Raw genomic sequence first — 56,599 nt, 5'->3', positions numbered from 1 at the left:
GCGCGGCCCGCTCCCGCTTGCCTGTCGCCGGGCTCAGAACGCGTAGCGCATCCCCGCGAACAGGCTGCGCCCCTCGCCGGGATAGAAGATCGCGGTGCTCGAGGCGGTCCGCGCGTTGGCGACGGTGCTGATGTCCGAGACGTAGCGCTTGTTGGCCAGGTTGCGCGCGTCGAGGTAGATCGACAGCCCGTTGCGGAAGTCCATCCCCGCCTGCAGGCCGAACACCGTGTAGCTTGGCGCGCGCAGCGTGTTCGCGTCGTCGGCCCAGGCGCCCGAGGGCACCCAGTCGACGCTCGCCGAGACATGGAAGCCATTCGGCCGCGTATAGGCGAGCACGCCGCGCAGCACGTTGAGCGGCACGCCGGCGATGCGGTTCGAGCCGTATTGCGGATCGTCCTTGAAACGGAAATCGCTGAGGTTCCAGACGCCCGACACGCTGATGCGATCGCCCGCGCCGCGGCGCGTGACGTCGCGCCAGAGATCGAAGGCGGCGCCGGCCTCGATGCCCTGCAGTACCGTGCGCTTGGCGTTGAAGGTGGCGGCCGGGATGTCGGGATTGGTGGTGTATTGCAGCAACTGGTCGCGCACCAGCGAGCGATAGGCGGTCAGGTCCCAGCTCAGCCGGTCGTGCGTGCCGCGCGTGCCGAGCTCCAGCGTCCAGGCGTGCTGCGCGGCCAGCGGCGTGAACTGGGTGGTGGTGGCGAAGGTCTGCGCGAGATCGGTGAAATCGGGCACGTCCTGGCTGCGCGTGATGTCGACGAAGGCCTGGACCTCGCGCCTGGGCTGCCACAGCAGGCCCAGCTTCGGGTTCACGCCGCTGTAGGAGGCGCGCGTCGACTTGTAGTTCGCATCGTTCGGCAGGCCGCCGTAGTCGATGTACTCGCGCACCGAATGCAGCAGCTTCACGCCCGTCATCAGCGCGACGGTAGGCAGGAAGAACAGCCGGTTCTCGACATAGGCCTCGTAGTTGAAGGCCGTTTGCGTCGAGTCGAGCGTCTGCGCGCCGCGATCGCCGTTGACGTTCAGATACTGGTTCGCCTGCGTGCGTCCGCCGAAGAAGCGCGCGCCGACGATCAGCTCGTCGCGCATGCCGGCCAGCTCCGGATGCAGGCTCAGGCGCGGCGCGAAGCCGTAGGTCCAGCCGTCCTGGTCGATCGCCTGGAAGATCGGGTGGTAGAGGCTCTTGTGGATCGCCCAGGTGTCGAACTGCAGCTCGCCCTGGTCGAGCTTGACCGTGGTGCGGTTGGCGATGCGCTCGGTGCGCGTGTTGCGCGCCTGGTCGCCCGACAAGGCGCTCGGCGCCGCGCGCGTGGGATTGTTCAGCGCATCGGCCAGCGACAGCGAACCCGGCAGTTGCTGGTCCACCACGTAGGCGCCCACGTAGAAGCGCGTCTCCACGCTCGGGCTGAAGCGATAACCGACGTTGGCATTGAACTGCTCGTACTGGCCGCGCTCGTGGTCGCGCCAGCCGTCGGCGTGGTTGACGCTGAAGGTGGCGAGGAAATCGAGCGGGCCGATCACGCGCGAGATCTGCGCGCTGGTGCGCAGCGTGCCGTGGCTGCCGCCCTCGATGCGCAGGATGTTCGGCGCCTCGGCCGTGTAGGCGGTCGGCGTGACGAAGTTGATGGCGCCGCCCAGCGTCGAGGCGCCGTATTGCAGGCCGTTGCCGCCCTTGTAGATCTCGGTGGCCTGCAGGCCGAGCGGATCGATCTGGTAGTAGTCGCCGCTGCCGTCGGCGAGATTGGTCGGGATGCCGTCCTGCAGGATGTCGAGGCCGCGCGCATGGTAGCCGCGCGCGATGCCCGAGCCGCGGATCGACAGGCGCAGCTCCTGGCCGTAGCGATTCTCGACGAACACGCCCGGCGCGTCCTTCAGCACGTCGCGCAAGGTGAAGGCATAGCTGTTGGTGTAGCTGGCGGCATCGACGAAACCGACCGAGCCGACCGTCTGGTCGAGCCGGCGCTTCAGCGCCTCGCTGCCGAGCGAGGTCGGCGAGGCGTTCGCGCTGGCCTTCACGGAGATCGAGGGCAGCGGCGTGGCCGGCGGCTCGCTCGCCGCGTCGGTGGTCTGCGAAACAGCGGCGGAGGCGGACAGCGCTGACAGCGCGCCGGCCATCGCGATGGCGATGCGGGAAGGACGGATCATTTTTCGTTCTACTGATGGCTCGTTATCGAAACGGCTCGACCTCGACTCGGACGATCGAGCGCGGGGCGGCCGGCGTCGAGCGCCGGCCCTTCGATCGGCTCGCGACACGCCCCCCGGCGTGTGCTGCCAGGCCGCCGGCGCGCCGATCACGGCGCCGGCGGCGACACTCAGGCGGCCCCGCGCACGGCGCGCCCGAACACCAGCCGGTCGGCCAGCCAGACCGCCACGATGCTCGCCCCCATCAAGGGGAACACGATGCCGAGCAACACCAGCCCGGCGATCCAGCCGCGCATCGGCGGCGCGGCGCGCTCGCGGGCCGGCGCGCCGAGCGTAAGCGCCGGGCGCCGCTTCCACCACATCACGAAGCCGGTCACGGCCATCGCCGCGAGGCCGAGCGAGATGGCCGCGCAGATCAACTGGTTGGCGAGCCCGAAATAGCGGCCCATGTGCAGCGCGGTGCCGTAGGACACGGCCTGAGCGACGGCGCCGTAATCGCCGTAGCGGATGTCGCGCAGCACCTGCCCGCTGTACTGGTCGAGGTAGATCGTGCGTTCGGCCTTCGGATCGGCCGGGAAGTAGGACACCGTGTAGACGCCGTCGGCATCGACCGGCAGCACCAGCGAATAGCCGCTCGTCACGCCCAGCGTCGCCACCTTCGCGACGGCATCGTCGAGCGTCAGCGGATGCGCGGTGGGCGCCGCGCTCGAATCGGGCACCGGCACGTTGCCGACCGCCCAGGGCGTCTGCGGCAGCGGTAGGTCGTCCATCACCATGCCCGGCATCGAATCGTCGCCATGCGCGTGATGCATCGGCGCGGCGGCGGCCGGGGCCGCCTCGGCCGCCTTCGCGCCGGGTCGCGTCGAATGCAGCGAGGAGCCGCCCCAGGCGCCCGGCGGCGAACCGAGGTTGACGCTGGTGGCCAGCGACTTGAACTGCTTGCCCCAGGAGCCGGTCCACGGCAGCCCGCTCAGCACGAAGGCCAGCGCGCCGAGCGCCAGCCAGATGCCGAGCGAGGCATGCACGCTCTTCCACAACGGCCGGCCGCGCAGGCCCGCATCGGGCAGCAGCGCGCGGCGCAGCCGGCCCGGCTCGCGCGGCCACCACAGCGCCACGCCGGTGCCGATCATCACCAGGGTCCAGCAGGCCACCAGTTCCATCAGCAGCTCGCCCGGCTTGCCGAGCAGCAGCTTGCGATGCAGCATCCGGTCGACCTGCATGAAGCGCGCGTCGACGCTCAGCGTGCCGAGCACGCGGCCGTCATAGGGGTTCACGTAGGCGCTCTCGCGGCTGCCCGAGGGCAGGCGGAACACGAATTCGGCGCTGCGATCCGGCTCGCGCCGGATCTCGGCCGAGACCGGCTTCGCGCCGGCGGGCATGGCCGCGACGGCGCGCTGCAGCAGCGTATCGGCATCGAGCCGCGGCTCGGCGCCGGGCGTGACGATCAGCCGGTGCGGATAGAGCAGCGGCTCGATCTGCGGCTGGAAACAGTAGATCGTGCCGGTGACGGCGAGGATCACGAGAAACGGCATCACGAACAGGCCGGCGTAGAAATGCCAGCGCCAGAGCGTGCGATAGCCGGCTTGCGGGGAACGGGCGGACGTCATCGCGTGCCCGACGGTGGTCGACATGCTGTCAGCTCCCGGTGGTGATCGTGGGTCGGCGGCGGCCGTCGAGACAGCCGCGCGTCGAACGGGTCGTCGCGCTCATCGAGCGCGCGAGGACGAGCGGCAGCCGCGCCTGATGCGCGGCCGGCCGTCATCGCTCGCGCAACGCGGGCGCGCGACGGGATTCATGCTTCGGATTTCGCTACGAGGTCGCGCCGAAGGCGGCGGCGCGAGGCGCGCCGCATCGGCGGAGAAGGATCAGGCGAACAGCGGCGGAGCGCGGGAAGGCGGACGATCGCCGATCGTCAGGCGCAGGGCCTGGCGCGTGGCGGGACGCGGCCAGGCGGCACGCGCGATGGAAAACGGAAACAGCAGGACCAGCAGCAGGCAGGACGCCAGCGCCGTGAACAAGGCGATCGCGAACGGGCAGATGTCGCCCGGGTTGCCCGCGGCGGAGGACGACTCGCCCGCGCCTTCGTGATCGTGATGCGCGAGCCGGCTGGCGAGCGCGGCGGCATCGTTGGCGGGCGTGATCGGCGCATCGGCATCGAAGCGCGCGGCCAGCGCCGCCGCGCCGAGCAGCAGCGGGCCATGGCCCGAGCACAGCACCACCGCGCCCGCGTCCGGGCCGTCCGGATCGAGCATCACGGCCCCGGAGATCAGCGCGCGAGACAGCAGCACGGCCAGCAGCAGGCCCCACAGCAATCGTGTCGCGACGCCGCCCCGCAGCAGGAAGTGGCGAAGTGCGTTCATGGCGCGCGATTGTAACCCTCGTAGGCGGGCGACGTGAAGTCGCACCGACTGATGCCCGGTATCGGTGCCGGAACGGCGGTTTCCAGGCCCACGCCCGGTTCCCCGGAAGTCCTTGGAAATCGGCGGCGAGCACCGCGCCCGGCGGCGGCCGATCTCGATATGCGACATCGCGTCGCGGTTCGGTCGAGGCGGGGAACGCGGCTACAATACCGCCGCCATGAGCCGACTCCGCCATCTGCTGGCACGGCGCGCCGATCATCCGCTGCTCTCGCTGCTGATCCTCTGCCTGCTCGCGTTCCGCCTGATCTTCCCGACCGGTCTGATGCTCGACCCGGACGCGGACGGCGGCTGGGCCGGCCTCGCGATCTGCAGCGGCCATGGCCCGCTCGACCTGACGCCCGCCGCCCTGCAGGCCAACCAGGACCTGTCGCGCGCGCTGGGCTCCGCGCTCTCGCCGACGCCCGACACGCATCACCAGCGCGCCGGCGCCAGCGCCGAGCTGTGCCCGTTCAGCGCCTCGCTGGCCGCCGCGATCGCGCTGGCCGTGGTGGTCCTGGTCGGATGGGCCCGCCTCGACGTGGTGGCCCGGCGCGCGGCGCCGCGCCTGCTGCGATTCCGCCAGCATCACGCCCACGCGCGCCCCGGCGCACGCGCCCCGCCTCGCACCCTTCCAGCCTGAACGCCGGTCCGGCGTGCCGCGCCGCTGATTCCCGTCGTGCCTGACTGCCCCGGTCGTTCTCGATCGTGGCCGGGTCACGCGTTCGGGTTGGCTGCGCCGCGCCTTCCTGGTTCGTCGTTTCGTCATCCTCTGCGTTTTGCATTCGGCCGAATGCGCGTCTCGCTTGCACGCTTCACGACATCGTGACGACCGCGTGCGATGCGCCACGTCCATTCGCGACGCAAGGGGAACGCCGACCGCGACAGCCAGACCGGACCCGCCGCGCTCGCGGTGCCGCGCCGACCAAGTCTCGGACGCGCGCCGTCCCATTCCGCTTTCGATCGACTTCGCCTGATTGCCATGAAGCCTCATCCGCTCACCACGCTCTGCGCCGCGCTTGGCGCCCTGCCCGCCTTCGCCTTCGCCGAATCGCCCCCGGCCACGCCGGGCGGCGCCCTGCCCACTGTCCAGGTCAACGCCACTGGCGACAGCAATCTGCGCCGCCCCCAGGAAACCGGCAGCCGCCTCGGCCTGACGCCGCTCGAAACCCCCGCCAGCGTCGAACAGATCGACCGCGCCACCCTCATCGAACGCGGCGACGCGTTGATCGTCGATGCCGTAAGCCGCGCCACCGGCATCGCCGCCTCGCCGCATCCGGGCAACGGCGACTCCGAGCTGTCGGCGCGCGGCTTCGTCGGCGCCTCCTCGGTCACCCAGTTGTTCGACGGCGTGCGCCCTTACGGCGCGATCGGCGTGACCTATCCCTTCGACACCTGGTCGGTCGACCATATCGACGTGCTGCGCGGCCCGGCCTCGGTGATCTACGGCGAGGGCGCGATCGGCGGCGTGGTCAACATCGTGCCGAAGAAGCCGAGCCGCGGCCCGATCCAGAACGAGCTGCAGATGGGCATCGGCACCGAACGCACGGCGCGCCTGGCCTTCGGCAGCGGCGGCGCGATCAACGACAAGCTGTCCTATCGTTTCGACGTCAGCGGCAACCGCTCGGCGAACTGGGTGGACGCCGGCAATTCGCGCAACCTGTCGATCTCGGGCGCGCTGCGCTACGACCTCACGCCGGACCTGTCGATCACGGCCTCGTACGCTCAGGGCTACCAGCAGCCGATGCGCTATTTCGGCATCCCGCTGGTGAACGGCACGCTCGATTCGGCCCTGCTCAATAAGAACTACAACGTCGGCGACAGCCTGATCTCGTTCCGCGACAGCTGGGCCACGCTGAGCGCGAACTGGCAGCCGAGCGAGCAGTTGAACGTGACCAGCACCTTCTATCGGATGAAGAGCAACCGCCACTGGAAGGATGCCGAGAACTACACGTTCCTGCCCGCGACGGGCCAGGTACAGCGCGGCAGCTACACCGAGATCCTTCACGACCAGCAGCAGTTCGGCAACGTCACCACCGCCACCGTCGAAAGCAGCGTGCTGGGCCGGCGCAATACCTTCTCGGCCGGCTTCGAGTTCAATCACACGAGCTTCCGCCACGACAACAACTCGCCGTACTCAGGCAGCTCGCTGGTCGATCCGTTCGCGCCCGATCCGGGCAGCTTCCTCAACCTGGCCGGCACGCGGCCCAAGTACGACTCGCAGGCCAACCAGTACGCACTGTTCGCCGAGGACCGGCTGGCGCTCGGCTCGCGCTGGTCGGTGGTCGGCGGGCTGCGCTACGACCACGCCAGCGTCAACCGCGACGATCTCGTCAATGGCGGCGGCTTCACCCGCGTCTATGCCAATACCGGCTGGCGGCTCGGCACCGTCTACGACATCGCGCCGAACTTCACCGTCTACGGCCAGTATTCGGTGGCTGCCGACCCGGTCAGCTCGCTGCTGATGCTCAACTCCTCGAACGCGAACTACCGGCTCGCCACGGGCCGGCAGATCGAGGTGGGCTTCAAGCAATCGCTGCTCGACGGCCGCGCCGAGTGGACGTTGGCCGCCTACCGGATCGTCAAGGACAATCTCGTCACCGCCGATCCGCAGAACCCGAACCAGTCGCTGCAGGTCGGCCAGCAATCCTCGCGCGGGGTCGAGGCCAGCTTCGGCCTGCAACTCACGCGCGAGCTGCGCATCGACGCGAACCTGGCCGCGCTGCGCGCGAAATACGACGACTTCGTCCAGCAAAACGGCGGCGTGGCCGTCTCGCGCAACGGCAAGGTGCCGACCTCGGTGCCGCAGCGGCTCGCGAACCTCTGGCTGAGCTGGCGGTTCGCCTCGCAATGGACCGGCATCGGCGGGCTGCGCTATGTGGGCAAGCGTTATGCCGACAGCGCCAACCAGCTGGTGATGCCGTCCTACACGACCGTCGATCTCGCGCTGGCCTGGCAGCCGCGCAAGGACACCACCGTCACCGCGCGCGCCTACAACGTGTTCAATCGCCATTACGTGCAGAGCGCGTATTACAACCAGACGCAGTACCTGATCGGCAGCGACCGCAGCTTCGAGCTGCTGCTCAACTACCGGTTCTGAGCGGCGCCGCTCACGCCGTGGTTCCCGCCCACACCGGCGGGCGGCGGCCCGACCAGGGCAACGCCTGCTCGAGCTGCCCCGCCAGACGCAGCAACGTGGCCTCGCACGCGAAGCCGGCCACGAACTGGATGCCGATCGGCAGCCCGGTGGCGGCGTCATGCTCGAGCGGCACCGACATCGCGGGCACGCCGGCAACATTGAAAGCCGGCGTGAACGGCGAATGCTCGAACACGCGCGCGGTCCATTCCAGCCCGGTCATGGTTTCGGCGCCGCGCGCGTAGGTGCCGATCGCGGGCGGCAGTTGCGGCAGCGTCGGCGTCATCAGCAGGTCGAAGCGTTCAAACCAGCCGCCGACTTCCCGGCTCAGGCGGTTGCGCAAGTCGAGCGCCGCCGCGAAGGACGTCGCGCTGGCTTCGCGGCCATGGCGATAGCAGGCCAGCGTGGCGGGCTCCAGCGTGGTGGCGTCGATCGGCCGGCCGGTAGCCGCCGCGACCGCGTCGATCCAGCCCACCAGGGTGGCGCACCAGATGGTGGCGTTGGCCACCACCAGCGCCTCCCAGGAGACGCCGAGCGGCAAGTGCAATTCCTCGACCCGGTGCCCGAGCGCTTCCAGTTCGCGGGCCGTCGCGCGCGTGGCGGCCGCGATCGCCGGATCGGTGCGCGCGTCGTTCCATGGATCGACCCTCATCGCGATCGTGAGCCGGCCCGGATCGCGGCCCACTTCCGACAGGAAGCTGCGCGCCGGCGCGGCCGTCACATAGGGATCGCCGGGAGCCTGCCCCTGGATCGCGTCGAGCAGGGCCGCGCTGTCGCGCACGGAGCGGCTGACGCCGAGCTGCACGCCGAACCCCGCGAACACTTCGTCGAGCGCCGGGCCGTTCGAGCTGCGGCCGCGCGTCGGCTTGAGCCCGAACAGGCCGTTGCAGGCGGCCGGCACGCGGATCGAGCCGGCCGCGTCGGTGGCATGGGCCAGCGGCACGATGCCGGCCGCCACGGCCGCCGCCGCGCCGCCGCTGGAGCCGCCCGCGCTCAGGTCGAGCGCCCAGGGATTGCGCGTCGGCCCTTGCGCGGCCGATTCGGTGGTGGTGCTGAAGGCCATCTCGGGCGTGGTGGAACGGCCGATCGTCACCAGCCCTGCCGCGCGAAAGCGGCGCATCAGCCAGGAATCCTCGGCCGCCACGCAGCCTTGCGCGAGCCGGCTGCCGAGTTCCAGCCGCTTGCCGGCCATCGAGACCGCCAGGTCCTTGATCAGGAAGGGCACGCCTGCCAGCGGGCCGGCGGGCTCGTCGCTGCCGGCACCGCTCGCCTCGATCGGCCAGTGCTCGACCACGGCGTTGATGCGCGGATTGACCGCCTCGGCGGCCCTGCGCGCCAACTCGCCCAGCTCGGCCGCCGTGACTTCGCCGTCCCGCACCTGTTGCGCCAGGCCCAGGGCATCGTGGCTCGTGTATTCGTCCAGTGTCATCTCGTTCTCCGGTAGGAACCGACAAGATAGAACGGCCGCGTATCGCCGATTAGCCCATTTTCCCGGCATACTTCGGGCCACCGATGGCACAATCGCGAATCGACGGAGTGGACGAGCCATGACACGCGACTTGAACGACACGCTGATCTTTCTTCGCGTGGTGCAGGAAGGCAGCTTCACCGGCGCGGCGTCGGCCCTGCAGATTCCGAAGACGACCGTCAGTCGGCGCGTGCGCGAACTCGAGAGCCATCTGGGCGCGCAATTGCTGCACCGGACCACGCGCCGGCTGCGGCTGACCGAGGCGGGCATGGTCTATTTCGAGCATTGCCGCGCGATCGCCGTGCAGCTCGATGCCGCCGAGAACGCGGTGCAGGCGGTGCACGACGGCCCGCGCGGCTGGCTGCGCGTGACCCTGCCCTATTCGTTCGGGGTGGCCTGGATTTCGCCGCTGATATCGGGATTCCGCGCGCGTCACCCCGATATCCGTCTCGAGATCCTCGCCTCGCATATAACGCTCGACCTGCTGACCGAGGAAGTCGATCTCGCGCTGCGGCTCGGCGCCCTGCCCGATTCGGGCCTGGTGGCGCGGCGCCTGGGCAGCTTCGCCACCTCGATCTACGCGAGCCCGGCCTACCTGGCCGAGCACGGCGCGCCGGCCGGCCCCGAGGAGTTGATCCGGCATCCCGCCCTGACCCTGCACCAGGCGCGCCGCGACAACGGTTATGCCTGGCCCTTGCGCAAGGCCGGCCGCAAGCCGGCGTACTACGCGCTCGATCCGGTGGTGGTGGCCAGCGACCCGGCCCTGATCCTCGATGCCGTGCGCGAGGGCAAGGGGCTCACGCTGGCGATGGACATGAGCATGGCGCCCGAAGTCGAGGCCGGGCGCCTGTGCCGTGTGTTGCCGGGATGGATCGGGCCGCCTCAGGAATTGAATGCGCTGTACCCGAAGGAGCGCGTGCCCGCGCCGAAGGTGCAGGCGTTCGTGAGGTATTTGCGGGAGCAGTTGCGGTTTGGAGAGGAGAAGCGCTAGGCGCTACGGCGGGAAGTCAGGCTTTCTTCCTGAACACGAAGAACACGATAAACGACGATGCCAGCAACGAGATGGCGAACCAGATCACCATCCACATGTTCTCGGCTTCCTCGACGCCGTGGACGTCGAAGCGACTGGCCAGCCATACGTGCAGATTCTGTCCGCTTGAGCTACCCATCAAGGCTTGCGACCACGGGAACAGATAAATAACCCTTGTCAGCACGACCGCCAGCGCGATCGTCATGAGGATTCTCGACGCCAGCTTCATTCGACCTCCGCGATGCCGGCAATCATAGCGTGACGGCAAGCTCGCGTCGCAACCACAAGCAACAGTGGGGCGACACGTCACGCGACCGCTGCGACATCGACGGGTCGGCAGCGGTCGGCCTATGTCCCTCCCTCAGAACGAATGCGTGATCCCCACCCGCGCGACGACCTGGTGCGAGTTCGACGACTGCCCCGCCGAGCCGAGCACGAACGCATCTTCCAGCGGCGTGCCGGTATTCCCGCCGCTGCTCTTCTGGTACGCCACCTGCGAATAGATGCCGGTGCGCTTGGACAGCGAGTATTGCGCCATCAGCCCCACCTGGTTCCAGTGCAGCGAGTTCTCGCCGCTGCCCGTGCCGAGCTGCGCGCGCGAATAGGTATACATCGCGCCGACGAACAGGTCGGGCCGCACATAGACCTTGGCATTCGCCTCGATATTGTCGAAGCGCAGCCGCGACACCGGCGAGGCGAACGCGCCCGCGTACAGCGAGGCGGTGGGCTGCTGCACCACCACATGCGTGTAGACCAGCCCCAGCGTGGCCGGCCCGATCCCGTAGTTGGCGCCGATCCCGTAGATCTTCTGGTTGTTCGCGATGAAGTCCATGTCATCGGGCGCGACGCTGCCGCCCGTGGTGGTGCCGGGCGAGCCGAGATCCTCGTAGACGGCGCCCACCGTCAGCGTGTTCCAGGCATAGGTCAGGCCCGCGCCGATCGCGCGATTCTTCGCGAAGTTGCCGGCCTGGTTGCCGAAGCCGTAGAGCGCGGTGGCCGTCAGCCCGTGATAGCTGGCGCTGGTGAACTTGATCGAGTTGTTGGCATGGAACGAGGCATCGGTATTGTCGTTGTCGAACGGATGCGAGAACAGGTAGCCGGCCCAGTTGCCGTTGGCCGTCAGCGGCGCGATGGTGTCGGCCACCGTATCGAACTGGCGCCCGAAGGTGATCGTGCCGAAACGCTCCGATTGCAGGCCGACGTAGGACTGGTAGCCGAACACGCGATCGCCGTAGTAGATGCGGCCGCTGTCCACCTGGAAGCCGCTCTCGAGATCGAAGATCGCGTGCAATCCGCCGCCCAGGTCCTCGTTGCCCTTGATGCCCCAGCGGCTGGTGACCAGGTCGACGCTGGTCTGCTGCCAGGCCGAATGACCGCCCGCGTTGCTGGTGTAGTTGATGCCTTCGTCGAGCACGCCGAACAAGGTGACGCTGCTTTGCGCATGCGCGCCACAGGACGCGACCAGGCAGGCGAATGCCGCCAGAGCCCTCTTCTGCATTTCGTGTTTCTCCCTGTTTCGATGAATCGTGGGTCATCGTTTTCGTCGCGGGCAACACACTGCCCCGCCATCGACCGACCCGTTGCGGCGCGCAGGGTTGCGCCGCGATGCCTGGAAAGGCTCGCATGCGAAACGCTGCGTTCGACGAGATGGATGTGCGGCGCAAGCCGCCGTGCCTCGGGCACGACGGCGCGGCCGGGAACGATCCGCCCGGGATGGCGCGAATCGATTGTCATGACCGGCGCATGGCCGGTCAACGGCGATGGCGGATTTCCTCCGATCGGCGACGCATACGCGAAACCGCGCGGCAGGCCCGCCGTCGAGGCTTCAGTGCAGGCCCAGCGCGGCGTCGCTGTCGCGGATCGCCTCGGCCTCGGCGCGCGTGTCGATGCGGCGCCACGGCAGCAGGTAGGCCAGCGTCGCCACCGCCAGCCCGATCGCCCAGGCGATGTCGACGCCGCCCAGGCGCGCCGCGAGCGGGCCGGTATAGACGCCCGGCAGCACGAAGAACGGCACCGAGGCGAGCAAGCCGATCGCGTAGGACAGCAGCCCGCGCAGGCCCCAGGCGCCATAGATGCCCTCGGCCGTGAACAGGTGCGTGATGGCGTAGTGGCCGCGCCGCACGAAGAAGTAGTCGACCAGGTTGACCGCCGTCCACGGCGCGAGCAGGTAGAGCATCATGGTCAGCGCGGCGAACAGGATGTCGATCGAGTTGCCGCTCAGCATCATCGAGATCGCCACCCACACCGCGGACAGCAGCAGCAGGGTGACGATGCGGATGCTGCGCGTGGGCTTCACGGCGCGGAACGAATCGGCGCCGGTGATCAGCGTGAGCATCGCGCTGTAGTTGTTGAGGCCCATGGTGGCGACCATCGCCCCGATCGACATGATCGAGATCAGCGCGCCGAAGCCGTGGAAGATCGCGTTGCCGGCCTCGTTCAGCGCGATCAGGCCATCGGAAGCGCCGAGCCGCGACGCCAGCCAGGCACCCAGCGCGATCAGCCAGATCGCCGACGATGCGGCGCCCGCGAACACCGCCGCGATGATCGCGCGGGGCCGCGTATGGCGCGGCAGGTAGCGCGAGTAGTCGGACACGTAGGGCGCGTAGGTGATGTTGTAGCTGGCGCTGGCCGCGAACTGCGAGGCGAAGGCCACCAGGCTGAAGCCGCCCGCGTGCGCGGCGGCCTTGGGCGGCACGCCGCCGAGCAGGATCGCGGCGCTCAGCACCAGGTACAGCGGCAGGCTCGCGTAGAGCATCCACTTGAAGGCGCGGTGCAGCCAGTCGTGGCCGTAGACGGCCAGGAACAGCGCGAACAGCGCGGTAACCAGCGTGATCGCGGTGGGCGACCAGCCGAAGATCGCATGCAGGCCGCTGGCCATCAGCACCACGTCCACCACGTTGAAGGCGATGAAGGTGAAGGCGGTGGCCAGCAGCACCACCACCACGCCGCGATAGCCGAATTGCGCGCGCGACTGGATCATCTGCGGCAGGCCCAGGTGCGCGCCCTGCGAGGCATGGAAGGCCATGAACAGCGTGCCGAACAGGATGCCTAGCGTGCCCGACAGGATCGTGTAGCCCAGCGACAGGCCCATGCCCGGGCCGACGAAACCGATCGCGATGGTGAAGAACTGGAAATTCCCGAGGAACCAGAACGGCCCCTGGTCGATCACCTTGCCGTGCCGCTCGCTGTCGGGCACATAGTCGATCGAGCGCGTCTCGATCGCGGAGAAGCGCGGCTGGGCCTGCGCTGCCGCGCCGCCGAGGTCCGCTGCCGTCGTGCCTGGGTGTTCCATGTGGGGTCCTTGGTCAGTTGTCCTGATGCTGCCCGTCGCCGGCATCGCGCTGGCCACCCGGTTCGGCGGCGGCGCGCCGATGCGTGGCGCGGTGATGCGTGTCGCTGCCGCCGCGCCGCTCAGGCGGCCGGGGCCGGGGCCGGCGAAAGATGCTCGTGGATCGCCAGCCAGTGCCGGCCGGCGCGCGCGAATACGATGGTCTCGCGCTCGTCGAGCTGGTCCTCGCCGGCACGGGTCCGCAGCCGGGTGCGCACCGCGTGCGTGAAGATCGCCGTGCCCTCGCCCACCAGTTGCACCGCGCGCTCGCGCGACTCGCAGCCCAGCACCGTGAAGCCGTCGTCGCGCTCCCACTCGCGCCAGCGGCGCTCATAGGCCTCGCGCGAGCGCAGCGGCGTGTCGACGTGATGGAACACGAAGCTCGCCTCGGGGGCGAAGGCGGCGAAATAGGCCTCGCGATCGTGGCGCGCGAAGGCGTCGATCAGGGCATCGGCGGCGGCCAGCACCTGCTGCTCGGTCGGATTCATCGGGTCGTCCCCTTGCATGTGTATCGATGGATTGGGGCCGATCGTAGTGAGTCAAAAAAGCGGCACCCATATCAACGTGTCGATGTTTACATCGGGAGCGGTCGATGTATGCCGCCGGGCCGCATCGCCGGCCGTCGCCGGCGCTGTCCATCCGGGAATGCCCGCCCGTGCCGGGCCCGCTCGCGGGCCGGCCGGCCCGGCTCGCATGCGCTCCGATCGATGGAAGTGCGCGCGCCGCCGAAACTTGGCATGATGGCGGCTCCATCCCCACCACGAACCTGCCATGCCGCTCCAGCGCCTGCGTGTCGCCGAGCCCGAAACCACCTGCAAATGCTGCGGCGGCCCGAGCCGCCTGTGCGGCGTGGTCGATTTCTCGGTGGGCGGTGCCGACCGGATCGCCGGGCGCAAGCTCGATCCTTACGCGGGTGTGCCGATCTACTACCACGGCTGCGAGCGCTGCCGCTTCACCTTCACGCGCGCCTTCGACGACTGGAGCCCGGCGGATTTCGCCGAGCACGTCTACAACGACGACTACCCGCGCCAGGATCCCGACTATCGCGGCGACCGGGCCCGCGCCAACGCCGAGCTGATCGCCAGCCGCTTTCCGGAGATGGCCGGCCAGGCGAGCCTCGATTTCGGCTCGGGGCTCGGCCAGCTCGAGCGCGAACTGGCCGCGCGCGGCTTCGGGCAGGTGGCGTCCTACGATCCCTATGCGGGCGGAACGCAGGCCGCGCCGGCGCCGGCCAGCTTCCGGAACGTGCTCGCCTTCGAGGTGTTCGAGCATCATCCCGAGCCGCATGCGCTGATCGAGACGCTGCTGTCCTATCTCGACGGCGACGGCGCGATCCTGCTGAGCACCTTGCTGGTTCCGGAAGAGCCGATCGACGGCGGGATCGGCATGTGGTGGTACTGCATGCCGCGCAACGGGCATATCTCGCTGTATTCGGGCACCGCGCTCGGCACGCTGGCCGCGCTGCACGGGCTGAAGGCGGTGTCGTTCGACGAGGGGCTGCATTTGCTCTATCGCGGGGCGCCGCCGATCTGGGCGGCGCGCTTCTTCGGGGCGGAATGAAAGGCTCGGGCAGCGGCTGAAAGTGCCTTGCAGCGCGCGTTCGGGCCCGCCGGTATTGAATTCCGCCGTCGCGGGTAGCGATGCTCCTTTCAGCCGCCGCGATTCATTCCTCGCCGCGCCGTAGCGCGGCGCCATGATCCTTGCTCACGCCGACCCAGCCGCCACCGTCGAAACCGGCCGCGTCGAGCTTGCCGCCAAGCGCCTGGGGCGTCCCCACCGTGCGCGCGTTCAGGTCGATCGACACCCGGGACGTGCGTTCGGTCCCGTCGCAGGCACGACCGATGGCTTCCAGCGTGCTGCCCGTCATCGACACGGCGTCGATCGTGCAAAGCGCCTTCTTGCCGGAAAACGACAGGCCGGGCTTGCCGTTGCGATCGATCGTGGCCACCGCGAGTTCGCCGGGCGTGAGGCCGACCACCGCCACGCCGCCGTCGGACGACAGCCACGAGCGCGCCGAGCGCGTGTTGTCGGGCAAGGGATAGGCGGACCACTGGTACTTGCCGCTGCCGAGATCGATCCGCGAGGCGGCGATCGCATCGCGGCCCGCGCCGGGGTTCGGCATGAACTGTCCGGAAACGAGCAGATGTTGCGCATCGATGCGTGCGCTGCTGCCGGTCCAGAACGCGCCGCTGTCGAGCCTGGTGAGCTTCGGCGCGCCGAGGTTCGCATCGAAGCGCGCCACGAACGTGCCGAACGGCCCGTTGCGCTGGGCCGTGGCGCTGGTGCCGCCGGCCACGGCCACGCCGGCCGCGCTCACGTCGAGGCCGTAGAACCACTCGTCGAAACCGGCTTCGATGGTCTGCTGCTTCTCGATCCTGCCGGCACTGGAGATGCGGCTGACGACGATGCGCGTCTGCTTCTGCGATTCGGAAGCCTGGGTGTCCTCCTGCGTGACGACATAGTAGGCGTCCCCGCTCGCCGCGCAGGCCACGGCCGCGTTGCCGACGTAGTCTCGTGGATGCGGGATCGAGGTCTTCCACGACACGGTACGATGCCGGGCGTCCACCAGCACGACCATCGCCGTGTTGCTCGGCCCCGCGTCGTCGTACACGCGGCCGCTGATGCAATAGCGGTCCTGGCCCACGTTCTTGATCGATGATGCGGAGAATCCGTCGGGTGTGCCGAGCGGTATGTTCAAGGTCTGTGCGTTCGCGTTGGTCACCTGCAGGCAGGTGACGGCCAATGCGGCTGCCGTCCACTGCGCCATCTTGCGATTGAATGTCATCGGCCTGTTGTCCTGTCTCTTGTCTGGTTTGTGGCGCTGCCTGTGCCGCAATCGGGTGCGAACATGCGCAAATCGCGGACGACTCGGTATTCGAGCCAGTCTGCGAGGATGCCTCGTCATATCAACGACTTCGGTGACGACGCCGTTGGCGCTACGATTTTAAAACACGCGCACCGGAGGCAAAACTTGCCCGTCTGCCGGACTTTCATATCGCAGTTTCATAAGCTGCCTGCACGGCAGCGAACGCCGTGGCGCACGGCCGCCGACTGCATCGACTTTTCTAAGCTGCCTACGCGGCAGCGAACTAGCTGGATGCAAAGCACCGGGCGCGGGGTTTTTTCTAAGCTGCCTACGCGGCAGCGAACGCATCGGCTCGGGCCTGGATCACTGCATTGCATTTCTAAGCTGCCTACGCGGCAGCGAACGCCAACACGCAATCGATGGTCGACACGTGGGATTTCTAAGCTGCCTACGCGGCAGCGAACAACAAGATCTGGACCGCCAACGCCGTCTACCGTTTCTAAGCTGCCTACGCGGCAGCGAACAGAACGTCGCCGGCAGGTGGCGGTCGAGGGATTTTCTAAGCTGCCTACGCGGCAGCGAACGCGTCAATGCGCGCCATGGGCCTTCTCCTTTCTTTCTAAGCTGCCTACGCGGCAGCGAACTTTCGTATCCGGCCGGCTCCCGGCCTGGTTGATTTCTAAGCTGCCTACGCGGCAGCGAACAACCATGCGCTAGGCAACGGCGCGAGGATCACTTTCTAAGCTGCCTACGCGGCAGCGAACCGCGAAGAACGACGAGCGGGCCGGCATTTTGCTTTCTAAGCTGCCTACGCGGCAGCGAACGCCCGCGCATCGCAGGCCGCCGCACCGGCCGATTTCTAAGCTGCCTACGCGGCAGCGAACGGGATTTTTCGGATCGGATCGACGCAATCCCCTTTCTAAGCTGCCTACGCGGCAGCGAACGCCTCGGAGACGAACTGTGACCCCCACCGAATTTTCTAAGCTGCCTACGCGGCAGCGAACCCCGTCCCGAGCGCGGTGACGTAGGTACGCGATTTCTAAGCTGCCTACGCGGCAGCGAACTCCGTGCTTCTTGCCGCACTCGCATTTCGGCTTTTCTAAGCTGCCTACGCGGCAGCGAACGTCAGCGTGGCGACATCCTTCGCGCCGTTGATTTTCTAAGCTGCCTACGCGGCAGCGAACTCAACCTCACCAGCGTGCTGGCCGATTTTCACTTTCTAAGCTGCCTACGCGGCAGCGAACGTTCTTCGTGATGCCGCGATCGACTGCCCACATTTCTAAGCTGCCTACGCGGCAGCGAACCGAAAAACGTCGGCGCCAAGAGCAATACGAATTTTCTAAGCTGCCTACGCGGCAGCGAACGAAGACCGCGATCCCTTCGAAGGTTCCGACCTTTTCTAAGCTGCCTACGCGGCAGCGAACCCACCACCTCATCCGTCACGTCGTCGGTCACGTTTCTAAGCTGCCTACGCGGCAGCGAACGTGTACGAGGGCGGGAATTTCTCGTCTGGCACTTTCTAAGCTGCCTACGCGGCAGCGAACGCGTTCGACCTGTCGCCGCGCTCGCTCGAGCATTTCTAAGCTGCCTACGCGGCAGCGAACGGCAAGCCGCCGTCTGGACCGAAGCCGGTTCCTTTCTAAGCTGCCTACGCGGCAGCGAACTTCTGCTTGCTCTCGCTCATAAATCCCCCGGTTTTCTAAGCTGCCTACGCGGCAGCGAACGCCGGCGCAGGCGAGGCGCGGCGCGGCGCGGCGGTTCCATGCTTTCTAAGCTGCCTACGCGGCAGCGAACCCGTTCGATCACGGAAAACGCTCGCGATGGCTTTTCTAAGCTGCCTACGCGGCAGCGAACGCGGGCACTGCTGCTCGCGGGGAGGTGAGAAGTTTCTAAGCTGCCTACGCGGCAGCGAACAAATCATTCGACCGGCGCCCACGAGTCGGCAATTTCTAAGCTGCCTACGCGGCAGCGAACTCGTCGCTCCCGTTCCAAGCACGGATTCAGGTTTTCTAAGCTGCCTACGCGGCAGCGAACCCACCATCTGTCGGCCGTTCCCAGCTCCTCAATTTCTAAGCTGCCTACGCGGCAGCGAACGAAGGTCAGGCCATGCCGAGCGCCTTCTTGCAGTTTCTAAGCTGCCTACGCGGCAGCGAACGCGTCCTCGACGTACTCCACCGTTTGCTTATATTTCTAAGCTGCCTACGCGGCAGCGAACGATCGCGACTCATCCACTGTTGTAGAGGTCGATTTCTAAGCTGCCTACGCGGCAGCGAACCGTTACGCCCGTCGCCGCGCCGAATCGCACAATTTCTAAGCTGCCTACGCGGCAGCGAACATGCCGATAGTAGAGTTCGCAATTGGCGGGCATTTCTAAGCTGCCTACGCGGCAGCGAACAATCCGTCATCCGTGATCCAGCGACCGGGGACTTTCTAAGCTGCCTACGCGGCAGCGAACGGCTTGTCTTTGCCGACCATGGCTTGCGTGAATTTCTAAGCTGCCTACGCGGCAGCGAACTAACCCCTTCCCCCTCCAACCCCTTGTTTCCAAACAACAAACACGCGCGAAAGGGCAAACCACCCAAATTTCCACCCTCTCGCTAACCCATTGATTTCAAAGGCCAACCAAATCAGCCCAAGAAAAGGGTTAAAACCAGGGCACCGTCGCCCCCTGGCTCAGCCCATAGACATTGAACGCCCCAGGCACCTGCTCGCTCACCGCGCCCCCCTGCTCGACAAAGAGGCAAAACACCTGCCCCGTGCTCGCGCTGCGTAGACGCACATACGGAAGATCGGGCCGGCGCTCGACGGAATCGGGAATATGCGCGGCAGCCTGCTCAGCCGTTTCCCCTTTGCGCTGCATCCGTCGCCGCCGCAAACGGTCCGCGTTGGTCTTGAACTGCCGTCGTCGCACGACCAAATGCATCGCGCCGTCCGGCACGGGCGCCAGCGCCGCGATCACCACGTGATCCCGCATCCCCTGCAGCCAGGACTGCGCCATCAGCGAATGCAAACCATCCGCGCTGCCGTGCACACGCAGCAGCCGCCCGATCGATCTCGGGCGCACACTGTATTCCGGAAAGCTCACGCCGATCGCGTCGCTGCGCATCTGCACCAGCACCCGATGCAGCTTCGACATCAGCGCACCAAACAGATGCGCCTCGTTGAACTCGGGATCGGGCAGCAGCTTGATATCGATGAAATGTGTCGTCATCGCAGTCAGCTCGCATCGCCGAACACGCCACCACGGATCAGCACCGCCATCACGAAGTGCTGCTGTTCGACAGGCGGCGTCTTGTCCTTCAGCAACCAGCCGTCCAGCAGGCTATAAAAGTCCTGCTTGTCGTTCGGCTGGCGATACGCCTTGCCCTGCGTCGTCACCGAACCATATGGCTCGACGGCGATCGGCCCGAGTTCGTCCGCGCCCGCGTACCAGCTATCAATCGTGCGGATCGCATTACCGATCTTCTGCGAGTGAATCGCCGCCACGCCATCGACGTGATACAGCGTCTTGCTCTTGCCTGCCGCGGCCTTGTCGAGGATCAGCTCCTGCGACGGGAACACCTCCTGCCCCCGCCCAATCCGGACAAAGGCGGTGACCTGCAGCAGCACATGGCTTTTCCCAGCCAGCCCTTCCGCGATCAGCGCACCGAGTTCGGCAAGCGATGCATCGGCTTCGCCGACCGCGCGCAAACTCAGCTGCAGCGCATCGAAACGCCAAGGCTTCGCCGCCTCGCCGTTGCGCATCCGCTCGACGTCGACACGCACCTGCTCCGCGCCGATCCGATTGCGCCAGAGGAATCGCCCGTTCGCAAGATTCGCCGCGTAACGGTTGGCCAGCTCGGCAAAACCGTGCTGGCCGACATAGCCGTCCACCACGCTCGACAGCCGCGCGCGATACGACGCGCTGTTGCAGGCCGAAGGTGCACCCGCGCCGCCCAGCACGCGCAGGGTGAAACGCACGCGCAAGGTGTCGACATCAGGGGACAGCGCCGCGACATCGACGGTCTGCAGATTCGGACTCTCGATCATCGCGTCGAGCTTCGCCGGATCGTTGCCCTTCGTCTTCAGGCGATTCGAAATCGTGCCGCGCACCGACTTCGTGCGAATCGCAACGGGCGCCCACGCCGCCGCGACGTCGATGTCGCTCCAGTTGCCGGCATGGAAAACGGCATCGGACGGGTCGAGCTTGCGTTCGAATGCGAGCACGCTGGCGGGAATGATCTTTTCGGACATGATGCTTACCTCGGAATGGAATGGGGTGATGCGTTACGGTCAATGACGCCACGAACCGGACATGTGCAGCACATCGATCTCAGTCAAAACTCGGCAGAACTTCCTCGGACAATTCGGCTTCGCCTTCGTCGGAACCGGCATAAGCGCTGCGGCAGCGATACAGGCCCTTCTCCGCGTCCGTCTCCGCTGCCCACATCAGTTCGTGGGGATGCGTCAGACGATGCGGGCTGATCCACTGCCCCATGGTGTAGACGGATTCGACCCAGACGAACGGCGTGGCGCCATCGCGCGCGTTCTCGACGGTACCGGCAGGCTGCGGTGGCGTGAGCGCCGCATAACCGACAGGAATCGGCACGATCCAGCCCGAACCGCGCATGCGCAACGGGTCGTCCCAACGAAGACGGCCGCGCGCATCGCGCTCACCAGACAGAGGTTGATGATTGAATCGCGCCGCATGCAGCCAGGCGTCGAGCAGGCTTGCATCGGGCTGCGTCTCGCGCAGCATGCGATGCCGTGCGTCGAGCAGGTCGTCGCGCCCTACCAGCGCATAACCGGGCAGCCATTGCCTGCGCCATCGCGCGAACTGCACTAGCTGCTCGTCGTATTCGTCGGCCAGCGGCGCGATCCATGGCTCGGTGCGCACGCCGGGAATCCGCCGCGTCGGCAGCACGCCGCCGCCGGCCACGCGCATGCGGGCAACGATGTCACCGATCTGCCTCGCATACGCGTTCAATTGATCATCGTGAGCGACAGCCGCATCGGGCTGCGGCTCGATGCCGGTGATATCGAACAGCAAGGTGATGTCGAGATGCATGCGCCCTTCCTCGACAATTGCGGCAGTCGAACCATCTTTGTCGACCGGATTGCGCGTGAGCCGGAACGACTTTACATAACCGTCCACCACTTGTTCGTCGGCGCGATGGCAGATCACACCCACTCGATGCAGGCGGATCGGCATACCCTGCTTCGACACGTTACGCTGCAAGGCCCACATGAAACCCATGAGCGCGGTCATCGACGGGAAGCCGTGCGTAAGCGGGCTGGAAATCGCGTTGGCGTTCTGGATGCGCAGGCGCGGCAACACCAGCAACGCGTGCCGTGCGTTGTCGGCTTGATGGGCGGTCATGCTTCCTCCCGCGTTTCGGGTGCCGATGCGGCTGGCCTGGCCACGCTGCCAAAATACCGGCGCCGCTGTCGCAGATGCTCACTCCATGAGTGGCCGTAAGCGAGCATCTCGTTCTTCCATGCATGTGCCTCGTCGGCGCCGATATCCGGCAAGGTGTCGCGCAACTGGGCGTTCAGCCATTTGGCAAAGCGGTCGGCCACGCGCGCCTGCCATTCGAGCGCGAGCCAGTGCTCGGCAAACTCACTTTCCTCCGGGAGTTCGGCGCGGGAAGGGTCGAGCCAAAGCTTTTCGTCTAACGAAAGATTCGAGAACGGCTCACCGCGTGTCCAGCCTGCTTCGAGCGTATGCAACTCGCCCGCGTAGATCACGAGTTCGTCACCGAGCCGTGCCATGAGGGAGGTGCGTCGCGCACGTGCGTGCCGGTTGGCTGTCGGGTCGCTGCCGAGAAATGCGCGCAAGGTGGCGAGAGTCCCCCTCACATCTGCGCGAGCCCCGAACGCACGATCGAACACGGAGGTGGCGCGCACCGGCAGATAGGCGCTCGGTCGCCGTTCCCACGACGGCGGCAGCGATGACAGGAGATAGTTGACGCCGCGTCGTTCGCTGTTCAGTTGCGAGATGTTCTGAGGCTTGGTACCACCGAGCTTCTGCACGGCGACATCGCGATACTCACGGTAAACACCATCGAATGCCTCTCCGTCGCGGCGAGCCAGGCGGGCGAGCTTATTGGCTTCGCCGAAGCGTGCATCGTTCACGTCGTCGTACACGGCCTGCACCAACGAAGTGGGATATAGCGGCGCCAGCAGGTGGAAGTGCGAATCGTCGGCGGCATCGCTTCCGGTCAGCCAGTAGACCTGCTTAGCGCGTTCATGGGATGCCGCACCGCTTTCGCGCTCGCGAATCAGACCGAGGAAGGCTTGGCGCAGGATTTCGGCTTCGGCGGGGTCGTCATCGAGCGCGCTCAGTGCGTCTGCGTCACCGGCTTCGAGCGCGGCCAGCAACGTGCGCCCCGAGCTTTCGACCTTCAGCAGTTTCACGACGTCGAGCGCGGCCGCGTTGCCGACCACGTCGGTGGCAAATCGCTCGCCCAGGGCATGGCTGCCGAGTGCATCGATTTTCGACATGCCAGCGGGTGACACATACAGATTCGTGCCGCGCGCATCGGGATGGATCGGCTTCAGGGAATGCGTGACGGCCTGAATCTGCTTCACGCGCCGCGCGGCGTCGCGCAGCCAGACGTGGCGGGCATGATCGGCGATCAGTTCGGAGCGTTTAGGGTCGTCGGGTGGGAGTTTTTCGAGTTTTGTTTGAAGACGTTCTTGCAGAAGTGCATCTATGGCCGCGCTAAAACCTGAATGGCCCGGAGTTTCGGAAAAATCGGACATTCTGTTTCCTCTCGATCAAAAAAACACTGCGTGTTCGATCCAGTCGAACGAGTGGCCTCGAGGCTTCAACTCCTAGCCCCATTATTTTGCGGCCGACTTGGAAACAAGTCGGCTCGCGTCACGGATACATTCAATCGCGCACTCTCCCGGAGCTGTTTCTCGCTGGCACGCCAGGAGTCGTCGGTAGCCGACCATCGCTGTACATGCAGTGCTTACATCCAAGTGCGCTACCGAATCTAGACCTTCCCCCTGTTCAATCACCGAGCATCGCTCGATGCCTCGTCGCGTTATTTGACTGCAATATCTGCGTAGAGCACTTGATTCTCTGCAATCAAATAAACCATTGCTTTCTCCAGGCGCACACTCACTGCTTACATATCCCGCTCAAACCCCAACACCGGGTCATACCGCCACCCCACCTGCGCTTCGGATTCAGGCAGGCTGATCGTCGCTAGCCGGCAAGCGCTTGTGGCCAGATCCTCGCCATGCTCGTCGGCCCACTTCCGCAGCAAGTCGAGCAGATCACCATGCGCCCACGCGCCAATCCCATGCCCTCTCGACGCTTCTTCGATAGACGTGACGCGCCACATGTCGTCCCAGTCGATCTGCATCGAGCCACCCCGGGCACGATCCTCGACTATCGCGCGCAGCTGCAGCGCTTCCTCGTCCTCATCCGGCATCAGCACCAGATCGACCCGCTGCACCGGGTCGTCGCGAAACGGCTGCAATTGCGGCATTGCGCCGGTCAGCCAGACGTGCCGCGCGTCGCCATCGCGGCGGCGCCAGTGCTGCGTGGCATCGCGTCGATCCGGCGTGTGCCATTTTTCCGCCGGATCGCGCGGCAGCATCGTGTCCCACATGCGTCGATGCTCGAGTTCGGCCAGTGCCGACTTCAGCGGCGAATCGGCCGCGCCGAGAATGCGTGCTCGCGCATCTACCGCCCACCCGTGTTCGCCTTGCGAAGGGTCGAGCATCTCCCCGAGCCGATGCCGCGCCAGATGCAGCAGCTTCTGCGTATCGTCCTGCTCGATGCCCGACTTGATCCTGCGCATTTCGAAGCCCGGCCGCGTAAATACCGGCTCGTCCTCGCCGCAGTGCTCAAAGTAGCGCAGGTTCGTGTCCAGCACAGCCATGTTGGGCTGCTCCACCGCGCCGGCGCGATGCCGCCGTACCCGGCCCGCAAGCTGGATCAGCGAACGGATCGACGACGGCTCGGCAATTGCCCAGTCCGCATCCCAGTCGCGCCCGACCTCGCACACGGGCGACGCCAGTACTACGAACAGGTGGTCCGGCTCAGGATGACGATCGAGTTGCTCGCGAATTGCGGGGTTCGCCAAAAAGTGGTCCGCGCCGCCGTCTCTCGCGCGCCGGTCGAATGCCGTGTCGAGCACGGCTTCGATCGCCGAGCGCGACAGCAGCGGAAACTGCGAGTGATACACGCAGAGATGCACGCGCACCCCGCTTGCAGGCGCGCCATGGCGATACATCGCCAGCGCGACCTCGTAAAGCGGTTCGATGTTCGCCATGCGGATCAGCCCCAGACTCACGCGCTTTCCGCTCGATGCATCGGCGCAATGGTTCTGCGGCACACGATGCAACTGCCAGGCCTCGTCGAGCACGCGCTGTGCGAACTCGGCACGGCGCTGCGACCTTTCCATGCCGCGCCAACTTTCCGGCAAATCGATCAGTCGTGCGCGCCGTCGCGTCTCGGCTTGCGCCAGACGTCGGCATCGATCGACCACGAAGGCCTGATGCGCCTCCCGAAAAGCCAGCTCATCGTCGCAATCAAGGTTCGACTGTGCAAATTCATCCACCCACATGCAGGCGATCGCGGGCGTCTCCCCAGGCCGCTCGCCACGGTTGCGCTGATAGTGCCTGCGGCCGTCGCGATATGAGAGAAACAAGCCGCGCACTAGCGCTGACGGCAAGGTCGCCGACGACAGCAGCACACGCGCGCCGAGCATCCCGGCCCAGTGCACGAGGCGCGTCAGCGCGGGCAGATCGGCCACGTCGAAATCGTCAGGTTCATCGAGCACGAGGTCGCTCGTCATCAGACGCAACATCGGTGCAATCTGGTGGCCGCCGCGCAGGCTTTCCGTCGCCGGCATCAGGTGATCGATCGTGCAGGCCAGCAGCGGCGCGGCGATCAAGGCACGCACCTGCGCGTCATGTGTCAGGCGCTGCAGCAACGGATGCGTGTCGTCCCCTTCGAAATACACGGAACCGTCGGCGTCCAGATCCATGTCGAGCAGCCGCTGCACGGACCCGGAGCCGCTTGCCTCGGCCAGACGCTCACGATAGTCGAACAGCTCACGCGTAACGCTGCCGCCTACGCGGATCGCGAGTTGATCGTCGCGCAGCCCGAGGTCCTGCTGGAAGCTGCGCCCGGTCTGCAAGGTCAGCGTGCGCAGGCCGATGGCGAACACGCAGCGCAAGCCGCGCTGCGGGTCGGCGAAACCGTTCATGATGCGCGCGTTGCCGAGCGTCTTGCCGCATCCAGTGGACGCCATGTTGACGACGAAGGCACCGTGCCGCGCACTCCGTTCGCGCAGGCTCGCCGCGAGATCCGCAGCCTTGTCCTGCCAGTGGAAACGTGTGTCGCGGCTGCGCCGTTTCAGGCCGCGATGATTCGGCAGCGCCGGCAGGCTCCGCACGAGCGTCGGCAGCGAGTGCGTGACGATCGATGCGTGCGCTTGCACGCCGAGCAGATGTTCGTCGAGCGTCTGGTTGAATATCGGCTTGCTTGTGGTGGAATCGTCCGGGCTGCCGTCAGGCGAACGATAGCGCAGCGTATTGGCGTAGAGCGGATAGTCCGGGTTTCGATAGGCGCTGCGCGAAGCCTCGTCGCTCAAGCTCGAGTAATGATGATCCGCCAGCATCAGGCAAAGGCGCGAAACGTGCATCACGAACGCATCGTCGAGCAAGCCAGCGCTGGCGTCATGCAGCGCGATCAGCTTACTCGCGTAGCGTGCCGCTTGCTTGCGCCATGCTGGCGTCGACACGGGCAAACCATGTGAAAACTTCCAGCAAGACTCCAGCTGTTCACGATCGATCTCGTCGCGCGGTTCGTTCCATTGCGCGTCGATCTCGCGAAATGTGCAGCCCGACAGGTCTTTGGTCTTCGCACCGAACCGACGCCATTGGGTTCGACCGCCAGCCGCATCGAATTCCGAACCATCCGACTCGATCCGCACCTTCAGGCACGGCAATCGGTGATGCGTCAGCACCAGCCACGCCACCGCCTGAGCAAGAGGCGGCATGGCAGCGAACGGGAGTTTACGACCATCGCGTGCCGCATCGTCGAGCCCGTCGCGCAGCAGCCGGCCGCCGGCATGATCGAGCCATTGCGACTCGAAGGCGAGCGCGTCGGTGGCCGGTTCGGCTGCAACGGCGAGCCGCTGCAGCCAGTCGGCATCGGTCGCCGCATCACCGACGAAGGCCTGGAACAGCCGAACGGACACCCATTCATGGCGATAGTGGCTCTCGTGCGAATCGGCCACGCCGCGCAGCTTACGCTGAAACGCACGCGTGGCCTTACCGAGATCATGCAGCAATGCCGCCAGCGACGTCATCGCCGACATCAATGGCAACTGGTGCCACTGGCTTTCATCGTCCGCGCGTAATACATCGCGCGAAGTCGCTCCCGTGGGTGTCGCGCCCTCGGCGTTGAATTGCCGCGCGTCGCCGACGATCCACAACAGTTCGCTGTGGTCTCTCCCTCGAATCCAATGGCACGCCACCGCCGTATTCTTGCGCGCGGTCTGACGCAGCAGCTTGCGCACCGTGTCCAGCCCGGCCTGCGTGATTGGTGTCTGCCAGGTGCGGTCGCCGCGTCGTTCAGCGAACTGGTCGAGGATACGGCGGGTTTCCGTCAGCGCGCGCTTCGTGCACTGGGACACGAACAGCACGTTCATGCTTCGCCTCTCGGCGTGTCGGCCAGGCGCGCCATATCGGTGGCGATCGATTTCAGCGTGTCGATGATGAAGTCCAACGATTCGTCACGCGCCAGTGCCTCGATGCAAGCACGGCGGAACTGCTGTTCGTCGTCGCCTCGCATCGCCGACAGGAACGCTTGCGGCAGGATGACGGCATCCTTTACGAGATCCGCCGCATCGAACACCAGGCCGCCGCGTCGAGTCTTGCCATGCAGCACGGCGAGCCCATGCGGCAGACCGAGCACCCAGGTAGCCGTCGCGCCAAGGCCGTAGGCGAGATAGTTGCCGTGATCGAGAAAGCGGTTGGCAGCATCGGTGCCGGCACCGCGCTTCGCGCGCGTGAAGTCCCCATAACCGGTGGCGCTCACGGCAAGTTTGAACAACGCTTTCGTCAAACGCGCCTCGTCGGTCAGCAAAGCCGTGACATCGAGAGCCGATTCGATATGTTTTCCGAATTGTCGAACCAGTGACTCGAGCTGCGTTGCCTCCACGGAAAAGCCGGATTCGCGCAATGCGCGGGAATGCCATATTTGATTCAGCCTGTCCAGCCGGGCGGTTTGTATGCGCTTTGCCGCTCGCAGCCGCAGGCCGTCATCGAACCAGAAACGCACCCACGACTGCAGATATTCGGTGGGGCGATATTCGCTTTGCGGCGTCATCCATGCAATGTCGACGTCGACTTCGTTCGCGCTGAACAGTGGTGTGCCGCCGCCACCGCAGAAGCCCACCAGCACGCCAGCCTTGGCCAGCTCGCGCATGGCAGCCTGCGTGATGGACGTGCCGGTGCCGAGCAACAGGCTCGTGGTGTTGGCGATGGGGATATTCCAGTACAGGCTTTTCTTTCCAGCATCGGTGACGTATTCGACCCGACCGCCATTCACGAGTACCCGACAATGTTCGAGATAGTAGAGGTTGGCGCGCTTCGAATGCAGGATCGTTTTCAGATCCGATGCCTTGATGGAATCCACCGTTGCCCCGCGTTTTTTGTACGGTTATGTCGGCCGAGAAGTCGTCTGCCCTGGCCCTTGGATGACGCAGCGCTGCTGATACGAACAGCGTCCACTGTACTCGCTATCGCCTTCGACGCAATCAGACTGAACAGCCCCAGCCAGCACGAGCACGCCGGCGACGAATTGGGCGGGCGGAGCGCGGTCAATATTCTACCGTGAGGGGACATGGCCGTCCGCGCCACCAGTCGCTGCCCGCCAGTCTTTCACGAGCGGCTCCATGTACGCCTGCATATCGATATAACCGGCGCCGAAAACCACCGCATGAGCACGCATCGAATTTCCGATCAAATGGTGCTCGTCTACAGCGCTGCGCGCGCGTAGCGGTAAAATTCCATCTCGCCGTCCCGTTGCCTCGTGTTTGCACCATGTCCCCGCGCAGCTCCCTATCGATCAATATCAACCCAGGCAGCAATTCGAAATCCAATTGATTTTTATGGACCTCCAATCCCCCCGCGCATGACCTACTCGCTCGCCACCACCTACTCCTGCGAGCTCGAGATCCGCAAGAGCCGCTTCATCGCGCATGCGATTCCGGTGGCCGACCGCGACGCCGCGATGGCCGAGCTGCAGCGGCTGCGCGCCGAGCACGCCACGGCCACCCACGTCTGCTGGGCGCTGCTGGCGGGCGGCCAGTCCGGCATGTCCGACGACGGCGAGCCGTCCGGCACGGCGGGCCGGCCGATCCTGGAGGTGCTGCGCCACCATGATCTCGACGGCGTGCTGGGCGCCGTGATCCGCTACTACGGCGGCGTGAAGCTCGGCGCGGGCGGCCTGGTGCGCGCCTATACCGATGCGATCGCCGGCGCGCTGCTCGATGCGCAGCGCGTCGAGCGCATCGCCATGACGCGGCTCGCGATCGAGATGAGCTATCCCGACGAGGCCCGCGTGCGGCGCTGGATCGAGCAGGCCGGGCACGAGCTCGTCGACAGCGCCTACGGCATGACCGTGAAGCTCGTGATCAAGCTGCCGGTGACCGAGGTGGACGCGGCGCGCAGCACGCTGATCGACGCCACGCAGGGGCGCGCCGGGTTTCCCGCCTTCGAATGAACGGCGCGGCATCGAGATGCTTGCGCGAGCACCCATCTCGATGCACACGCAACCGATCCCTCAGCCCAGGAACAGTCGATAGGCCGGATTCGAGGTCTCTTCCTGGAACCGGTAGCCGAGCGTGGCCAGGAAGGTATCGAAGGCCTCGTGATCGGCCGCCGGCACCTGCAGGCCCACCAGGATCGAGCTGGTATCGGCGCCCTGGTTGCGGTAGTGGAACAGGCTGATGTTCCAGTTCGGCGCCATCGAGGACAGGAACTTCATCAACGCGCCGGGGCGCTCCGGGAATTCGAAGCGGAACATCCGCTCCTCGCGCGACAGCGGCGAGCGCCCACCCACCATGTAGCGGATATGGTCCTTCGAGAGTTCGTCGTCGGTCAGGTCGGCGGTGCGAAAGCCATGCGCCTCGAAATTCGCGGCGATCTCGGCCGATTCCGCGCGGCGACGGATCTGCACGCCGACGAAGATATGCGCCGAGCGCGCGTCGGCGATCCGGTAGTTGAACTCGGTCACGTTGCGCTCGCCCACCAGCTCGCAGAAGCGCCGGAAGCTACCGCGTTCCTCGGGGATCGTCACCACGAACACCGCCTCGCGCGCCTCGCCCACCTCGGCGCGTTCGGCCACGAAGCGCATCCGATCGAAATTCATGTTGGCGCCCGAGGTGATCGCCACCAGCGTCTCGCCCTCCAGGCCCTCGCGCTCGGCATAACGCTTCACGCCCGCCACCGACAAGGCCCCCGAAGGTTCCAGCACGCTGCGCGTGTCCTGGAACACGTCCTTGATCGCCGCGCACAACGCGTCGGTATCGACCGTGATCACCTCGTCCAGCAGTTCGCGACACAAGCGGAAGGTTTCCTCGCCGACCAGCTTGACGGCGGTGCCATCCGCGAACAGGCCGACCTCGCCGAGCGTGACGCGCTCCCCTGCCTCGATCGACCGAGCCATCGCGCAGGAATCGGCCGCCTGCACGCCGATCACGCGGATCTCGGGGCGCACCGCCTTCACGTAGGCGGCCACGCCGGCCGCCAGCCCGCCGCCGCCGATCGGCACGAAGATCGCGTGGATCGGGCCCTGGTGCTGGCGCAGCACCTCCATCGCCACGGTGCCCTGGCCGGCGATCACGTCGGGGTCGTCGAAGGGGTGGACGAAGGTCAATTCGCGTTCCGCCTGCACCGTCAATGCATGCGCATAGGCGTCGCTATAGGACTCGCCGGCCTGGATCACCTCCACGGTCGGCCCGCCGTGCGCACGCACCGCGTCCACCTTCACCTGCGGGGTGGTGACCGGCACCACGATCACGGCCTTCACGCCGAGCCGCGCCGCCGAGAAGGCCACGCCCTGGGCGTGGTTGCCGGCCGAGGCGGTGATCACGCCGCGCGCCAGCGCGTCGGCCGACAGATGCGCCATGCGGTTGTAGGCGCCGCGCAGCTTGAACGAGAAAACAGGCTGATGATCCTCGCGCTTGAGATAGACGCGATTTCTCACGCGCGCGGAGAGGTTGCGCGCGGGCTCCAAAGCGGTCTGCACCGCCACGTCGTAGACGCGCGAGGTGAGGATCTTCTTCAGGTAGGCATCGACACTCGACGCGATTTCGGCGGACGGGGTGGTGGCGGTTTCCTGACCGCGACGGGACGGCGACAGCATCGAACGCTCCTGGCTGGGGATGGGCTTGCCCGGAGACGGATACGAAAAACCCGCCTCGGGGGCGGGTTTCGTGACGGCTTCCTGCGCGCGCTAACCCACCATTCGATGAATGGTGTGAATAATGTGCGCGATCGGGAAGGCGTGACGTGTCATGGGCGGAAGCATCCGGGATGCCGGCGCGTTTGTCAATCCCCGCGTCGGGCGGGCCTGGATCAGGCACGCCCGGCGCGCGGCGAAACTCAGTAGCAACTCAGTAGCGCTCGGGGACGATCATGTTGTCCGGCACCGGCCTGCGCAGGTAATCCTCGTGGTGGACACGCTCGGGCAGCGTGACGGACTGGCGCTCGACCTCGTGATAGGGCACCAGGCTCAGCAGGTGGTCGATGCAGTTCAGGCGCGCGCGCTTCTTGTCGACGGCCTGCACCACCCACCACGGTGCCTCGGGAATATGCGTGCGCGCCAGCATCTCTTCCTTGGCGACCGTGTAGGCCTCCCAGCGGCGTCGGCTTTCCAGGTCCATCGGGCTCAGCTTCCACTGCTTGAGCGGATCCTGGATGCGCGCCTCGAAGCGCGTTTCCTGCTCCTCGTCGGTGATCGAGAACCAGTACTTGACGATCTGGATGCCGCTGCGCACCAGCATCTTCTCGAACTCGGGCACCGAGCGGAAGAACTCTTCGTACTCCGCATCGGTACAGAAATTCATCACGCGCTCGACGCCGGCGCGGTTGTACCAGCTGCGGTCGAACAGCACCATCTCGCCGCCGGCCGGCAGGTGCGCGACGTAGCGCTGGAAGTACCACTGGGTGCGTTCGCGGTTGCTCGGCGCCGGCAACGCGGCCACGCGGCACACGCGCGGATTCAGGCGCTGCGTGATGCGCTTGATCGCGCCGCCCTTGCCCGCCGCGTCGCGGCCCTCGAAGATCACCACCATGCGATGGCCGGTGCTGACCACCCAGTCCTGCAGCTTGACGAGTTCGCCCTGCAGGCGGAACAGCTCGCGGAAGTACTGCTTGCGCTGCTCGCGGCGTTCGGCGGTGAAGATCGTGTCGGGCTCGTCGAAGCGGCGGTCGTCGAGCTCCATTTCCAGCTCTTCGTCGTACGCGTCGACCAGATCTTCCTCCAGGCGGCGCTGGCGCTCGGCGGCCTCGAGTTCGGCGGCGTCTTGGTCTTCGGGTCGGTTGTCGCTCATCGTGCTGCCTCCGTATCTACGTCAGAGTCGTTCGTGCGCCGATTATCGCAGTGCTGCGTGTCAGATGCATTAATTCGGACTGACGGCCGGGATGGCGTGGAGACGCAGGGGAACCCGCCCGGCAAGGGCCGATGCACCGGCAGCCCGGGCGCCGATCGCGGGATTTTGGCCGCCTGCGGGCCCGCCTCTCGCCGATCGACGCGGGATTCTCTACACTGGAGAATGTATCCGGCCCGATTCCACATCGGGCCACGCCGGCCCCGAGCAGAACAGAAAACCGCCCCGGAACCCGAGAGAGCCGCACCTGCCCATGATGCGCACCGTGCCGAGCAAGTCATCCGCCGAACCCTTCCGCGTGCCGCTCGCCAAGCCGGCGGCGCCGGCCATCCCGCCCTTCCTGCGCGAGATCTGCGAGCGCCTGGTCGCCCAGCAGCGCGAGGACGAACTGCTGCCCTGGGCCGACCGCGCCCTGCTGATCGACCCGCTCGCGCTCGACTTCGTGGAGATGCGCGCGCTGGCGCTCTCGCTGGGCGGCCTGCACCGCGAAGCCGCCGAGATGCTGCGCCGCCACCAGGACGGCCTGCGTTCGCGCCGCCGCGATTTCGAGAGCTGGCTCGGCTACGAACTGAGCATGGCGGGCGATCCCGAGGCCGGCGCGGCGCGGCTCGACGAGGCGCGGCGGCAGGCCCTCGCCGCCGGCGACGCCGCCATCGCCAGCCTGGCCGCCCATCGCCTGGGCGACGCGCAGCTCAGGCAGGGCAAGCCGCAAGGTTTCGCCAACTGGCTCCATCGCAACGATGATCCGAATTCGAGCGGCAGCTACCGCCCCGCGAGCCTGCCGACCTGGAACGGCGGCGATCCCTCGGGCCGGCGCGTGCTGGTCACCCACCAGCTCGGTTTCGGCGATCAGCTGCTGATGCTGGCGGCCGCGCGCGACTGGCTGCATGCCGGCGCGCGCCTGATGATCAGTTGCGACAAGCCGCTGCTGCCGCTGCTGCGCGCCTCGCTGCCCGAGTGCCGCGTGATCGACGCGCCGCGCCCGCTGGCGCAGGCCGAACCCTGGCCCGAGGACGAGGCGCTGCGCCGCGAGTTCGAGGTCTTCGCTCCCGACCTGCATGCCACCCTGCTGCACCTGCCCCTGCTCGACGCGGCCCGAGCGCAGCCGCGCGGCCGCTTCGAGCCCTATCTGCGCGTGCCGCCCGAGCGAGCGCGCGACGCCGCGCTGTGGGCCCGGCGGATGCGCGCCGCCGCGCCGGGCCGCAAGCTGGTCGGCCTCTGCTACGACTGCGCGCATCGCCACCGGCCCGAGTTGGGCAGCACGATACGCTGCTGGGCCGGCCTGCGCAGCCTGCCGCGCGTCGAGATCGAGCGGCTGGTGGCGCATCCCGCGCTGGCCGAGCGCATTCAATTCGTCAGCCTGCACCACCCGAGCGGCGAGGCGCTGGCCGGCGGGCTGCCGCGCGGCATGCGCCACTACGCGCCCGATATCGAGGATTTCGCCGATACCGCCGCCTGCATCCAGGAACTCGACGCGGTGATCGCCGTCGATTCGGCGGTCGCCAACCTGGCCGCGCTGCTGGGCGCGCGCACCTGCGTGCCGCTCAACCAGGCCGGCGACTGGCGCTGGGGCCACCGCGGGCGCGATACGCCCTGGCTGCCGGGCGTGACGGTGCTGCGCCAGCGCGAGACCGGCAACTGGGCGCCGGTGTTCGAGGAGATCGTGAACTGGCTGCGCGACGAGGTGATCTGAAGCGACGGCAAGGCAGGCCCGAAGCGCGCCGCGGCGCCCTCAGGCCTCGCCGACCCGGATCACCAGCTTGCCCTCGATCCCGCCCGCCTCGAAGTCGCGCCAGGCCTGCGCCGTCTCGGCGAGCGCGTAACTGCGCGCGAGGAACGGCCGGACCGGCACCGCGTCGATCTCGGCGGCGAGCCGTGCCAGCCCGTTGCCGCGGTTCTGGGTGCGCAGGAACAGCGCGCGCACCCCGAGCCGCTCGGCTTCGTCCTCGGCCGGCGGCCCGTTCAGCGCGACCAGCACACCACCCGGCTTGAGCACCGACAGCGCGCGCCGCGCCGTCTCGCCGCCCAGCCCGTCGAGCACCATGTCGACGCCCTGCACCACCGTCTCCAGCGGCGTGGCCGCGTCGTCGAACACCTGTTCGGCGCCCAGCTCGACCAGCCGCGCCGCGCTGCGCGCCCGGCACACGGCGATCACGCGCACGCCGCGATGCCGCGCCAGTTGCAGCGCCGCATTGCCCACCGCGCCGCCCGCGCCGAGGATCAGCAGGCTCTGCCCGGCTTGCAGTCCGCCCAGCTCGAAGGCCTGCACGGCGGTCTGCGCGACCACCGCCAGCGAGGCCGCCCCGGCGTGGTCGAGCGTGCGCGGCTTGTGCGCCAGCGCATCGACCTCGGACACCAGGAATTCGGCGAAGGCGCCGCCCGCGCCGCCGTAGCCGAACACCTCGTCGCCGGGCGCGAAACCCTCGACGCCGGCGCCCAGCGCATCCACCACGCCCGAGAAATCGGCGCCCGGCACCCACGGAAACTCGAGTTCCGGCACCAGCCCGCGCAGGGCGCCGGCCCCGCGCTTGACGTTGCCGGGATTCAGCGTGGCGGCCACCACGCGCATCCGCAGTTGGCCGGGGCCCGGCTCGGGCCTGGCGATATCGCGAAGCTCGAGTTGCTCGGCGCCGCCGTACTGCTTCAGGATCACTGCCTTCATGTTCAGTCGCTCCAGAATAGGAAGTTAGTTCCTTTTCGTAACCAAACGGCAGTATGTGTTAGATTGCCTGGCGCCGGAAGACGGCACTTTTCCCCGCCTCAGGCACAAAAAGGTAAGCATCATGCGAGCAAGCGAAGACACGACATGCCCGGTACGCGGCGTGCTCGACCAGGTCGGCGACAAGTGGTCGGTGCTGGTCATGCTGAAGGTGGTGGCGCACAGCCCGATGCGCTTCTCCGAGCTGCGGCGCGCGGTGGACGGCATCAGCCAGCGCATGCTGACCGAGACGCTGCGCGGCCTGGAGCGTAACGGCGTGCTGACGCGCACCGCCTATCCCACCATCCCGCCGCGCGTGGACTACGCGATCACGCCGCTGGGCATCTCGCTGGCGCAGGTGGTGGGGCCGCTGGTGGCCTGGGCCAAGACGCACCAGCCCGAGATCGCCGAGGCGCGCGAGCGTTTCGATACGCGCGCGCAGGCGCCGGAAGGCGCCGCGACGGCGCCCGGCACGGCAGCTAGGAAAGCGCCCCGGCAGGCTGCCGCCGAGGGCGAGGATCGAAGCCGCCCCTGAGCGCCGCCGCCCGGCCGCCTTACTTCGAGCTGGACAGCCGCAGCTTGCGGGTCAGCACCGCGCCCGTCTTCGTATTGACCAGCCACACCGCCTGCACCTGCGCATGCAGCGTCGAGGTGCGGGTGGTGATGTCGGTCGGCTCCTCGTTGCTCGGGTCGCTGTGTTCGCTGCGCTCGCTCAGGTAAGGCGGCGCCAACTCGGCCAGCAGCACGATCGCGAAACCGCCATCGTCGCTGGCGGCGGCGAAGTCGGACGGCGCGACGCTCAGCTGGGCGCGCACCGCCGTCTGCCTGGCCTTGCCGGGATCCATCTCGATGATGTCGATGTGCTGGATATAGCCCTTGGCCTTGGCCTCGGCGGCCACCACCAGCCGCCGTCCGCGCGGCCCGGTGATGTCCTTCCTGAGCAGGATCGTGTCGGGCGTCGCCTCGCTGGACAGATCGAGATCGACGCTCAGCTGGTGCCGCTTCGCGCGATAGAGGATGCCGTAGCTCACCGGGATCACGAAGCGCAGCGTGCGATCGAGCCCGACCGGCTTGAGCGCCGGTTCGTCGGTCGGCTGCCTGGCCACGGCGTGCAGCCATTCGCGGGCGTGTTCCTTCAGCGAGGGTTTGCCGGTATCGAGCTTCGCCTTGGCGAGCGCATCGCGCACCGCCAGCGCGTCGTCGCCGACGAAGGGCTGCGCGGCGGCGGGACGGGCGGCAGGGGACGCAGGAGATGCCGCCGGCTCGGACGACGCGGCCGAATCCTGCGCGGCGGCATGCGCCAGGGCCGGCAGGCAGACGCAGGCGCAGACGGCCAGCAGACGAGGCAGGAAGGACGGGATGGCTGGCACGATACGGCTTGACTCTGGAAACGGGGCGCCAATGATAGCGTGGCCGGGCGCCCGATCGGCCCTTGCGGGAAGGCGGCGTCGGCCGGCCCCCCGCCTCACTCCGGTTCGACGCGCGCCTTGCCGTCGTGCGGGCCGAGTTCGCGCGTCGGCCAGTCGGTCCAGCCGTCGGGGCGCCTGGCCTGGTGCGCCTCGTTGAGCGGGTAGCGGATCCGGTTGTCGTCCTTGGCGGGCTCGCCGATCACCATCAGGCGCACCTCCTCGGCCGTGTTGTTGAGGAAGCTGTGGCAGATGCCGGTGCCGGCCGGGAAGGCGACCGCATCGCCGGGTTCGAGCCGATGCAGATGGCCGTCGATCCACGCATCGGGCGTGCCTTCCAGCACGTAGACGAACTCCTCCTCGGTGCTTTCCGCATGCGGGTAGGAAGTGCGCCGCCCCGGCAGCAGGCGCACATGATGAATGCCGACGCGCTCCAGGCCCAGCTTGCTGGCCAGCGGCGCGCCGATTCCCATCAGTTCGCTGTCGCCGGGGTAGTGCTTGTCGTCGGCGCCTTCGAGTTCGGTCCAGTGCTTGATGAAATCAGGGCGTGACATCGTGGGGGCTCCAATGGACGGGAGGCCCACATGACAACATGGGCGGGCCGCCCTGTCCATCGGCAAGCACCACACCGCCTCGCGAGTTCGCCAAGCTCAGGCGCTGGCCAGCAGGATCGCCTTGCGGCCCTCGGGCGCCTCCAGCGCCATCGCCTGCTCGATGTGCTCGTAGGCGAAAGCCTCGCCGAGCCGCGTGCGGAACACCGGATCGCCGATCACCGCCTCCAGCGCGCGCAAGGCCGCCGCCAGCCGTTCCGGCTCGCGCACCGTGGCGCTCTCGAAATTGCTGAAGCGGCGGAGGATGAGGTCCTTCATCATCAGCAGCGAGGTCGGGATCGAGAACGGCGCCGCGCGATCGAGGAAGCCGTAGGCGTAGAGCGTCGAATGCATCGGCAGGGCCGGCACGAGCGCGCTCGCCGGCGCGCCGCCGACGCCGTCGAACACGGCCGTGGCGCCGAGCGTTTCGGCCAGCGGCGCGAGCCTGTCGACCCAGCCCTCCCCGGTCGCGATCACATGCGGCTCGCCTTCGCGGCGCAGCGCCTCGGCCGCCTCGGCATGGCGCACCAGCAGGATCGCCGGCAGCTTGCGGGCCCGCGCCAGCGCGCCGAGCGCGCGTCCGGTGGCCGAATTGCCGGCCGTGACGATCACGCCGCGATGGCCCGCCGCGACGATCTCCTCCAGGAAGGCGTGGGCCGTCATCACGTTCACCAGCGAGCCGCAGTAATCGCGCGCGCGCACCGTCTCCGGCAGGATCAGGCAGCTCGTCCAGGGCACCTGCGCCTGCTCGCTCCAGAGCCCGATGGTCTCGGCGCTGCGCGTCAGCGAACGGTAGATCGCCACCTGCCGGCCCAGGTAGCCGGCCGGCACGCCGGCGCCGATCGCGCGCACCGTGCCCGCGCCCGACGCGCCCCACACGCCCTGGCCGACCGGCACCAGCCCGGCGCCCGCGGCGCCCGGCTGGCGCAGGAAGGTCTTGTCGCCGTGGTTGATCGCCGAGGCGTCCATCTCGACCAGCACATGGCCCGGCGCCGCCTCGGCCGGGCTGGGGATGTCGCGGACTTCCAGGGTCCGCTCGGGGGTCACGCAAATCGCCTTCATCGATGCCGCTCCTGTTCCTGGTGGGTGACGCGTGCCTTGGCCGGCACGACGAACCCGTAGCCTGGGCCTTTTCATCGATTGCGAAAACGTCGCCTGGCGACATATCATCGATTCCACTCTGGAATGGATCACCGCCCCCATGGACCGTCTCGATGCGATACGCCTGTTCGTCCGCCTCGTCGAACGCGGCAGTTTCTCCGCCGTCGGGCGCGAGGAAGGCATCGGCCAGCCGGCCGTCAGCAAGCAGATCGCGGCGCTCGAACGCCACCTGGGCGCGCAATTGCTGCTGCGCACCTCGCGCCGCATCGCCGTCACCGATGCCGGCCAGGCCTTCTACGAATCGGCGCGGCAACTGGTGGAGGATTTCGATGCGGTGGAATCCTCGGTCGGCGAGCGCCAGCAGTCGCCGCGCGGGCTGGTCCGGCTCAATACCGCGCCGGGCCACGGCCGGCTCTGGATCACGCCGCGCCTGCCCGAGTTCTTCGCGCGCCATCCGGAGGTTTCGGTCGAGCTGTCGGTATCGGAGCGCAACGTGGACCTGGTCGGCCAGGGCATCGACCTGGCGATCCGCCACGGCAAGCTGGTGGATTCCTCGCTGATCGCCCGCCGGCTCGGCGAGACCGCGCTGGTGCTCGCCGCCAGCCGCGACTACCTCGCCGCGCACGGCACGCCCGCGCGCCTCGACGATCTCGACGCGCATCGCTGCATCGTGTTCTCGCGCGAGCGCGAGCCTTATCCCTGGGCCTTGCGGGTCGGGCGCGAGGCGTTGTCCTACCGGCCGCGCGGCTCGCTGCTGACCGGCGACGCGGAACACGTGCGCGCGGCCGTGGTGAACGGGCTCGGCATCTCGCAGGCGCCGCTGTGGCTGCTGGAGGACGAGATCCGCGCCGGCCGCGTGCAGGTGCTGCTGCCCAGGCTGCAACCGGAACCCCTGCCGATCCACCTCGTGCATGCCGCCGGCCGGCGCGTGCCGATGCGCGTGCGCGTGCTGATCGACTTCCTGGTGGAGATCTTCGCCAGCGACGAGCGCGCGAGGCACTGAAGCCGGCCGCGCGACGGCACCCCATCGTGATCATGCCGGCCGATGACCAACCCGCCGCTGCCCGGGCCGTTCATCGAGGCATGACCGTGCCCTCCGCGATTCCCGCCTGATCCAGGCTTCGCCGCTGCCCGTCCATTGTTATCATCCACGCTGATGACAGCGGCCGATGCGCCGCACGGGAGCCGTCCGCCATGGAACTGAAACACCTCGGTGCCTTCGTCGCGCTCGCCGACGAACTGCATTTCGGCCGCGCCGCCGAGCGGCTGTGCATCGTGCAGCCGGCCCTGAGCATGCAGATCAAGACGCTCGAGACCGGCCTCGGCGTGCGCCTGTTCGACCGCGACCGCCACAAGGTCGCGCTGACCGAGGCGGGCCGCCTGTTCCTGCCCGAGGCGCGCGCCACGCTCGAGCAGGCCGCGCGCGCCGCGCAGGTGGCGCGGCTCTCGGCGCAGGGCGAGATCGGCACGCTGCGGCTCGGTTTCGTCTCCTCGGTGCTGCCGCAACTGCTGCCGACGCTGATCCGCACCATGCACGCGCGCTACCCGCGCATCGCGCTGGAGCTGAAGGACATGCCCACCCCCGACCAGATCGCGGCGCTGCACGGCGGCACGCTAGACTTCGGCCTGGCGCGCCTGCCGATCGCGGCCAGCGGGCTGAGCTCGCGGGTGGTGATGGAGGAATCCTTCGTGGTGGCGGTGCCGGCCTCGCATCCGTTCGCGCGCCGGCGCCGCATCGAGCCGGCCGCGCTGCGCGGCCAGCCCGCCTTCGTGCTGGCGCGCCGCTACGCGCCCGGCTTCTTCGACGCGCTGCTGGTCGCGCTCGGTGCGCAGCAGGTCACGCTCGACATCGCGCGCGAGCTCGGCGAATACACCACCATGCTGGCGCTGGTGGCCGCCGGCCTCGGCATCGGCCTGATCCCGGCCGAGGCCGCCGCCGCCGTGCCGCACAACGTGGTGGCGCTGCCGCTCGCGCTGCCCAGCTATCGCGCCCCGCTCGGCCTGATCTGGCTCGACGACGGCAGCGTCCTCAAGCGCGTGTTCGTCGAGGTGGTCGAGCAGTGCGTGGCGAACGGCTGGCAGGCCTGAACCACACGCGGCGCGCGGCGCGCGGTTTACGGATCCGCCCGCACTTTTTACGCGGGATTTACGCGCGGCCCGCTACGCTGATGTCGTCCTTCCTACCCGTTCCGGGTCAACGACCATCGCATGCGCCATATCCAGGCTGTCTCGCCCTCGCTGCAACGCTCCCCTTCCCCCTCGATCCGCGTGCCCCGGCCGGCCCAGGCCGTGGTGCGGATCGCCCTCACGCGGCACGACCGCGACGCGCAGCTCGCCACGCTGATGCGCTCGCCGCTGGCCAGCCACCTGGTCGAGGCCCGGCCCACGCGCAGCGCGATCCACCTGAGCCTGGTCACCGCGCCCGACGACATGCGCGCGCTGCTCGACCTGCTGATGGCGACCCTCGACGAAGCGACCATCGGCACCATCACGCGCTCGCTGCCGGCCGCGCCCGCCGCTGCGTCGATCCGCGGGGAGCACTGACATGCTCAAAGGCATCTGGGTCCCGCTGGTCACGCCGCTGCGCGCCGGCCGCGTCGATCTCGACGCGCTGCGCGCGCTGGCCGCCTCCTATCTCGACAGCGGCATCGCCGGCTTCGTCGCGCTCGGCACCACGGCCGAGGCGGCGCTGCTGAGCGAGGTCGAGCGCGCCGCGGCGCTGCAGGCGATCCTCGAAGTGGCGGCCGGCCGGCTGCCGGTGTTCGTCGGCGTGGGCGGCTTCGACACGCGCGCCTTCCTCGCGGAGATCGATCGTCTCGAACAATGGGAGGTGGCCGGCTACCTGGTCTCGCCGCCGGCCTATCTGTGCCCGAACCAGGCCGGCGTGCTCTGGCACTTCGGCCAGGTCGCGCTGCATACGCGACGGCCGGTGATGCTCTACGACGTGCCGCATCGCACCGGCGTGACGATCGAGCCGTCGACGGTGCGCCAGCTCACGCGTCACCTGAACATCGTCGGGATCAAGGAATGCGTGCCCGCGCATTTCGATGCGCTCGACAGCCTGCCGCTGGAAGTGCTGTGCGGCACCGACGGCGCGTTTCTCGACTGCCTGGCCGCGGGCGGCTCGGGCGGCGTGCTGGCCAGCGCGCATGTCGGCGCGGACCTGTTCGTGGAAGTGCAGCGCCTGTACGAGGTCGGCCGCGTGACCGAGGCGCAGACGCTGTTCGATGCGATGCAGCCGGCGATCCGCCTGCTGTTCTCGGCGCCGAACCCGGCCGCGATCAAGGCCATGCTGGCCTTCTCGCACGACATGACGGCCGAGGTGCGCATGCCGATCACGCCGGCCTCGCCGCAACTGGTGGCCGAGCTGCGGCGCGTGCACGGCACGCTGGGGCGGCTGCGCGCCGAATGGCTGACGGCGCCGGCCGCCAGCCCGCTGCACTGAACACCGCCAACGCGAACGGGGCGGCGGGATCGGCCCGCCGCTACCCCGCCCGGCACCCCGCCCGACGCGCCGGGCGGCTTCGCGCTTGCGCGGGCCTTCGCGGGCTTGCGCGACCTTAGCGGATCACGCGCGTGACGCCGCGCCCGCGCGGATCGGCGGCCGCCTCGGGCGACTTGCCGTCGACCCGGATCACCTGGATGTCGCCGCTGAAATCCTGCCCCTTCAGCGTGTAGCCCTTGGCCTCGATCTGCTGGGCCAGCTCGCCGGTGATCGGGTGATACGGCTCCCAGAAGATCGTGTTCGGCGGCAGCAGCTGGTGATGGAAGCGGAACGCGCCGACCGCCTCCTTGAGCGGCATGCCGAAGTCGTAGACGTTGGTGATCACCTGGAAGATCGAGGTGAAGATGCGCGAGCCGCCCGGCGTGCCGATCACCAGCGAGACCTTGCCGTCCTTGGTGAGGATGGTCGGCGACATCGACGACAGCGGCCGCTTCTTCGGCTCGATCGCGTTCGCGTCGCTGCCCACCACGCCGAACATGTTGGCCACGCCGGGCTTGGCCGAGAAGTCGTCCATCTCGTCGTTGAGCACGATGCCGGTGCCCTCGGCCACCACGCCGGAGCCGAAATAGCCATTGATGGTGTAGGTGTTCGACACCGCGTTGCCCCACTTGTCGATCACCGAGAAGTGCGTGGTTTCCGCCTTCTCCGGCATCGAGGTGCCGAGCCCCGGCTGCACGCTCTTGGTGTCGGACGGCGTGTCGGGGTTGACCTCGGCCGCGCGCTTGGCGAGATAGGCGTCGTCGGTCAGTTGCGCGACCGGCACCTTGTAGAAATCCGGATCGCCGAGGTACTGGGCGCGATCGGCGAACACGCGCTTCTCGATCTCGGCCACCAGGTGCACGTACTGCGCCGAGTTCAGCGGCACGCCCTTGAAGTCGGCCGCGCGATCCTCCTTCATCTTCAGCAACTGCACCAGGCCCACCCCGCCCGAGCTCGGCGGCGGCGCCGTGATCACGCGATAGCCGTTCCAGCTGGCCTCCACCGGCTGCCGCCAGACGGCCTTGTACTGCGCCAGGTCCTCGGTGGTGATCAGGCCGTTGCCGGGCTGCATCGCCGCGGCGATCTTCTCGGCGGTCGGCCCTTCATAGAAACCCTTGGCGCCCTGCGAGGCGATCCGCTGCAGCACCACGGCCAGGTCGGGCTGCTTGAAGTTGGTGCCGGCCTTCATGCCGGCGAAGAACTTGTCGAAGTTGGTCTTGCCGTCGAACTCCTTGGACGCGTCGACGCCGCGCTGGGCCAGTTGCTCGTCCACCACGAAGCCGTCCTTCGCGTAGTGGATGGCCGGCGCCAGCACCTGCTGCCACTTCAGCTTGCCGAAGCGCTTCTGCGCCTCCCACATGCCGGCCACCGTGCCGGGCACGCCCACCGCGCGCGGCCCGTAGAGGCTCATGCCCTTGATCACGTTGCCATCGCGGTCCAGGTACATGTCCTTGGTGGCGGCCAGCGGCGCGCGCTCGCGATAGTCCAGGAAGTAGGGCTTGCCGTCGACATAGAGCGTCATGAAGCCGCCGCCGCCGATGTTGCCGGCTTCCGGATAGGTCACGGCCAGCGTGAACGCGATCGCCACCGCCGCGTCCACCGCATTGCCGCCCTGCTTGAAGATCTTCTCGGCCGCATCGGCGCTGTACTTGTCGGCGACCGCCACCGCCGAGCCAGTTAGTTGCGCGTGCAACGAAGACTTGGCGAGCGCGGGCGCATTGGGAACGAAGCCGGCAACCGCGACGCCGACACAGGCCGCGAGTACGGAAATCCTGACACGATGGAACGAAACGATCATTGCGCATCCCTCACGAGGTTGCCCTGGCGGGCTGAAAAGTAAGGCCGTCCCGCCGCTTATAGCATGTTCCGACACGCGAAAAAAATGCGCCGCCGGCCGATGGTGCAATGCAACTTTCGATGCTCGAACCAGGCCCCGCGCGGGTTCCGAGCCGTTAGATGCAATTGCTGCGCGCAGAGAAATATTCCGTCGCAGATGCTCCATATCGCGTGTCGATCTGAGATGATGGCGCCCCAGAATTTTTGCAGCGCAACCTCGCGATCGCCTCCCGCATGGCCTCACACAATGCCCATCACGCCACCGGCTGGGCCGCCGGCCTGATCGCCGCCGCGCTCGTCTGGCAGGCGGGCGCCGCCGGGCCCTGGCACGTCGGCAGCCTGGCCGCGTTCGCGGCGGGCGTGGCCGGCGGCACGGCGCCCGACTGGCTGGAGGTGGCATGGTGGTCGCGCAAGCGGCGGCTGTGGATCAAGCATCGCACCGCCACGCACTGGGGCCTGGGATGGATCGCCCTGCTGTGGTTCGCCGATCGCTCGCTGAGCGCGCTGCATCCCTGGGCGCCGCCGCTGTTCGGCTTCGCCTGCGGCGGGCTCATGCATCTGCTGGCGGATTGGCCGAATCCGCTCGGCGTGCCGTGGATCCTGCAGCGGCATTCGCTGAACTGGTGGAAGAGCGGGCGCTGCGACCTGATCGTCGTCGCGGCGGCCTGGATCGGCGCGCTGTGGGTCGCGCAGGCGGCCTGGCAGCGCGATGCGCTGCTCGAGCACTGGCTGCATTGGTTGAGGATGGCCTGAGGCCGAGGGGCTCGGCGACGGCGAGGCTGCCGGCGGCGAGCGCCGTGCCGGACATTGCCGATGCCGGCCTCGCATCGCGCGAGGATCAGCGCCGCAACGACAAGCCCGACATGGCCGATTCGCATCGATCATGTCGACCTGCATGCGCCCCCTACCTCACTGCTCCCCTACCACCGCCTGCCGCTGGAACGCGGCGATCCGCTGCCACATCGCGGCCGGATTCGAATACATCGGGAAATGGCCGCAACGCGGAATCTCGGCCAGCGTCACGCCGCGTGCCTCGATCGCGCCCAGGTAGGACAGCGAGGCGTTCTGCTCGCCGTACATGAACATGGTCGGGCATGGCAGGCCCAGGAAGCGCGCCATCAGCCCGCCATGATCCGACAGCTCGACCATCGAGCGGAAGATGCCCGGCACCGCCTCGGCCCGCACCTTGTGGCGCAGGCTGGCCGCATAGAGCGCGCTGGCGTAGGCCGGCGCATGGCGCGCGCGCTCGATGAAATCGTCGAAGAATTGCCGCGCGTCGGCACGCGGATGCTCGACGATCTGCCGGCTCAGGAAGCAATCCTCCGGCGCGATATTGCCCTCGATGTCGACGAAGCTGATCACGCGCCCGGGGCAGCGATCGGCCAGCATCAGCGCGGTCAGGCCGCCCATCGAATGCCCGACCAGGTGGAAGCGCGCGAACCCGGCGCGATCGAGCATCGCCAGCGCCGTCTCGACCAGGAACGGGATCGAGGGCTTGCCCAGGTCGGCGCATAAGGTCTCGCCGCAACCCGGCGCGTCGTAGGCGAGGAACGGCTGCCCATCGAAGGCGCGATCCAGCACGAGATCCGCGTAGTCCTCCTTGGTCGAACCGAAGCCGTGCAGGAACAGGATCGGCTCCCGTTGCCCGTCGCGATGGAGCGCGGCGATCTCGAGCGCGGTGCCGTCGATCTCGAAGGCCCATCGCGACGATTGGAATGTCTGCTGTTGCATCGAATCTCCTCCTTGCATGCCTGCCTGGATGTGGCGGCTCAGTCCGACAGCGAAGCGCAGAATCCGGCGATCGCCTCGCAGGCCCGCGCGAGCGAGGCGTCGTCGAGCGCGTAGGCGATCCGGATCGCCGGCCCCAGGCCGAAGGCGCTGCCGTGCACGGTCGCGATGCCCGCTTCGTCGAGCAGCGCGTCGACCACCGCCTCGTCGCTGTCGAGCCGCGTGCCGCGCGGCGTGGTCCTGCCGATCAGCCCGGCGCAGGACGCGAAGGCGTAGAACGCCCCTTGCGGCCGCGCGCAGGCGAGCCCCGGCGCCGCGTCGAGCCGCGCCACCACCAGATCGCGCCGCCGCTGGAACACGCCGCGCGTTTGCGCGATGAAGTCCTGCGGGCCACTGAGCGCCGCCAGCGCCGCGTGCTGCGAGATCGAGCAGGCACCCGAGGTCTGCTGCCCCTGCAGCGTCTCCATCGCCTCGATCAGCCAGGCCGGCCCGGTGCAGAAGCCGATCCGCCAGCCCGTCATCGCATAGGCCTTGGACACGCCGTTCATGGTCAGCACGCGCTCGCGCAGGCGCGGCGCGAGCGCGGCCAGCGTCGCGAATTCGACACCGTCGAAGATCAGGTGCTCGTAGATGTCGTCGGACAGCACCAGCACCTGCGGATGCGCGAGCAGCACGTCGGCCAGCGCCTCCAGTTCCTCGCGCCGATAGACGGCGCCGGTCGGGTTCGACGGCGAATTCAGGATCAGCCAGCGCGTGCGCGGCGTGATGGCGGCATGCAGCGCGGCCGGCGTCAGCTTGTAGCCCTGTTCGGCCCCGCAAGGCACGATCACCGGCCGGCCGCCGCACAGCTGCACCATCTCCGGATAGCTGACCCAGTAGGGCGCGGGCACGATCACCTCGTCGCCTTCGTTCAGCGTGGCGGCCAGCGCGTTGTGGATCACCTGCTTGCCGCCGTTGCCGACCAGGGTCTGGCGCCAGTGCGTGTCGAGCCCGTTCTCGCGCGCGAACTTCGCGGCGATCGCCTCGCGCAGCGCGCGCAGGCCCGCCACCTGCGTGTAGCGCGTGTGGCCGGCGCGGATCGCCTCGATCGCCGCCTCGCGCACATGGGCCGGCGTATCGAAATCGGGCTCGCCGGCGCAGAGCGAGACGATCGACGCGCCGCTGGCGCGCCGTGCCGCGACGCGGTCCATCACGCGATAGGTCGCGGAAGGCCGGGCCTGGGCGAGATGACGATTGAGGCGGTCGTGGCGCATCGGTTCCGGCTTCATCGCGCGGCCCTCCATTGCGACAGGCCGAGCAGGTCCAGGGTGGTTTCGCCTCGCGCCAGCGCGGCCATCATGCGCGCCTCCTTGTCGGCCCTCGCCTGCCCTTCGGCGAGCACCGCCTGCGCGCGCTCGGCCGGGATCACCACCACGCCGTCGTCGTCGGCCACCACCAGGTCGCCGGCGGCCACCGGCGTGCCCGCCAGGCTGATCGGCCGGCCCACCGAGGGCACGCTGGCCTTCAGCGTGCCGCGCACCGAGATGCCGCGCGCGAAGGCCGGGAAGCGGCGCGCGCGCAGCGCCGCGATATCGCGCACGCCGCCGTCGATCACCAGCCCCGCCACGCCGGCCGCCTCGGCCGCCGCCGCCAGCACCTCGCCCCAGTAGCCGGCCACGAACCCGCCGGCCGACACCACCAGCACGCTGCCGCGCGGCGCCTGCTCCATCGCCACGTGGATCGCGAGGTTGTCGCCGGGCGCGCAGGCCACCGGGTAGGCGGCGCCGGCCAGCGAGGCGCCGGCCCAGACGGTGCGGATCGCCGGATCGACCGAGCTCGCCGCCAGGCCCGAGGCCTCGTGCAGGGTGGAGGTGCCGAGCCGGCGCGCCTGTTCGAGCTGCGCGTCTTGATAGGAGGGAATCGTCATCGGGTAGTCCGTTGCAGGGTGTGATAAGCCAGCGCCTCGCGCGCTTCGCGCAGGCTCGCGCCGGCGACGATGCGCGCGCGGATCGCCGCCTCGACGTGTTCGATGCCGCGCGCCGTCTGCGCCACTTCGCGGGCCCGCTGGCGCGGCACGATCACCACGCCGTTGGCGTCGGCCACCACGATGTCGCGCGAGGCGACGCGCACGCTGCCGATCGCCACCGTCGCGTTGACCGACTCGACCTGCACGCGATCCTTGCCGGTGCGCATGAAGCGGCCCGCCGTGAACAGCGGGTAGCCGTCGGCCAGCGCGCGGTTGACGTCGCGGCACACGCCGTCGATCACCGTGGCCGCGATGCCGCGCAGGCCCGCGTACTGGGTCATGATGTCCCCCCAGACGGTGCAGTCGAGGCGGCCGTCGTTGTCGATCACCACGATGTCGCCCTCGGCCACCTCGTCGATGAAATCGCCGACGGTCCCGGCCGGCTGCGTCGCCGGCACGTACTTGACGGTGAAGGCCGGGCCCACCACGGCCTGCGCGTAGTCGGCCAGCGGCGCGATGCCCAGCGCCTGGCCGTGGATGCCGAGCTTGTCCAGCGCGTCGGACACGCCGGGCGTGTCGAGCCCGGCGAAGCAGGCCACCAGTTCACGATCCTCGGGGCAGGCGCCCCTGGCGCGTTGCGGATTCGTCATCGATCTCTCCTCGAATGAAAAGGCGGCTCAGGACGCGCGGATCGCCTCGAATTGCTGGTCGTGCATCACCTCGGCCACCGAGCGGCCGGCGCGCACCGCGGCGACCATGCCGTCCTGGCGCCGCACGATGCGCTCGCCCAGCGACAGCACCGCCTCGATGTGCGCGGCCGGCACGAACACGCTGCCGCAGCGGTCGGCGATCACGTAGTCGTCCTGCTCGACGGTGACGCCGGCCATCTTCACCGGCTTGCCCGCGTCGAGCTGCACCACGCGGTTGCGCGCGCTGATCATGGTCACGCCGCGGCCGTAGACGGGATAGCCGATCGCCTCGCTGCCCTCGATGTCGCGGCTCGCGCCGTCGATGATCGAACCGCGCACGCGCTTCATGCTGGCGGCATTGGCGAGGATGTCGCCCCAGCAGGAGATGCCCTCCAGGCCGCCCGCGATCACCAGGATGCGCTCGTCGCTGTCGATCGCCTCGACCACCGGCGTGATCAGGTGCAGGCCCGGCGCCGCGTCGGTCTTCGGGCCGAGTTGCACCGTGCTGGCGCGGCCGACGATCTTCGGGCAGTCCCACAGCGGGCGCAGGCCGTAGGTGGCGCCCGGCAGGCCGAGGAAATCGAGCGCATCGGAAACGGTATTGGTGTCGAGCGAGGCAAGACGGTCGAGCAGGCTGGCGGCGGACATGGCGGCGGTTCCCTGGAAAGTGACCACATCCTCGCGGATCGCCGCTGATATGACCAATCGCGGTTTCGTATCTGCCTGATACGATTTCCGGATCAGCGCGGGCGGCTCGCCTGCCCTGCCCCGGCGCGATAATCGGCGAAGCCTTCGCGCCCCTTCTTCCCTTCTCGTCACCGCCAGGAACCGCCCGATGAACCCGAGCCTCGATTTCCGCCTGATCCGCCAGCTCTGGATGTTTCTCGCCGTGGCCGAGGAGAAACATTTCGGCCGGGCCGCGGCGCGCCTGAACATGTCCCAGCCGCCGCTGACCGAGCAGATCAAGGTGCTGGAGCAGTCGCTGAAGCTGCAGTTGTTCGAACGCTCGCGGCGCGGCACGCAGCTGAGCCCCGCCGGCGCGGCGATCCTGCCGGCCGTGAGGCAGTTCGCCGACCAGGTGGAACGGCTCGAGCGCGTGGTGCGCGAGGTGGCGGCCGGGCAATCGGGCGTCCTGCAGGTGGGGGCGATCACCTCGGCCATGCTCGACACGGTGCCCGCCGCGCTGGCCGCGCTCAAGCGCTCGCATCCGCAGGTGAGCGTGTTCGTGCGCGAGATCGACAGCGCCGAGGCGGTGCCGGCGCTCGAATCCGGCGAGCTCGACCTCGCCTTCGTGCGGCTCGAGGGCGAGCTCGGCGCCTCGCGCATCGCCACCCTGCCGCTGGCCGAGGACCGGCTCGCCGTGGCGCTGCCGAAGACGCATCCGCTCGCCGCGCTCTCGCGCGTGCGGCTGCGCTCGCTGGCCGACGAGGCGCTGGTGATGTCGGCGCGGCAGGTCAGCCCGGTGTATTTCGACCGGCTGGTGGCCGAGTGCCGTTCACACGGCTTCGCGCCGCGTGTCCTGCACGAGGTGCGCTCGGTGGCTTCGCAGGTGGCCTATGTCAGTTGCGGCCAGGGCGTCGCGCTGGTGCCGGCGTCGATGCGCCGGCTGGCGCCGGACAACGTGGTGGTGCGCCCGCTCAAGGAGCGCGTGATGGTGGTGACGGCCGCGCTCGCCTGGGATGCGAGCCGGCATCATCCGATGGTGGAGGCGATGCGGGAATGGGCGGAAAGGACGGGGGCGAAGGTGGGGACGGCCGAGCGGGCCGCTGATGGGACGGGAGGAAGGCTTGCGAAGCGGAAGACCGTGGCGAACGGCTAGGGAGTGAACGCCCGGGCTTCGGCTGGCTGCGGCGCGGGCGCTGGCACGAAGGCGGCCGGAGTGAAGCGAAGGCCGGGCCGGCCCGCGCCCCCTGCTTCAGCGTTGGCGCGTTGCGCGCTTGGCCGAGGCCGGCGCGGCAGCGCGGCGCTTGGCGGCCGGCTTTGCCGCGTCAGGCTCGGCCCGAGCCGGCGCCACCACCGCCTCGGCTTCGTCGTCGGGTTCGCCGCCGCTTCGATCGAGCGCGAAGGCCGCGCGATCCCGTCCCTTGATCCAGGCCGGCTCGCGGCCGATGCCGCTCCAGGTGCGGCCCGAGACGGGATCCCAGTACTTCGGGGCGCGCTGCCGGCGCGGCGGCGCGATCGCATCGCCGAAGATATCGCGCGGCGTCAGGCCGAACAGGCGCACGCATTCGCGGATATCGGCCAGCACGCCGGCGGCCGCGGTTCTTTTCTCGTCGTCGAGTTGCTGCTGGATGGTGGCGATCCGCTGCTTGAACTGCTCGAATTTCTCGATCACGGGCTGGGCTCCTTCGACAGGCATCGAGGCGCCGGCCGCATTGCCGGCCGGCACCGCCAAAACCGACGAATGGTAGACATATCGCTCCACGAGCGATATCGGACGGGACTGATATTGCATAGGACCGTCCCCACGCATCCGACCCTGCCCTGATGGCTCCCGCGAGGCGCCGGCCGCGCTCAGCGGCTCTGCGCGGCGACCTTGAGCCCGAGCCCGATCAGCATGCCGCCGATCAGCTTGCCCTGCAGGCGGCGCAGCAGCGGCAGCCTGCCGAGCACATGGCGCAGCGGCCGCAGCGCGAGCACCAGCAACGAGGTATAGAGCGCGCCGAACACCGCGAACAGCAGGCCCAGCTCGATGAACTGCGCGAAGGCATGGCCGCGCTCGGGATGGACGAACTGCGGCAGGAAGGCGATGAAGAACAGCGCCGTCTTGGGATTGAGCAGCTCGGTGAGGATCGCCTGCAGGCAGGCCCGCCCCGGCGTGACGCCGGCCAGCTCGGGCAGCCGCGTGTCGGCCGCGGGCGCGCGCCAGGCGCGCCAGCCCAGGTAGAACAGGTAGGCCGCGCCCACGTACTTGACCGCGTTGAAGGCCAGCGCGGAGGTCATCAGCAGCGCCGAGAGGCCGGCCGCCGCCGCAAGGGTGTGGACGAAATCGCCGATCGCCACGCCGATGCTGGTCATCACGCCGGCGCGCCGGCCGCCCTGGGCGGTGCGCGAGAGCACCAGCAGCACGGCCGGCCCCGGCACCAGGAACAGGCCGAACATGATCACGATGAAGGTACCGAGCGTCGACAGGTCAAGCACTTGCGCCTCCGGGGCGGAATTCGGCCGCCCCGGGGCGGGACGGCGGCGCGGCGGGCGCGCGGCCTCGATTGTAAGGCCGCGCCGGTTGCCGCGCGGCACGGCGGCAACCGACTCGGCCCGGCGCCTCGGCACGAACCGCCGGGCCGCCGGTTCACACCGCCATTTCCGGCGGCGCCTGGCGGAAGCCCCGCGTGAGCCAGCCGAGGTAGACCAGGCCCAGCACGAACCAGATCCCGCCCAGCACCAGGGCCGATTTCTCCAGGCTGACCAGCAGCCAGATATCGGCGATCGCGCCGAGCGCCGGGAACAGCAGCCCGCCGACCCAGCCGAAGCGGCGCTGCTGCGGCGACATCAGGAAGAACTGGCGCATCACGCACAGGTTCACCGAGGTGAAGGCCAGGAAGGCGCCGAAGTTGATGAAGGAGGTGGAGGTGGCCACGTCCAGCTTCAGCGCGATCAGGCCGATGATGCCGGCGAAGGCGATATTGAGCGCCGGGGTCTGGAAGCGCGGATGGATGTAGCCGAAGATGCGGCGCGGCAGCACCTCGTCGCGGCCCATCGCGTAGAGCAGGCGGCCGACGCTGGCCTGCGCCGAGATGCCGGAGGCGAACTGCGCGAGGATCAGGCCCGCCAGGAACACCGACACGAAGATGTCGCCGCCGACCTTCCTGGCGATCTCGAAGGCGGCCGAATCCGGGTCCTTGAAGACCGCGCCCGGGTGCGCGAGCTGCAGCGTGTAGGCGGCGATCACGAAGATCGCGCCGCCGATCAGCGCGATCAGCACGATGGCGCGCGGGATGGTCTTCTCGGGATCGACGGTCTCCTCGGTCAGCGTCGAGACCGCGTCGAAGCCGAGGTAGGAATAGGCCGCGATCGCCGCGCCTGCCATGGTGGCCGACAGCGGCACATGGGCATTGAAGAAGGGCTGGGCGGCCATCAGCCCGCCGGGGCCGGCCGCCGCGATCGCGTAGTGGCAGCACAGCGTCACGAACAGCGCGACGATCACCAGCTGCACGATCATCAGCACGATGTTGAAGCGGTTCGCCAGCTCGATGCCGAGGATGTTCAGGACGCTGGTCAGCACGATGAAGGCGACGATCCAGACCCAGGCCGGCACCGACGGGAAGGCCGCCACCAGGTAGGCCGCGCCGATCAGCCAGATCACCATCGGCAGGAAGAAGTAGTCGAGCAGCGTGGCCCAGCCGATCATGAAGCCGAGATGCGCGTTGAAGGTCTTGCGCGTGTAGGTGTAGGCCGAGCCCGCCACCGGGAACAGGCGCGCCAGCTTGCCGTAGCTGAGCGCGGTGAACACGATCGCGATCAGCGCCAGCAGGTAGGCCAGCGCGGCGGTGTCCTGGCTCGCGCCGGCCAGCACGCCGTAGGTGCCGTAGACGATCAGCGGCGCCATGTAGGCCAGGCCGAACAGCAGCACCGACGGCAGGCCGAGCGTGCGCTTCAGGCGCGGCGCGTGCCCGGCGGCGGAGGTCGGGGAGGATGAGGTCATGGTCGGGTCTCCGATGGACGCGCTCGTCGCGTCCGGATGCGATACACCAGGTTGCACGGCGCCGCACCGCACGATGGCACGGCGGCGGCAGGATGCTGCGGTTCAGCAAAAACGAAGGCGAAAGCGAAAACGACAGGTGCCGCGGCCCCGGCGCGATGGGTTCGTGCCGGCCGGCCGCGCGGGCGCGGGCCGGGTGCCCCGGCCCGCGGATGGCGGGACGAGGCGTGCTGCGCCAGGGTGATGCGGGGCGGCCCGGTTCATGCGGCAGCGGGCCGGCGCGAACCGGAACACCAGCGCGAACCGGCGCGGTTCAGCGCAACTCAGCGCGCGCGGATCACGCGGCCGCGTCCCGCGTGCGGCTCGGCATCGCCGGCCGGATCCTCGCGCAACTCGAGCCGCACGCGCGCGTCGTGCAGGTAGCTGTAATGCTCGCGGCTGGCGGCCAGGAGCGCCGGATCGAGCCTGGTGCACAGCACCGCGTCCTCGCCGTGCAGCTCGCTGAGCACGTCGCCCGACGGGGAGATCAGCGCCGATTCGCCGGGGAAGCTCAGCGCGTCGTCGCCGCTGCCGATGCGGTTCACCAGCGCGGCGAACATCTGGTTCTCCATCGCGCGCGCCACGATCGCGCGGCGGTGCACCGGGCCGAACGGGTCCATGTTGCCGTTGGTGACGATCAGCAGGTCGGCTCCAAGCGAGGCCACCGCGCGCGCCGTCTCCGGGAACTCGATGTCGTAGCAGATCAGCAGGCCCACCGTCAGCCCCTTGAATTCGCAGACGGCATAACGGTCGCCCGGCTCGAACACGCCGACGTCCGAGGCCCACAGATGGGTCTTGCGGTAGCGCAGCGCGATCTCGCCCTGCGCGTCCACCAGCACCGTGGTGTTGAAGAAGCGCTCGCCGTCGCGCTCGGCGAAACCGACCGCCACGCCCACGCCGGCCGCGCGCGCGGCCTCGCGCACCGCGGCGATCGAGGCGCCCGCGAGCGGCTCGGCCAGCTCGCGCACGTTCTCGCGCGTGGGGAAACCGGTCAGGGTGGTTTCGGGGAATACGATCAGGTCGGTGCCGTCGCGCCGGGCGCCGATCACCTCGGTGACACGGGCCAGATTCGGGGCGACGTGACCGTCGACGACCGGGATCTGGGCGAGTTCAATTTGCATCTGCTTGCCTCCAGTATTGCGGGCCGATAGACTCGCGCTCGCATTGCGCCACCGCTCGACGCGGCGGCGTGGCGCTATTATCGGGACGTTATTTTTGTCCAGGAATTCCCCACCTGGGGTACCACGATCGGAGGACACATGGAACTCGACTGGCGGGATCTCGCGTTCCATCACCACGTCGCCACGCTGATCGACGCGCTCGACAGCCCCGACTTCTGGACCCGCCTGGCCCGCGTGCTGCAGCGCTTCGTGCCCTTCGACAACTGGGTCGGCATGCTGTTCGCGCGCGAGCGCGCGCCGCTGGTGTGCGCCGAATCGCCGATGCCCGACGGCACCGTCGACCAGATGTTCCAGGACTACCTGGGCGCGCTCTACCAGCTCGATCCCTTCTATATCGCGGCCTGCGAGCGGCCCGCCTCGGGCCTGGTCACGCTCGAGTCGGTGGCGCCGGACAACTTCCGGATGACCGATTATTACCAGCGCTACTTCAAGCGCAACATCATCGGCGACGAGGTGCAGTTCAACCACGCGATCGACGAGCGCCACACGCTGATCTTTTCGCTGGGCGCCACGCGCCATTACGGCGAGCGCGACCTGGCGCTGTTCGCGGTGGTGGCGCCCTGGGTGATCGCGCTGATGCGCCAGCGCCTGCCTTACGAAAGCTTTACCGGCGCGGGTCAGCACGCGGGGCCGGCGGAGGCGGCCGGACTTGCCCCGGCCGCGCCCGACGAAGCGGGTTATGCCGAGCACTTCGAGCGCGTGGTCCAGCAGCGCGGCCATGCCCCGCTGACGGCGCGCGAGGTCGAGGTGGTGCGGCTCAGCCTGAGCGGCTTCTCCACCCGCGCGATCGCCGAGCGCCTGACCATCTCGTTCGAGACGGTGCGCGCCCACAAGAAGCATATCTACGCGAAGCTCGGCGTCAGTTCGCAGTCGGAATTGTTCGCGTTGTTCTACGAGCCGGGGCGGTAGGGGCGGCTCGGGGACGGAGCGACGCGCCGGCCAGCAAATGCCCTGGGGAGATACTCAGGCAGGACCGGTCGCATTTTCTCCGCGCTGCGCAGAGAATTGCCGGCAGGCTTGCGAACCCACGCTGGGCCCCCATCTTCACCCCCATGACCACCCTCCCCGCCCTCGCCGGCGCCTGCCATCGCCTCGCTCTCCTCCGCTCCGATCCGGCCCCCGGCAACCGGGCCGCGGCTCTGGCAAACTTGACGTTTTCGCTTCGCCGCCCCGCGGCGCGCCGAGCCGGCAAAGCGCCGGCGCCGCGCCCGCCGCGATCCGGCCCGGGATCCGCCTGATGGATAGCGCCACCCGCTCGCCCGCGGCCTCGCCGGCCGCCCCGCTCGATGCCTTCCACCCGGCCGTGGCCGGCTGGTTCGCGCGCAGCTTCGCCGCGCCGACCGAGGCGCAGGCACGCGCCTGGCCGCTCATCAAGGCCGGCCGCTCGACCCTGGTGGCCGCGCCGACCGGCTCCGGCAAGACCCTCACCGCCTTCCTCTGCGCGATCGACGAACTGGTGCGCGAGGCGCTCGCCAACGACGGCAGCCTGCCCGACCAGACCCTGGTGGTCTATGTCTCGCCGCTCAAGGCGCTGTCCAACGACATCCGCGTCAATCTCGAGGCGCCGCTGGCCGGCATCGCGCACGAACTCGCCCGGCTCGGCCTGCCGGTGCCCGAGATCCGCACCGCCGTGCGCACCGGCGACACCACCCAGGCCGAGCGCAGCGCGCTGCGCAAACGCGCCGCGCACATCCTGGTGACCACGCCCGAATCGCTGTACGTGCTGCTGTCCTCGGAATCGGGGCGGCGCATGCTGTCGACGGTGCGTACCACCATCGTCGACGAGATCCACGCGCTGGCCGGCAACAAGCGCGGCAGCCATCTCGCCTTGTCGCTGGAGCGGCTCGACGCGCTGGCGGGCCGGCCGCTGCCGCGCATCGGGCTGTCGGCCACGCAGAAGCCGATCGAGCTGGTGGCGCGGTTCCTGGTGGGCGTCGAGGCCGGCGCCGCGAACGGCTCGGCCGGTGACGAGCCGGCCGACGCGGCCGACGCGGCGCGAACGCAGGAAGCGCCCGAAGCGCGGAACACGCCCGCCATTCCCCAAGCGCCGAAAGCCTCGGAACCACCCGAAGCCCCCCAGGCGCCCGCCACGAAGCGGCGCAGGACCAAGGCAGCAGCCTCGGCACCCGCCGATACGGCGACGACATCGCCCGCATCGCCCGCGCCATCGCTCCCGCAAGCCCTCGACACGCGCGCCTGCGCGATCGTCGATGTGGGCCACGTCCGCGAGCGCGATCTCGCGCTCGAACTGCCGCCGATCCCGCTCGAACCGGTGATGGCCAACGACGTCTGGGAGCGCATCTACGACCGCATCGCCGAACTGGCGGCCGCGCATCGCACCACCCTGGTGTTCGTCAACACGCGGCGCATGGCCGAGCGGCTCGCGCGCCATCTGGGCGACCGGCTCGGCCAGCAGGCGATCGCCGCGCATCACGGCAGCCTCGCCAAGGAAGCGCGCTTCGACGCCGAGCAGCGCCTCAAGCGCGGCGAGCTGAAGCTGCTGGTGGCCACCGCCTCGCTCGAACTCGGCATCGATATCGGCGAGGTCGAGCTGGTCTGCCAGATCGGCTCGCCGCGCGGCATCGCGCCCTTCCTGCAACGCGTCGGGCGCTCGGGCCACCAGGTCGGCGGCACGCCCAAGGGGCGCCTGTTCCCGCTGTCGCGCGACGAGCTGGTGGAATGCGCGGCCCTGCTCGACTGCGTGGCGCGCGGCGAACTCGACCGGCTGCACGTGCCGCGCGCGCCGCTCGACGTGCTGGCCCAGCAGATCGTCGCCGAGGTGGTCTGCGCTGAATGGGACGAGACCGAGTTGTGGCGCCGCTTCACGCAGGCGGCGCCCTACGCGGCGCTGTCGCGCGAGCGTTTCGACGAAGTGATGGCGATGCTCGCCGAGGGTTTCTCGAGCCGGCGCGGCCCGCGTCGCGCCTACCTGCATCGCGATCTGAGCACGGGCACGGTGCGCGCCCGGCGCGGCGCGCGGCTGACCGCCGTGACCTCGGGCGGCACGATCCCCGATACGGCCGACTACTCGGTGCTGCTCGAGCCGCAAGGCACCCAGATCGGCACCGTCAACGAGGATTTCGCGATCGAGAGCCTGGCCGGCGACGTGTTCCAGCTCGGCAACCAGTCCTACCGGATCCTGCGCGTCGAGACCGGCCGCGTGCGCGTCGAGGACGCGCGCGGGCAGGCGCCCAACATCCCGTTCTGGCTCGGCGAGGCGCCGGGGCGCAGCGACGAGTTGTCGGCCGGCGTGGCGCGGCTGCGCGGCACCGTCGACGCGCTGCTCGAACAGGGCGAGCTGGCGGCCGCCGCGCCGGCTGCCTCGCGG

General features: G+C 68.4%; 46 protein-coding genes and 1 CRISPR repeat array. Of the genes, 15 read left to right on the top strand and 31 right to left on the bottom strand.

Going from position 1 to position 56,599, the window contains the following annotated elements; translation table 11 throughout:
* Nucleotides 1-33 precede the first annotated feature (33 nt).
* The 3 genes from F3J18_RS12400 to F3J18_RS12390 all read right to left on the bottom strand — a co-directional run bounded on the left by F3J18_RS12400 (nucleotide 34) and on the right by F3J18_RS12390 (nucleotide 4,502).
* Entirely contained in the window at nucleotides 34-2,145 is a 2,112-nt protein-coding gene (locus F3J18_RS12400) for a TonB-dependent receptor (RefSeq protein ID WP_166912960.1), read from the bottom strand.
* A 167-nt stretch (nucleotides 2,146-2,312) separates the two neighbouring features.
* Nucleotides 2,313-3,773: a PepSY domain-containing protein gene (locus tag F3J18_RS12395; protein WP_166912959.1), complete on the bottom strand. Its 1,461-nt coding sequence runs from the start codon at nucleotides 3,771-3,773 to the stop codon at nucleotides 2,313-2,315.
* Nucleotides 3,774-4,007: 234 nt separating this feature from the next.
* Nucleotides 4,008-4,502, bottom strand: a complete 495-nt coding sequence (locus tag F3J18_RS12390; protein WP_166912958.1) for a hypothetical protein — start codon at nucleotides 4,500-4,502, stop codon at nucleotides 4,008-4,010.
* A gap of 217 nt (nucleotides 4,503-4,719) precedes the next feature.
* On the opposite strand from F3J18_RS12390, the gene F3J18_RS12385 reads away from it, so the two are divergent.
* Together F3J18_RS12385 and F3J18_RS12380 are read left to right on the top strand one after the other, a co-directional pair.
* Nucleotides 4,720-5,181 (top strand): DUF2946 family protein, encoded by a 462-nt coding sequence (locus F3J18_RS12385; RefSeq protein ID WP_160638732.1) that lies wholly within the window; start codon nucleotides 4,720-4,722, stop codon nucleotides 5,179-5,181.
* Between the two features lie 339 nt (nucleotides 5,182-5,520).
* Complete coding sequence (locus F3J18_RS12380) at nucleotides 5,521-7,638, top strand: TonB-dependent receptor (protein ID WP_166912957.1); 2,118 nt, start codon at nucleotides 5,521-5,523, stop codon at nucleotides 7,636-7,638.
* Between the two features lie 10 nt (nucleotides 7,639-7,648).
* Here F3J18_RS12380 and F3J18_RS12375 read toward each other — a convergent pair whose 3' ends face one another.
* On the bottom strand, nucleotides 7,649-9,103 hold the full coding sequence (locus tag F3J18_RS12375) for an amidase family protein (protein ID WP_166912956.1): 1,455 nt from the start codon (nucleotides 9,101-9,103) through the stop codon (nucleotides 7,649-7,651).
* A 118-nt stretch (nucleotides 9,104-9,221) separates the two neighbouring features.
* On the opposite strand from F3J18_RS12375, the gene F3J18_RS12370 reads away from it, so the two are divergent.
* Entirely contained in the window at nucleotides 9,222-10,133 is a 912-nt protein-coding gene (locus tag F3J18_RS12370) for a LysR family transcriptional regulator (RefSeq protein ID WP_166912955.1), read from the top strand.
* Between the two features lie 16 nt (nucleotides 10,134-10,149).
* On the opposite strand, the gene F3J18_RS12365 is transcribed toward F3J18_RS12370, so the two are convergent.
* The 4 genes from F3J18_RS12365 to F3J18_RS12350 form a co-directional block, all read right to left on the bottom strand.
* A complete protein-coding gene (locus F3J18_RS12365; RefSeq protein WP_166912954.1) occupies nucleotides 10,150-10,377 on the bottom strand; it encodes a hypothetical protein in 228 nt (75 codons plus the stop codon).
* Between the two features lie 156 nt (nucleotides 10,378-10,533).
* The gene (locus F3J18_RS12360; protein ID WP_098182699.1) at nucleotides 10,534-11,670 is read right to left on the bottom strand and encodes a porin; all 1,137 of its coding nucleotides are present in this window, start codon (nucleotides 11,668-11,670) and stop codon (nucleotides 10,534-10,536) included.
* Nucleotides 11,671-11,997: 327 nt separating this feature from the next.
* A complete protein-coding gene (locus F3J18_RS12355) occupies nucleotides 11,998-13,464 on the bottom strand; it encodes a cytosine permease (RefSeq protein ID WP_166912953.1) in 1,467 nt (488 codons plus the stop codon).
* 119 nt (nucleotides 13,465-13,583) lie between these two features.
* Entirely contained in the window at nucleotides 13,584-14,006 is a 423-nt protein-coding gene (locus F3J18_RS12350; protein ID WP_240154563.1) for a nuclear transport factor 2 family protein, read from the bottom strand.
* A 265-nt stretch (nucleotides 14,007-14,271) separates the two neighbouring features.
* Between F3J18_RS12350 and F3J18_RS12345 the strand changes: the two genes are divergently transcribed.
* On the top strand, nucleotides 14,272-15,060 hold the full coding sequence (locus F3J18_RS12345) for a class I SAM-dependent methyltransferase (RefSeq protein ID WP_166912952.1): 789 nt from the start codon (nucleotides 14,272-14,274) through the stop codon (nucleotides 15,058-15,060).
* A gap of 103 nt (nucleotides 15,061-15,163) precedes the next feature.
* Here the strand turns inward: F3J18_RS12345 and F3J18_RS12340 are convergent, their stop codons facing one another.
* The 7 genes from F3J18_RS12340 to cas1f all read right to left on the bottom strand — a co-directional run bounded on the left by F3J18_RS12340 (nucleotide 15,164) and on the right by cas1f (nucleotide 27,953).
* A complete protein-coding gene (locus F3J18_RS12340) occupies nucleotides 15,164-16,285 on the bottom strand; it encodes a hypothetical protein (protein ID WP_166912951.1) in 1,122 nt (373 codons plus the stop codon).
* 217 nt (nucleotides 16,286-16,502) lie between these two features.
* Nucleotides 16,503-18,821: direct repeats of the CRISPR family, unit length 28 nt; unit sequence TTTCTAAGCTGCCTACGCGGCAGCGAAC.
* Between the two features lie 129 nt (nucleotides 18,822-18,950).
* Complete coding sequence (gene cas6f / locus F3J18_RS12335) at nucleotides 18,951-19,517, bottom strand: type I-F CRISPR-associated endoribonuclease Cas6/Csy4 (RefSeq protein ID WP_166912950.1); 567 nt, start codon at nucleotides 19,515-19,517, stop codon at nucleotides 18,951-18,953.
* A gap of 5 nt (nucleotides 19,518-19,522) precedes the next feature.
* A complete protein-coding gene (gene csy3 / locus F3J18_RS12330) occupies nucleotides 19,523-20,539 on the bottom strand; it encodes a type I-F CRISPR-associated protein Csy3 (protein ID WP_166912949.1) in 1,017 nt (338 codons plus the stop codon).
* Between the two features lie 79 nt (nucleotides 20,540-20,618).
* Complete coding sequence (gene csy2, locus F3J18_RS12325) at nucleotides 20,619-21,665, bottom strand: type I-F CRISPR-associated protein Csy2 (RefSeq protein WP_166912948.1); 1,047 nt, start codon at nucleotides 21,663-21,665, stop codon at nucleotides 20,619-20,621.
* The gene (gene csy1 / locus F3J18_RS12320; RefSeq protein ID WP_166912947.1) at nucleotides 21,662-23,050 is read right to left on the bottom strand and encodes a type I-F CRISPR-associated protein Csy1; all 1,389 of its coding nucleotides are present in this window, start codon (nucleotides 23,048-23,050) and stop codon (nucleotides 21,662-21,664) included. The genes csy2 and csy1 overlap by 4 nt, the downstream gene beginning before the upstream one ends.
* A gap of 371 nt (nucleotides 23,051-23,421) precedes the next feature.
* Complete coding sequence (gene cas3f / locus F3J18_RS12315) at nucleotides 23,422-26,964, bottom strand: type I-F CRISPR-associated helicase Cas3f (RefSeq protein ID WP_166912946.1); 3,543 nt, start codon at nucleotides 26,962-26,964, stop codon at nucleotides 23,422-23,424.
* Nucleotides 26,961-27,953, bottom strand: coding sequence for a type I-F CRISPR-associated endonuclease Cas1f (cas1f, locus tag F3J18_RS12310; protein ID WP_166912945.1), 993 nt, complete (start codon nucleotides 27,951-27,953; stop codon nucleotides 26,961-26,963). Before cas1f ends, cas3f begins: the two co-directional genes overlap by 4 nt.
* A gap of 498 nt (nucleotides 27,954-28,451) precedes the next feature.
* Between cas1f and F3J18_RS12305 the strand changes: the two genes are divergently transcribed.
* Nucleotides 28,452-29,042: a YigZ family protein gene (locus F3J18_RS12305; RefSeq protein WP_166912944.1), complete on the top strand. Its 591-nt coding sequence runs from the start codon at nucleotides 28,452-28,454 to the stop codon at nucleotides 29,040-29,042.
* Nucleotides 29,043-29,102: 60 nt separating this feature from the next.
* On the opposite strand, the gene ilvA is transcribed toward F3J18_RS12305, so the two are convergent.
* Together ilvA and ppk2 are read right to left on the bottom strand one after the other, a co-directional pair.
* Nucleotides 29,103-30,686 carry a threonine ammonia-lyase, biosynthetic gene (ilvA, locus tag F3J18_RS12300; RefSeq protein WP_166912943.1) on the bottom strand — a complete coding sequence of 528 codons (1,584 nt, stop codon included), beginning with the start codon at nucleotides 30,684-30,686 and terminating at the stop codon, nucleotides 29,103-29,105.
* A gap of 250 nt (nucleotides 30,687-30,936) precedes the next feature.
* Entirely contained in the window at nucleotides 30,937-31,875 is a 939-nt protein-coding gene (gene ppk2, locus F3J18_RS12295; RefSeq protein ID WP_166912942.1) for a polyphosphate kinase 2, read from the bottom strand.
* A 310-nt stretch (nucleotides 31,876-32,185) separates the two neighbouring features.
* Between ppk2 and F3J18_RS12290 the strand changes: the two genes are divergently transcribed.
* Nucleotides 32,186-33,625 carry a glycosyltransferase family 9 protein gene (locus F3J18_RS12290; RefSeq protein WP_166912941.1) on the top strand — a complete coding sequence of 480 codons (1,440 nt, stop codon included), beginning with the start codon at nucleotides 32,186-32,188 and terminating at the stop codon, nucleotides 33,623-33,625.
* A gap of 39 nt (nucleotides 33,626-33,664) precedes the next feature.
* Here the strand turns inward: F3J18_RS12290 and F3J18_RS12285 are convergent, their stop codons facing one another.
* Nucleotides 33,665-34,594, bottom strand: coding sequence for an NADP-dependent oxidoreductase (locus F3J18_RS12285; RefSeq protein WP_166912940.1), 930 nt, complete (start codon nucleotides 34,592-34,594; stop codon nucleotides 33,665-33,667).
* Nucleotides 34,595-34,715: 121 nt separating this feature from the next.
* Between F3J18_RS12285 and F3J18_RS12280 the strand changes: the two genes are divergently transcribed.
* Nucleotides 34,716-35,165, top strand: a complete 450-nt coding sequence (locus F3J18_RS12280) for a helix-turn-helix domain-containing protein (protein ID WP_051598436.1) — start codon at nucleotides 34,716-34,718, stop codon at nucleotides 35,163-35,165.
* 19 nt (nucleotides 35,166-35,184) lie between these two features.
* On the opposite strand, the gene F3J18_RS12275 is transcribed toward F3J18_RS12280, so the two are convergent.
* The 3 genes from F3J18_RS12275 to F3J18_RS12265 form a co-directional block, all read right to left on the bottom strand.
* Nucleotides 35,185-36,000: a hypothetical protein gene (locus F3J18_RS12275; protein WP_166912939.1), complete on the bottom strand. Its 816-nt coding sequence runs from the start codon at nucleotides 35,998-36,000 to the stop codon at nucleotides 35,185-35,187.
* Nucleotides 36,001-36,095: 95 nt separating this feature from the next.
* Nucleotides 36,096-36,590: a cupin domain-containing protein gene (locus F3J18_RS12270; protein ID WP_166912938.1), complete on the bottom strand. Its 495-nt coding sequence runs from the start codon at nucleotides 36,588-36,590 to the stop codon at nucleotides 36,096-36,098.
* Nucleotides 36,591-36,686: 96 nt separating this feature from the next.
* A complete protein-coding gene (locus tag F3J18_RS12265; RefSeq protein WP_166912937.1) occupies nucleotides 36,687-37,688 on the bottom strand; it encodes a Zn-dependent oxidoreductase in 1,002 nt (333 codons plus the stop codon).
* Nucleotides 37,689-37,827: 139 nt separating this feature from the next.
* On the opposite strand from F3J18_RS12265, the gene F3J18_RS12260 reads away from it, so the two are divergent.
* The 4 genes from F3J18_RS12260 to F3J18_RS12245 all read left to right on the top strand — a co-directional run bounded on the left by F3J18_RS12260 (nucleotide 37,828) and on the right by F3J18_RS12245 (nucleotide 41,172).
* Nucleotides 37,828-38,730, top strand: a complete 903-nt coding sequence (locus F3J18_RS12260; RefSeq protein WP_166912936.1) for a LysR family transcriptional regulator — start codon at nucleotides 37,828-37,830, stop codon at nucleotides 38,728-38,730.
* A gap of 191 nt (nucleotides 38,731-38,921) precedes the next feature.
* A complete protein-coding gene (locus tag F3J18_RS12255; protein ID WP_025102133.1) occupies nucleotides 38,922-39,815 on the top strand; it encodes a LysR family transcriptional regulator in 894 nt (297 codons plus the stop codon).
* A gap of 120 nt (nucleotides 39,816-39,935) precedes the next feature.
* A complete protein-coding gene (locus F3J18_RS12250) occupies nucleotides 39,936-40,271 on the top strand; it encodes a hypothetical protein (protein ID WP_166912935.1) in 336 nt (111 codons plus the stop codon).
* A gap of 1 nt (nucleotide 40,272) precedes the next feature.
* Nucleotides 40,273-41,172 (top strand): 4-hydroxy-tetrahydrodipicolinate synthase, encoded by a 900-nt coding sequence (locus F3J18_RS12245; RefSeq protein ID WP_166912934.1) that lies wholly within the window; start codon nucleotides 40,273-40,275, stop codon nucleotides 41,170-41,172.
* Nucleotides 41,173-41,287: 115 nt separating this feature from the next.
* Here the strand turns inward: F3J18_RS12245 and ggt are convergent, their stop codons facing one another.
* Nucleotides 41,288-43,009 carry a gamma-glutamyltransferase gene (ggt, locus tag F3J18_RS12240; protein WP_166912933.1) on the bottom strand — a complete coding sequence of 574 codons (1,722 nt, stop codon included), beginning with the start codon at nucleotides 43,007-43,009 and terminating at the stop codon, nucleotides 41,288-41,290.
* Nucleotides 43,010-43,281: 272 nt separating this feature from the next.
* On the opposite strand from ggt, the gene F3J18_RS12235 reads away from it, so the two are divergent.
* Complete coding sequence (locus F3J18_RS12235; RefSeq protein WP_025101637.1) at nucleotides 43,282-43,800, top strand: metal-dependent hydrolase; 519 nt, start codon at nucleotides 43,282-43,284, stop codon at nucleotides 43,798-43,800.
* Nucleotides 43,801-43,956: 156 nt separating this feature from the next.
* Here the strand turns inward: F3J18_RS12235 and F3J18_RS12230 are convergent, their stop codons facing one another.
* The 5 genes from F3J18_RS12230 to F3J18_RS12210 are packed head-to-tail and all read right to left on the bottom strand — an operon-like array spanning nucleotide 43,957 to nucleotide 48,057.
* Entirely contained in the window at nucleotides 43,957-44,778 is an 822-nt protein-coding gene (locus tag F3J18_RS12230; RefSeq protein WP_166912932.1) for an alpha/beta hydrolase, read from the bottom strand.
* 38 nt (nucleotides 44,779-44,816) lie between these two features.
* Complete coding sequence (locus tag F3J18_RS12225; RefSeq protein WP_240154663.1) at nucleotides 44,817-46,043, bottom strand: pyridoxal phosphate-dependent aminotransferase; 1,227 nt, start codon at nucleotides 46,041-46,043, stop codon at nucleotides 44,817-44,819.
* On the bottom strand, nucleotides 46,040-46,681 hold the full coding sequence (locus F3J18_RS12220) for a 4-carboxy-4-hydroxy-2-oxoadipate aldolase/oxaloacetate decarboxylase (RefSeq protein WP_166912931.1): 642 nt from the start codon (nucleotides 46,679-46,681) through the stop codon (nucleotides 46,040-46,042). The genes F3J18_RS12225 and F3J18_RS12220 overlap by 4 nt, the downstream gene beginning before the upstream one ends.
* Nucleotides 46,678-47,370 (bottom strand): RraA family protein, encoded by a 693-nt coding sequence (locus F3J18_RS12215; RefSeq protein ID WP_025101633.1) that lies wholly within the window; start codon nucleotides 47,368-47,370, stop codon nucleotides 46,678-46,680. The genes F3J18_RS12220 and F3J18_RS12215 overlap by 4 nt, the downstream gene beginning before the upstream one ends.
* Before the next feature lie 27 nt (nucleotides 47,371-47,397).
* Nucleotides 47,398-48,057, bottom strand: coding sequence for a diguanylate cyclase (locus tag F3J18_RS12210; protein WP_025101632.1), 660 nt, complete (start codon nucleotides 48,055-48,057; stop codon nucleotides 47,398-47,400).
* Between the two features lie 187 nt (nucleotides 48,058-48,244).
* Here F3J18_RS12210 and F3J18_RS12205 point away from each other — a divergent pair, with 187 nt between their 5' ends.
* Complete coding sequence (locus F3J18_RS12205; protein WP_025101631.1) at nucleotides 48,245-49,228, top strand: LysR substrate-binding domain-containing protein; 984 nt, start codon at nucleotides 48,245-48,247, stop codon at nucleotides 49,226-49,228.
* 96 nt (nucleotides 49,229-49,324) lie between these two features.
* On the opposite strand, the gene F3J18_RS12200 is transcribed toward F3J18_RS12205, so the two are convergent.
* From F3J18_RS12200 to F3J18_RS12185, 4 genes are all read right to left on the bottom strand, one after another.
* On the bottom strand, nucleotides 49,325-49,744 hold the full coding sequence (locus tag F3J18_RS12200; RefSeq protein WP_025101630.1) for an H-NS histone family protein: 420 nt from the start codon (nucleotides 49,742-49,744) through the stop codon (nucleotides 49,325-49,327).
* Nucleotides 49,745-49,923: 179 nt separating this feature from the next.
* Entirely contained in the window at nucleotides 49,924-50,550 is a 627-nt protein-coding gene (locus tag F3J18_RS12195; RefSeq protein WP_025101629.1) for a LysE family translocator, read from the bottom strand.
* A 151-nt stretch (nucleotides 50,551-50,701) separates the two neighbouring features.
* A complete protein-coding gene (locus tag F3J18_RS12190; protein ID WP_166912930.1) occupies nucleotides 50,702-52,054 on the bottom strand; it encodes an APC family permease in 1,353 nt (450 codons plus the stop codon).
* A gap of 320 nt (nucleotides 52,055-52,374) precedes the next feature.
* A complete protein-coding gene (locus F3J18_RS12185; protein WP_025101627.1) occupies nucleotides 52,375-53,211 on the bottom strand; it encodes a carbon-nitrogen hydrolase family protein in 837 nt (278 codons plus the stop codon).
* 138 nt (nucleotides 53,212-53,349) lie between these two features.
* On the opposite strand from F3J18_RS12185, the gene F3J18_RS12180 reads away from it, so the two are divergent.
* Both F3J18_RS12180 and F3J18_RS12175 read left to right on the top strand, forming a co-directional pair.
* Nucleotides 53,350-54,180: a helix-turn-helix transcriptional regulator gene (locus F3J18_RS12180; protein ID WP_166912929.1), complete on the top strand. Its 831-nt coding sequence runs from the start codon at nucleotides 53,350-53,352 to the stop codon at nucleotides 54,178-54,180.
* Between the two features lie 328 nt (nucleotides 54,181-54,508).
* A partial coding sequence (locus F3J18_RS12175; protein ID WP_166912928.1) for a DEAD/DEAH box helicase occupies nucleotides 54,509-56,599 on the top strand: 2,091 nt, incomplete at its 3' end.

The sequence above is a fragment of the Burkholderia sp. Ax-1720 genome, assembly GCF_011753035.1.
Lineage (GTDB): Bacteria > Pseudomonadota > Gammaproteobacteria > Burkholderiales > Burkholderiaceae > Burkholderia > Burkholderia gladioli.
Note: the sequence above shows the minus strand (reverse complement) of the source record. Positions and strands in the feature narration are given on the sequence as shown.

What these genes read in the sequence shown, in the direction of transcription:
- F3J18_RS12225 (WP_240154663.1), bottom strand. Translation starts at nt 46,043, where the DNA reads ATGAAGCCGGAACCGATGCGCCACGACCGCCTCAATCGTCATCTCGCC.
- F3J18_RS12380 (WP_166912957.1), top strand. Translation starts at nt 5,521, where the DNA reads ATGAAGCCTCATCCGCTCACCACGCTCTGCGCCGCGCTTGGCGCCCTG.
- F3J18_RS12235 (WP_025101637.1), top strand. Translation starts at nt 43,282, where the DNA reads ATGGCCTCACACAATGCCCATCACGCCACCGGCTGGGCCGCCGGCCTG.
- F3J18_RS12220 (WP_166912931.1), bottom strand. Translation starts at nt 46,681, where the DNA reads ATGACGATTCCCTCCTATCAAGACGCGCAGCTCGAACAGGCGCGCCGG.
- F3J18_RS12280 (WP_051598436.1), top strand. Translation starts at nt 34,716, where the DNA reads ATGCGAGCAAGCGAAGACACGACATGCCCGGTACGCGGCGTGCTCGAC.
- F3J18_RS12385 (WP_160638732.1), top strand. Translation starts at nt 4,720, where the DNA reads ATGAGCCGACTCCGCCATCTGCTGGCACGGCGCGCCGATCATCCGCTG.
- F3J18_RS12355 (WP_166912953.1), bottom strand. Translation starts at nt 13,464, where the DNA reads ATGGAACACCCAGGCACGACGGCAGCGGACCTCGGCGGCGCGGCAGCG.
- F3J18_RS12285 (WP_166912940.1), bottom strand. Translation starts at nt 34,594, where the DNA reads ATGAAGGCAGTGATCCTGAAGCAGTACGGCGGCGCCGAGCAACTCGAG.
- F3J18_RS12185 (WP_025101627.1), bottom strand. Translation starts at nt 53,211, where the DNA reads ATGCAAATTGAACTCGCCCAGATCCCGGTCGTCGACGGTCACGTCGCC.
- ppk2 (WP_166912942.1), bottom strand. Translation starts at nt 31,875, where the DNA reads ATGAGCGACAACCGACCCGAAGACCAAGACGCCGCCGAACTCGAGGCC.
- ggt (WP_166912933.1), bottom strand. Translation starts at nt 43,009, where the DNA reads ATGATCGTTTCGTTCCATCGTGTCAGGATTTCCGTACTCGCGGCCTGT.
- F3J18_RS12290 (WP_166912941.1), top strand. Translation starts at nt 32,186, where the DNA reads ATGATGCGCACCGTGCCGAGCAAGTCATCCGCCGAACCCTTCCGCGTG.
- F3J18_RS12345 (WP_166912952.1), top strand. Translation starts at nt 14,272, where the DNA reads ATGCCGCTCCAGCGCCTGCGTGTCGCCGAGCCCGAAACCACCTGCAAA.
- cas3f (WP_166912946.1), bottom strand. Translation starts at nt 26,964, where the DNA reads ATGAACGTGCTGTTCGTGTCCCAGTGCACGAAGCGCGCGCTGACGGAA.
- F3J18_RS12360 (WP_098182699.1), bottom strand. Translation starts at nt 11,670, where the DNA reads ATGCAGAAGAGGGCTCTGGCGGCATTCGCCTGCCTGGTCGCGTCCTGT.
- F3J18_RS12210 (WP_025101632.1), bottom strand. Translation starts at nt 48,057, where the DNA reads ATGTCCGCCGCCAGCCTGCTCGACCGTCTTGCCTCGCTCGACACCAAT.
- F3J18_RS12370 (WP_166912955.1), top strand. Translation starts at nt 9,222, where the DNA reads ATGACACGCGACTTGAACGACACGCTGATCTTTCTTCGCGTGGTGCAG.
- F3J18_RS12215 (WP_025101633.1), bottom strand. Translation starts at nt 47,370, where the DNA reads ATGACGAATCCGCAACGCGCCAGGGGCGCCTGCCCCGAGGATCGTGAA.
- F3J18_RS12205 (WP_025101631.1), top strand. Translation starts at nt 48,245, where the DNA reads ATGAACCCGAGCCTCGATTTCCGCCTGATCCGCCAGCTCTGGATGTTT.
- F3J18_RS12250 (WP_166912935.1), top strand. Translation starts at nt 39,936, where the DNA reads ATGCGCCATATCCAGGCTGTCTCGCCCTCGCTGCAACGCTCCCCTTCC.
- csy1 (WP_166912947.1), bottom strand. Translation starts at nt 23,050, where the DNA reads ATGTCCGATTTTTCCGAAACTCCGGGCCATTCAGGTTTTAGCGCGGCC.
- F3J18_RS12395 (WP_166912959.1), bottom strand. Translation starts at nt 3,773, where the DNA reads ATGTCGACCACCGTCGGGCACGCGATGACGTCCGCCCGTTCCCCGCAA.
- F3J18_RS12265 (WP_166912937.1), bottom strand. Translation starts at nt 37,688, where the DNA reads ATGAAGGCGATTTGCGTGACCCCCGAGCGGACCCTGGAAGTCCGCGAC.
- ilvA (WP_166912943.1), bottom strand. Translation starts at nt 30,686, where the DNA reads ATGCTGTCGCCGTCCCGTCGCGGTCAGGAAACCGCCACCACCCCGTCC.
- F3J18_RS12230 (WP_166912932.1), bottom strand. Translation starts at nt 44,778, where the DNA reads ATGCAACAGCAGACATTCCAATCGTCGCGATGGGCCTTCGAGATCGAC.
- F3J18_RS12260 (WP_166912936.1), top strand. Translation starts at nt 37,828, where the DNA reads ATGGACCGTCTCGATGCGATACGCCTGTTCGTCCGCCTCGTCGAACGC.
- F3J18_RS12245 (WP_166912934.1), top strand. Translation starts at nt 40,273, where the DNA reads ATGCTCAAAGGCATCTGGGTCCCGCTGGTCACGCCGCTGCGCGCCGGC.
- csy2 (WP_166912948.1), bottom strand. Translation starts at nt 21,665, where the DNA reads ATGACCGCCCATCAAGCCGACAACGCACGGCACGCGTTGCTGGTGTTG.
- F3J18_RS12270 (WP_166912938.1), bottom strand. Translation starts at nt 36,590, where the DNA reads ATGTCACGCCCTGATTTCATCAAGCACTGGACCGAACTCGAAGGCGCC.
- F3J18_RS12340 (WP_166912951.1), bottom strand. Translation starts at nt 16,285, where the DNA reads ATGACATTCAATCGCAAGATGGCGCAGTGGACGGCAGCCGCATTGGCC.
- F3J18_RS12255 (WP_025102133.1), top strand. Translation starts at nt 38,922, where the DNA reads ATGGAACTGAAACACCTCGGTGCCTTCGTCGCGCTCGCCGACGAACTG.
- csy3 (WP_166912949.1), bottom strand. Translation starts at nt 20,539, where the DNA reads ATGTCCGAAAAGATCATTCCCGCCAGCGTGCTCGCATTCGAACGCAAG.
- F3J18_RS12350 (WP_240154563.1), bottom strand. Translation starts at nt 14,006, where the DNA reads ATGCAAGGGGACGACCCGATGAATCCGACCGAGCAGCAGGTGCTGGCC.
- F3J18_RS12190 (WP_166912930.1), bottom strand. Translation starts at nt 52,054, where the DNA reads ATGACCTCATCCTCCCCGACCTCCGCCGCCGGGCACGCGCCGCGCCTG.
- F3J18_RS12375 (WP_166912956.1), bottom strand. Translation starts at nt 9,103, where the DNA reads ATGACACTGGACGAATACACGAGCCACGATGCCCTGGGCCTGGCGCAA.
- F3J18_RS12400 (WP_166912960.1), bottom strand. Translation starts at nt 2,145, where the DNA reads ATGATCCGTCCTTCCCGCATCGCCATCGCGATGGCCGGCGCGCTGTCA.
- F3J18_RS12180 (WP_166912929.1), top strand. Translation starts at nt 53,350, where the DNA reads ATGGAACTCGACTGGCGGGATCTCGCGTTCCATCACCACGTCGCCACG.
- F3J18_RS12305 (WP_166912944.1), top strand. Translation starts at nt 28,452, where the DNA reads ATGACCTACTCGCTCGCCACCACCTACTCCTGCGAGCTCGAGATCCGC.
- cas6f (WP_166912950.1), bottom strand. Translation starts at nt 19,517, where the DNA reads ATGACGACACATTTCATCGATATCAAGCTGCTGCCCGATCCCGAGTTC.
- F3J18_RS12390 (WP_166912958.1), bottom strand. Translation starts at nt 4,502, where the DNA reads ATGAACGCACTTCGCCACTTCCTGCTGCGGGGCGGCGTCGCGACACGA.
- F3J18_RS12365 (WP_166912954.1), bottom strand. Translation starts at nt 10,377, where the DNA reads ATGACGATCGCGCTGGCGGTCGTGCTGACAAGGGTTATTTATCTGTTC.